At 35.0% G+C, this 57,261-nt stretch carries 65 protein-coding genes (1 of these 65 cut by a window edge); 6 read left to right on the top strand and 59 right to left on the bottom strand.

Features of this window, described 5'->3' with window-relative positions; translation table 11 throughout:
• The 16 genes from OZP12_RS05460 to OZP12_RS05385 form a co-directional block, all read right to left on the bottom strand.
• Positions 1–327: the 5' portion of a sugar 3,4-ketoisomerase gene (locus tag OZP12_RS05460; RefSeq protein WP_281228032.1), read on the bottom strand. It extends 78 nt beyond the left edge of the window; only the first 327 of its 405 coding nucleotides appear in the window; it begins with the start codon at positions 325–327; its stop codon lies beyond the left edge, outside the window.
• A gap of 28 nt (positions 328–355) precedes the next feature.
• Entirely contained in the window at positions 356–778 is a 423-nt protein-coding gene (locus OZP12_RS05455) for an adenylyltransferase/cytidyltransferase family protein (protein ID WP_281228031.1), read from the bottom strand.
• Positions 779–912: 134 nt separating this feature from the next.
• On the bottom strand, positions 913–1,995 hold the full coding sequence (locus OZP12_RS05450) for a Wzz/FepE/Etk N-terminal domain-containing protein (RefSeq protein ID WP_281228029.1): 1,083 nt from the start codon (positions 1,993–1,995) through the stop codon (positions 913–915).
• A 55-nt stretch (positions 1,996–2,050) separates the two neighbouring features.
• Positions 2,051–2,476 carry an adenylyltransferase/cytidyltransferase family protein gene (locus tag OZP12_RS05445; RefSeq protein WP_281228028.1) on the bottom strand — a complete coding sequence of 142 codons (426 nt, stop codon included), beginning with the start codon at positions 2,474–2,476 and terminating at the stop codon, positions 2,051–2,053.
• A gap of 501 nt (positions 2,477–2,977) precedes the next feature.
• Positions 2,978–5,434: an SLBB domain-containing protein gene (locus OZP12_RS05440; protein ID WP_281228027.1), complete on the bottom strand. Its 2,457-nt coding sequence runs from the start codon at positions 5,432–5,434 to the stop codon at positions 2,978–2,980.
• 443 nt (positions 5,435–5,877) lie between these two features.
• Entirely contained in the window at positions 5,878–6,348 is a 471-nt protein-coding gene (locus OZP12_RS05435) for a UpxY family transcription antiterminator (RefSeq protein ID WP_281228026.1), read from the bottom strand.
• Positions 6,349–6,422: 74 nt separating this feature from the next.
• A complete protein-coding gene (locus OZP12_RS05430; RefSeq protein ID WP_281228025.1) occupies positions 6,423–6,797 on the bottom strand; it encodes a four helix bundle protein in 375 nt (124 codons plus the stop codon).
• Positions 6,798–6,947: 150 nt separating this feature from the next.
• A complete protein-coding gene (rfbB, locus tag OZP12_RS05425; RefSeq protein WP_281228024.1) occupies positions 6,948–7,994 on the bottom strand; it encodes a dTDP-glucose 4,6-dehydratase in 1,047 nt (348 codons plus the stop codon).
• 168 nt (positions 7,995–8,162) lie between these two features.
• Positions 8,163–9,446, bottom strand: a complete 1,284-nt coding sequence (locus OZP12_RS05420; RefSeq protein WP_281228023.1) for a nucleotide sugar dehydrogenase — start codon at positions 9,444–9,446, stop codon at positions 8,163–8,165.
• A gap of 810 nt (positions 9,447–10,256) precedes the next feature.
• Complete coding sequence (locus OZP12_RS05415) at positions 10,257–11,843, bottom strand: capsule assembly Wzi family protein (protein ID WP_281228022.1); 1,587 nt, start codon at positions 11,841–11,843, stop codon at positions 10,257–10,259.
• Between the two features lie 585 nt (positions 11,844–12,428).
• Positions 12,429–13,820, bottom strand: coding sequence for a UDP-glucose 6-dehydrogenase (locus OZP12_RS05410; protein WP_281228021.1), 1,392 nt, complete (start codon positions 13,818–13,820; stop codon positions 12,429–12,431).
• A 24-nt stretch (positions 13,821–13,844) separates the two neighbouring features.
• The gene (locus tag OZP12_RS05405; protein WP_281228020.1) at positions 13,845–14,828 is read right to left on the bottom strand and encodes an SDR family oxidoreductase; all 984 of its coding nucleotides are present in this window, start codon (positions 14,826–14,828) and stop codon (positions 13,845–13,847) included.
• A 26-nt stretch (positions 14,829–14,854) separates the two neighbouring features.
• The gene (locus OZP12_RS05400) at positions 14,855–17,305 is read right to left on the bottom strand and encodes a polysaccharide biosynthesis tyrosine autokinase (protein WP_281228019.1); all 2,451 of its coding nucleotides are present in this window, start codon (positions 17,303–17,305) and stop codon (positions 14,855–14,857) included.
• Positions 17,306–17,320: 15 nt separating this feature from the next.
• The gene (locus OZP12_RS05395) at positions 17,321–18,109 is read right to left on the bottom strand and encodes a polysaccharide biosynthesis/export family protein (RefSeq protein ID WP_281228018.1); all 789 of its coding nucleotides are present in this window, start codon (positions 18,107–18,109) and stop codon (positions 17,321–17,323) included.
• Positions 18,110–18,295: 186 nt separating this feature from the next.
• Entirely contained in the window at positions 18,296–18,916 is a 621-nt protein-coding gene (recR, locus tag OZP12_RS05390) for a recombination mediator RecR (protein WP_281228017.1), read from the bottom strand.
• A 58-nt stretch (positions 18,917–18,974) separates the two neighbouring features.
• Complete coding sequence (locus OZP12_RS05385) at positions 18,975–19,343, bottom strand: CoA-binding protein (protein WP_281228016.1); 369 nt, start codon at positions 19,341–19,343, stop codon at positions 18,975–18,977.
• Between the two features lie 201 nt (positions 19,344–19,544).
• On the opposite strand from OZP12_RS05385, the gene OZP12_RS05380 reads away from it, so the two are divergent.
• Entirely contained in the window at positions 19,545–20,171 is a 627-nt protein-coding gene (locus OZP12_RS05380; protein WP_281228015.1) for a MarC family NAAT transporter, read from the top strand.
• A 183-nt stretch (positions 20,172–20,354) separates the two neighbouring features.
• On the opposite strand, the gene ctlX is transcribed toward OZP12_RS05380, so the two are convergent.
• From ctlX to rpsL, 37 genes are all read right to left on the bottom strand, one after another.
• A complete protein-coding gene (gene ctlX, locus OZP12_RS05375) occupies positions 20,355–21,290 on the bottom strand; it encodes a citrulline utilization hydrolase CtlX (protein ID WP_281228014.1) in 936 nt (311 codons plus the stop codon).
• 67 nt (positions 21,291–21,357) lie between these two features.
• A complete protein-coding gene (locus OZP12_RS05370) occupies positions 21,358–22,272 on the bottom strand; it encodes a dimethylarginine dimethylaminohydrolase family protein (protein WP_281228013.1) in 915 nt (304 codons plus the stop codon).
• 75 nt (positions 22,273–22,347) lie between these two features.
• Positions 22,348–23,622, bottom strand: a complete 1,275-nt coding sequence (locus OZP12_RS05365; RefSeq protein WP_281228012.1) for a citrate synthase — start codon at positions 23,620–23,622, stop codon at positions 22,348–22,350.
• Between the two features lie 153 nt (positions 23,623–23,775).
• Positions 23,776–25,068, bottom strand: coding sequence for a phosphopyruvate hydratase (gene eno, locus OZP12_RS05360; protein ID WP_281228011.1), 1,293 nt, complete (start codon positions 25,066–25,068; stop codon positions 23,776–23,778).
• A gap of 118 nt (positions 25,069–25,186) precedes the next feature.
• Positions 25,187–26,290 (bottom strand): glutamine-hydrolyzing carbamoyl-phosphate synthase small subunit, encoded by a 1,104-nt coding sequence (gene carA, locus OZP12_RS05355; RefSeq protein WP_281228010.1) that lies wholly within the window; start codon positions 26,288–26,290, stop codon positions 25,187–25,189.
• A 297-nt stretch (positions 26,291–26,587) separates the two neighbouring features.
• Positions 26,588–27,076: a 50S ribosomal protein L17 gene (gene rplQ, locus OZP12_RS05350; RefSeq protein ID WP_281228009.1), complete on the bottom strand. Its 489-nt coding sequence runs from the start codon at positions 27,074–27,076 to the stop codon at positions 26,588–26,590.
• 38 nt (positions 27,077–27,114) lie between these two features.
• Complete coding sequence (locus OZP12_RS05345) at positions 27,115–28,107, bottom strand: DNA-directed RNA polymerase subunit alpha (protein WP_281228008.1); 993 nt, start codon at positions 28,105–28,107, stop codon at positions 27,115–27,117.
• A gap of 21 nt (positions 28,108–28,128) precedes the next feature.
• The gene (rpsD, locus tag OZP12_RS05340) at positions 28,129–28,734 is read right to left on the bottom strand and encodes a 30S ribosomal protein S4 (protein WP_035637335.1); all 606 of its coding nucleotides are present in this window, start codon (positions 28,732–28,734) and stop codon (positions 28,129–28,131) included.
• A gap of 95 nt (positions 28,735–28,829) precedes the next feature.
• Entirely contained in the window at positions 28,830–29,213 is a 384-nt protein-coding gene (gene rpsK, locus OZP12_RS05335; RefSeq protein ID WP_026714629.1) for a 30S ribosomal protein S11, read from the bottom strand.
• An 8-nt stretch (positions 29,214–29,221) separates the two neighbouring features.
• On the bottom strand, positions 29,222–29,596 hold the full coding sequence (gene rpsM, locus OZP12_RS05330) for a 30S ribosomal protein S13 (RefSeq protein ID WP_278036357.1): 375 nt from the start codon (positions 29,594–29,596) through the stop codon (positions 29,222–29,224).
• Between the two features lie 2 nt (positions 29,597–29,598).
• A complete protein-coding gene (ykgO, locus tag OZP12_RS05325) occupies positions 29,599–29,715 on the bottom strand; it encodes a type B 50S ribosomal protein L36 (RefSeq protein ID WP_002987490.1) in 117 nt (38 codons plus the stop codon).
• 10 nt (positions 29,716–29,725) lie between these two features.
• Complete coding sequence (gene infA / locus OZP12_RS05320) at positions 29,726–29,941, bottom strand: translation initiation factor IF-1 (protein WP_007136545.1); 216 nt, start codon at positions 29,939–29,941, stop codon at positions 29,726–29,728.
• A 3-nt stretch (positions 29,942–29,944) separates the two neighbouring features.
• Positions 29,945–31,291: a preprotein translocase subunit SecY gene (secY, locus tag OZP12_RS05315; RefSeq protein WP_281228007.1), complete on the bottom strand. Its 1,347-nt coding sequence runs from the start codon at positions 31,289–31,291 to the stop codon at positions 29,945–29,947.
• Positions 31,292–31,304: 13 nt separating this feature from the next.
• Positions 31,305–31,757 (bottom strand): 50S ribosomal protein L15, encoded by a 453-nt coding sequence (rplO, locus tag OZP12_RS05310; RefSeq protein ID WP_281228006.1) that lies wholly within the window; start codon positions 31,755–31,757, stop codon positions 31,305–31,307.
• An 11-nt stretch (positions 31,758–31,768) separates the two neighbouring features.
• A complete protein-coding gene (gene rpmD / locus OZP12_RS05305) occupies positions 31,769–31,951 on the bottom strand; it encodes a 50S ribosomal protein L30 (protein WP_035637325.1) in 183 nt (60 codons plus the stop codon).
• A gap of 12 nt (positions 31,952–31,963) precedes the next feature.
• Positions 31,964–32,488, bottom strand: coding sequence for a 30S ribosomal protein S5 (rpsE, locus tag OZP12_RS05300; RefSeq protein WP_156101349.1), 525 nt, complete (start codon positions 32,486–32,488; stop codon positions 31,964–31,966).
• Between the two features lie 3 nt (positions 32,489–32,491).
• Complete coding sequence (gene rplR, locus OZP12_RS05295; protein WP_281228005.1) at positions 32,492–32,842, bottom strand: 50S ribosomal protein L18; 351 nt, start codon at positions 32,840–32,842, stop codon at positions 32,492–32,494.
• Between the two features lie 11 nt (positions 32,843–32,853).
• On the bottom strand, positions 32,854–33,396 hold the full coding sequence (gene rplF / locus OZP12_RS05290) for a 50S ribosomal protein L6 (RefSeq protein WP_281228004.1): 543 nt from the start codon (positions 33,394–33,396) through the stop codon (positions 32,854–32,856).
• A gap of 19 nt (positions 33,397–33,415) precedes the next feature.
• Positions 33,416–33,814: a 30S ribosomal protein S8 gene (rpsH, locus tag OZP12_RS05285; protein ID WP_035637318.1), complete on the bottom strand. Its 399-nt coding sequence runs from the start codon at positions 33,812–33,814 to the stop codon at positions 33,416–33,418.
• 159 nt (positions 33,815–33,973) lie between these two features.
• Positions 33,974–34,243 (bottom strand): 30S ribosomal protein S14, encoded by a 270-nt coding sequence (gene rpsN / locus OZP12_RS05280; RefSeq protein ID WP_281228003.1) that lies wholly within the window; start codon positions 34,241–34,243, stop codon positions 33,974–33,976.
• A gap of 3 nt (positions 34,244–34,246) precedes the next feature.
• Complete coding sequence (rplE, locus tag OZP12_RS05275; RefSeq protein ID WP_281228002.1) at positions 34,247–34,798, bottom strand: 50S ribosomal protein L5; 552 nt, start codon at positions 34,796–34,798, stop codon at positions 34,247–34,249.
• 2 nt (positions 34,799–34,800) lie between these two features.
• Positions 34,801–35,115: a 50S ribosomal protein L24 gene (gene rplX / locus OZP12_RS05270; RefSeq protein ID WP_007803650.1), complete on the bottom strand. Its 315-nt coding sequence runs from the start codon at positions 35,113–35,115 to the stop codon at positions 34,801–34,803.
• 11 nt (positions 35,116–35,126) lie between these two features.
• A complete protein-coding gene (rplN, locus tag OZP12_RS05265; RefSeq protein ID WP_007803649.1) occupies positions 35,127–35,495 on the bottom strand; it encodes a 50S ribosomal protein L14 in 369 nt (122 codons plus the stop codon).
• Between the two features lie 2 nt (positions 35,496–35,497).
• Positions 35,498–35,758: a 30S ribosomal protein S17 gene (rpsQ, locus tag OZP12_RS05260; RefSeq protein WP_281228001.1), complete on the bottom strand. Its 261-nt coding sequence runs from the start codon at positions 35,756–35,758 to the stop codon at positions 35,498–35,500.
• A 12-nt stretch (positions 35,759–35,770) separates the two neighbouring features.
• A complete protein-coding gene (gene rpmC / locus OZP12_RS05255) occupies positions 35,771–35,962 on the bottom strand; it encodes a 50S ribosomal protein L29 (protein WP_163393986.1) in 192 nt (63 codons plus the stop codon).
• A 13-nt stretch (positions 35,963–35,975) separates the two neighbouring features.
• Complete coding sequence (rplP, locus tag OZP12_RS05250; RefSeq protein ID WP_077377761.1) at positions 35,976–36,401, bottom strand: 50S ribosomal protein L16; 426 nt, start codon at positions 36,399–36,401, stop codon at positions 35,976–35,978.
• A gap of 19 nt (positions 36,402–36,420) precedes the next feature.
• The gene (rpsC, locus tag OZP12_RS05245) at positions 36,421–37,173 is read right to left on the bottom strand and encodes a 30S ribosomal protein S3 (RefSeq protein WP_281228000.1); all 753 of its coding nucleotides are present in this window, start codon (positions 37,171–37,173) and stop codon (positions 36,421–36,423) included.
• A 5-nt stretch (positions 37,174–37,178) separates the two neighbouring features.
• The gene (gene rplV, locus OZP12_RS05240; RefSeq protein ID WP_007803631.1) at positions 37,179–37,592 is read right to left on the bottom strand and encodes a 50S ribosomal protein L22; all 414 of its coding nucleotides are present in this window, start codon (positions 37,590–37,592) and stop codon (positions 37,179–37,181) included.
• A gap of 6 nt (positions 37,593–37,598) precedes the next feature.
• Positions 37,599–37,877 carry a 30S ribosomal protein S19 gene (gene rpsS, locus OZP12_RS05235; RefSeq protein ID WP_024981511.1) on the bottom strand — a complete coding sequence of 93 codons (279 nt, stop codon included), beginning with the start codon at positions 37,875–37,877 and terminating at the stop codon, positions 37,599–37,601.
• Positions 37,878–37,884: 7 nt separating this feature from the next.
• Positions 37,885–38,709 (bottom strand): 50S ribosomal protein L2, encoded by an 825-nt coding sequence (gene rplB / locus OZP12_RS05230; RefSeq protein WP_194639899.1) that lies wholly within the window; start codon positions 38,707–38,709, stop codon positions 37,885–37,887.
• Between the two features lie 9 nt (positions 38,710–38,718).
• The gene (gene rplW, locus OZP12_RS05225) at positions 38,719–39,009 is read right to left on the bottom strand and encodes a 50S ribosomal protein L23 (protein WP_281227999.1); all 291 of its coding nucleotides are present in this window, start codon (positions 39,007–39,009) and stop codon (positions 38,719–38,721) included.
• Between the two features lie 6 nt (positions 39,010–39,015).
• Entirely contained in the window at positions 39,016–39,645 is a 630-nt protein-coding gene (rplD, locus tag OZP12_RS05220; RefSeq protein WP_281227998.1) for a 50S ribosomal protein L4, read from the bottom strand.
• Positions 39,645–40,262 (bottom strand): 50S ribosomal protein L3, encoded by a 618-nt coding sequence (gene rplC / locus OZP12_RS05215; protein ID WP_281227997.1) that lies wholly within the window; start codon positions 40,260–40,262, stop codon positions 39,645–39,647. The genes rplD and rplC overlap by 1 nt, the downstream gene beginning before the upstream one ends.
• A gap of 156 nt (positions 40,263–40,418) precedes the next feature.
• Positions 40,419–40,724 carry a 30S ribosomal protein S10 gene (rpsJ, locus tag OZP12_RS05210; protein WP_007803605.1) on the bottom strand — a complete coding sequence of 102 codons (306 nt, stop codon included), beginning with the start codon at positions 40,722–40,724 and terminating at the stop codon, positions 40,419–40,421.
• A gap of 11 nt (positions 40,725–40,735) precedes the next feature.
• Complete coding sequence (fusA, locus tag OZP12_RS05205) at positions 40,736–42,892, bottom strand: elongation factor G (RefSeq protein WP_281227995.1); 2,157 nt, start codon at positions 42,890–42,892, stop codon at positions 40,736–40,738.
• Between the two features lie 10 nt (positions 42,893–42,902).
• Positions 42,903–43,379 carry a 30S ribosomal protein S7 gene (gene rpsG, locus OZP12_RS05200; RefSeq protein WP_012022493.1) on the bottom strand — a complete coding sequence of 159 codons (477 nt, stop codon included), beginning with the start codon at positions 43,377–43,379 and terminating at the stop codon, positions 42,903–42,905.
• A 74-nt stretch (positions 43,380–43,453) separates the two neighbouring features.
• Complete coding sequence (gene rpsL, locus OZP12_RS05195; protein ID WP_007136570.1) at positions 43,454–43,837, bottom strand: 30S ribosomal protein S12; 384 nt, start codon at positions 43,835–43,837, stop codon at positions 43,454–43,456.
• 268 nt (positions 43,838–44,105) lie between these two features.
• On the opposite strand from rpsL, the gene OZP12_RS05190 reads away from it, so the two are divergent.
• The 4 genes from OZP12_RS05190 to rlmB all read left to right on the top strand — a co-directional run bounded on the left by OZP12_RS05190 (position 44,106) and on the right by rlmB (position 51,447).
• Positions 44,106–45,800, top strand: coding sequence for a BamA/TamA family outer membrane protein (locus tag OZP12_RS05190; RefSeq protein ID WP_281227994.1), 1,695 nt, complete (start codon positions 44,106–44,108; stop codon positions 45,798–45,800).
• Between the two features lie 84 nt (positions 45,801–45,884).
• Positions 45,885–49,148: a SusC/RagA family TonB-linked outer membrane protein gene (locus OZP12_RS05185; RefSeq protein WP_281227993.1), complete on the top strand. Its 3,264-nt coding sequence runs from the start codon at positions 45,885–45,887 to the stop codon at positions 49,146–49,148.
• A gap of 3 nt (positions 49,149–49,151) precedes the next feature.
• Positions 49,152–50,630 carry a SusD/RagB family nutrient-binding outer membrane lipoprotein gene (locus tag OZP12_RS05180; protein ID WP_281227992.1) on the top strand — a complete coding sequence of 493 codons (1,479 nt, stop codon included), beginning with the start codon at positions 49,152–49,154 and terminating at the stop codon, positions 50,628–50,630.
• A gap of 82 nt (positions 50,631–50,712) precedes the next feature.
• Positions 50,713–51,447, top strand: coding sequence for a 23S rRNA (guanosine(2251)-2'-O)-methyltransferase RlmB (gene rlmB, locus OZP12_RS05175; protein ID WP_281227991.1), 735 nt, complete (start codon positions 50,713–50,715; stop codon positions 51,445–51,447).
• Positions 51,448–51,500: 53 nt separating this feature from the next.
• Here the strand turns inward: rlmB and OZP12_RS05170 are convergent, their stop codons facing one another.
• Complete coding sequence (locus OZP12_RS05170) at positions 51,501–52,301, bottom strand: rhomboid family intramembrane serine protease (protein WP_281227990.1); 801 nt, start codon at positions 52,299–52,301, stop codon at positions 51,501–51,503.
• A gap of 306 nt (positions 52,302–52,607) precedes the next feature.
• On the opposite strand from OZP12_RS05170, the gene OZP12_RS05165 reads away from it, so the two are divergent.
• On the top strand, positions 52,608–53,885 hold the full coding sequence (locus OZP12_RS05165; protein WP_281227989.1) for a replication-associated recombination protein A: 1,278 nt from the start codon (positions 52,608–52,610) through the stop codon (positions 53,883–53,885).
• A gap of 16 nt (positions 53,886–53,901) precedes the next feature.
• Here OZP12_RS05165 and OZP12_RS05160 read toward each other — a convergent pair whose 3' ends face one another.
• From OZP12_RS05160 to radC, 5 genes are all read right to left on the bottom strand, one after another.
• Positions 53,902–54,657, bottom strand: coding sequence for a hypothetical protein (locus OZP12_RS05160; protein WP_281227988.1), 756 nt, complete (start codon positions 54,655–54,657; stop codon positions 53,902–53,904).
• Positions 54,658–54,660: 3 nt separating this feature from the next.
• Entirely contained in the window at positions 54,661–55,350 is a 690-nt protein-coding gene (locus OZP12_RS05155; RefSeq protein WP_281227987.1) for a YjjG family noncanonical pyrimidine nucleotidase, read from the bottom strand.
• Positions 55,351–55,358: 8 nt separating this feature from the next.
• Positions 55,359–55,817: an RES family NAD+ phosphorylase gene (locus OZP12_RS05150; protein WP_281227986.1), complete on the bottom strand. Its 459-nt coding sequence runs from the start codon at positions 55,815–55,817 to the stop codon at positions 55,359–55,361.
• The gene (locus OZP12_RS05145; RefSeq protein ID WP_281227985.1) at positions 55,817–56,320 is read right to left on the bottom strand and encodes an Xre family toxin-antitoxin system antitoxin; all 504 of its coding nucleotides are present in this window, start codon (positions 56,318–56,320) and stop codon (positions 55,817–55,819) included. The genes OZP12_RS05150 and OZP12_RS05145 overlap by 1 nt, the downstream gene beginning before the upstream one ends.
• 162 nt (positions 56,321–56,482) lie before the next feature.
• The gene (gene radC, locus OZP12_RS05140) at positions 56,483–57,175 is read right to left on the bottom strand and encodes a RadC family protein (protein WP_281227984.1); all 693 of its coding nucleotides are present in this window, start codon (positions 57,173–57,175) and stop codon (positions 56,483–56,485) included.
• Positions 57,176–57,261: the final 86 nt, after the last annotated feature.

Raw genomic sequence — 57,261 nt, 5'->3', positions numbered from 1 at the left:
ATGTAAAGCTAGAGAATTTGTTGAAAAATTTTCTATATGTCTCCATGTTTTGGCAGGTAAATATAAGCCATAATAACTTCTATTCAAAGAGTACTTTTCAACACTCCCATCCAGATTTGTTATTATAACATCAAAACTTCCACTTAGAGCTATAATAATCTCCTTTTGATTTTTATACGCATGCCCTCCCCTTATTTCACCGCCAGGCACATCGTACGTCCAAAAACATCTTTTTATTTCAAATGGAATTTGGTTTGAATGTTGTAAAAACGTAAGATTCCCTCTTGGATCTTGTATTTTAGGAAAATTAATAATATTTGGTTTCATTATCTACTTTTAATTAATTTAAAAAGTTTTAACTTTTTTCAATTTCTTTTCGATGCACTTCTCTTCTCAATCCAGAACTCGAAAACCTATGGTCACGCGTGTTAAAATACAATTCAATCCCTTTTGCTTCGCAATACATACGACCTGTAAAATCTTTCTCCCGGTATTCATCTCCAACAATTCGCACATCAATCTTAAAAGCTCTCAAAATATCTTCTAAATCCTGCTCTGTTGCATATGGCACTATTTCATCTACAAACTTACAACCTTTCAGTTGTATATAACGCTCTACCACAGTTTGTACAGGTCTATTCTTTTCTGGTCTATCTATTGTGGGATCCGTTTGTATACCAACGATCAAATATTCGCATTGTCGTTTTGCTTCTTCCAACATTTTTACATGACCTGCATGAAATAAATCAAAAGCACTAAAAGTTATTCCTATTCTCATTAATATTTCAGTTATAAATTATGGCAATAAAAGTAGCTTCAGGACTCTATTTGGAATCACAATTAGTAATAAAAACATATTATTATTAAATCCAACCGCCTAATAAACAAATAAATTTTAAACCTTAATCTTAGTTATCCATGAATCCCCTTTAAAAATCGTCTAATAATCAAATAAAATACAGTGAAAAAAAACATTAATATTGTACCAATTAACACTCCCATCACTTTCCCCCATTTCTCAACTTTCAAAGGCAATATAGGTCGATCTATAACCTGAATCAAAGGAGTTTCTTTTCGCAAAGTCACTTTTGCCAATTCAGCCTGCTTCACCAATTCAGTCAAGATAGCAGTGTTAGCCTGAACATCTACCTGTCTCCTAGCAGAAGGGGTTCGTCGAACATTGAGCGCAGGATTCAAATTAAAAGTATTATCGTTTGCAACCGCCACACCCGTAATAGCACCGTTCAATTCAGCACGGATAGAATCAACCTGGTGTTCTAAAATTTCCATGTTCATGCGGGCCTTTTTGCTTTTGGTATCTACATAAAATTTACCAACTTGCCTCGCTAGCGCTTCACAAAATCGAAGGGAAAACAATTCATCATTTGAAGAGACATCCATCGATATAATCGCTATCTTTTTATCTTTTTGCGCAACTGATAATGAAGTCTTGGACAAATCCTGATAAATCACTCCCAAAATACTGTCATGTACCCGTGTAAAATACTTACGCTTAGTACCGGGCAAAAATTGAATATTTTTGAATTTAGGATTATCGCTCCATTTTTCTCTCCACTTATTATTTTGAATATACATTTCAGCCAGCGAAATAACTTTCCCGTTTACGGTAACTGGAGTCATCAAAGTTTGCTCCACCATTGTACGGGACTTGAACAATTCGGTCAAATTGGAACCGGTAAATATACTTCCGCCACCGCCCCCAAGATCAATCCCAAACGAACTGGCTAATGACCCCAGACCTCCACCACTACCTTTCTCATCTTCCAATGCAAAGGTTAAGGTTGCCGTATAAATTGGTTTCTTTGTAAAAGAATAAGCCAACCCCAAAACAGCCCCCATCACTCCTGCCAATACAATGATTTTCCATTGACTCAGCAAATAAGCATACCATTCCTTAGTTTTTTCCAGTAATTCCTTTAAGGATATTTCGTCGTTAGGGTTTTGTTCGTTCATAATTCCTTTTTCAGTTCTCATCGCTGAAATTTTATTATTCAGCTTCTTACCTATTTTCTCTAATCTTTACTCTTAATTATTTAATCTTTTCCATTTCTTTTTGATGTACTTCTCTTCTTAATCCTGAACTGGAAAATCGATGATCCCTGGTATTAAAATACAATTCAATTCCCTTTGCTTCGCAATACATCCTTCCAGTAAAATTCTGTTCGCGATATTCATCACCTACAATCCGTACATCAATTTTAAAAGAGCGCAATATATCTTCCAAATCCTGCTCTGTTGCATACGGAACAATCTCATCTACAAACTTACAGCCTTTCAATTGTATGTATCGCTCAACGACAGTTTGTGCCGGCTGATTTTTTTCTGGACGATCGAGTGTAGGATCTGTCTGCAGACCTACAATTAAATAATCGCAATGTAACTTTGCCTCTTCAAGCATTTTAACATGCCCCGCATGAAAAAGATCAAAAGCACTAAAAGTTATTCCTACTTTCATATAATAAAAATTAAATCAAAGCTATTCTATCAATCCAAAATTTAAAACTCATAACAGAAATCAGTTAAGCAATAACAAAAAACTGATACCATCTGCCACCTCGAGCGAGTCATCCTGATCGAAATCGATAGACGATAAACCACAATCCATAACCGCCATTATATTTTTACCTCAAAAAACACGGTAAGGATTGTACATCGACCGGAAGGAGATCCAAGTGAATACCCTAACCTGCAAGAACGGCTGGGGACACAATAGACAACAGATAATGAATAATCTTCAATAACCTCCCTTATATTTTTACATCAAAAAATTACGGTAAGGATTTGCGCGCCGGCCGTAGGGAGTGCACCCCGAGTGAGTGCCCGGCACGAACGGCTGGGTGTACGATAGAGAAAATCTATCCGATAATTTTTGATGTAAAAATATTCAGGATTGATTTTTTTGTTACTTTTTTCATCAAGGAAAAAAGTAAACCCCTCTACAACCCACAATCGCCTACTACTTAAACGCCGTAACAATCAACAAAGCCAAACTCGTAATCACACTCCCAATACTAACCCACTCCCCAGTCGTCATTTTCTTTGTCTCAGGTTTTTCAGGAACAATTATTTGTGAACCGGGTTCAACTCTTGGACTGGATCTGAAAAATAAAAAATGTTTACTTACGGCCGCTTCCCCATTCGGATAAATAACATAAGCCTTATTTCTCCAGCCTTTTCCGTCAATTCCACCCACAGCATCTATATAATGATTAAATCCACTTCCTCTTCTATAAGGAATCTCCGAAGTCAAAAGAACATTTCCGGCAACTTTAACCGTTTCATTGAAAGCCGAAACCTCTATCTCATCTCCAGGCTGCAAAGTTATATTTGCATTACCATTTTGATTTCTGGCAACTTTTTCCCAATCAACAGGAATAGTGGCATACTTCAAATCTTCTTTGAATTTCTTTTTTAATTTATTTTGAATACTGTCTTTTTTACCCAAATTCAGATTTATATTTTCTAAATTCTCAATTTGTTCTTTTTTGATAGGTCTTTTAACTTTAACCCCGTTCAAACTGGCCAATGAGGTTAACCCTCCTGCTCTCTGAATAACGTCATATATCTTTTCCTTTTTACTGGCCAAAACATATTTCCCGGGATAAGCTATCGATCCGGATACAGTTACCATCTCAGGTTTCTCAATAACTGCCAATCGTCTGATATTAACAACATCAAAAGGCTTCAATTCAAAATTAGTCGCTTGTTCATTCGATTCTGGTGAAATCTCGACATTAAACAATTCAACTTTATTAGGATTCGTATCATCGATGTTTTCCGCCTTGATCATTCTTGCGATTTCAACTCGCTTAGACGCTGACCCTGTCAAACCACCGGCAGCCACAATTAAATCATTCAAAGTCAAATTCTCCTGATAATCATAAACATCCGGTTTTTTAACTTCACCGTCTATCGTCACTTTATATTCTTCTTTGAAATCCAAAATAGAATACACCGTCACTACATCTTCTTTTTTAAGTGCCAAATCAGCATTAAAATCACCCGACATAGCTTTACCTAAATCTACATTAACAATCTCAGTAGTCAAATCTTCTTTTAAACGAATAATCCTTGCTCTTTTTAAATAAGCGTCTTCTTTCAACCCTTCAGCTTGTTTAACCAATTCCGAAACGCGCATCCCTTGATGAAAAGAATAAGTATCAGGTCTGAACACGGCACCGTTAATAACAATTCGATTTTCAAATCGGTTCAAAATTTTGGTAACTCTAAAAACATCTCCATTCAAAGGAAGATAACTGCCATATTGAGCCGCATGTATATCGGCAACCTTAAGTTCTTTCCCTGTTTTTTGCAAAACATTGACCGAAGCGGTATAGGCAAATTCATTAAATCCGGAAGCGAAATTCAAAAGATCTGAAAAATGCTCTCCCTTCTTCATCTCAAAAATACCCGGACGTTTTACCTCCCCTTCTACGGTCACTCTGTTCGTATAAGCTGGAATCCGGATCACATCGTTATCTCTTAACCCCACATTATCAGATTGATCTCCTTTAACTAAAAAATGATAGATGTCGATATTTCTATATACTTTGTTATTTCTGATCAACTCAATATTTCTGTAACTTCCATTCTTACTTGGACCTCCTCCCAAGAACAAGGCATTGTAAACGGTTGCTAAAGAAGAAATCGAGTAATTCCCGGGTTGCTTACTTCCAATAATAGTGACTTTTATAGTACGGATGCGGCTTAAACTAATCCCTACCTGGGACTGGCCGGAACGAACTGTACTATATACTCTCGAAATAGCACCCTTGATTTTTTGGGTAGCTGCCTCGATAGTCATTCCTGATACCGAAATCTGACCTACATATTGAATAGTAACTTTCCCTTCAACAGAAACAGGGACATTATCGCTAAACTCCTGAACGCCGTTGACACTGATTTGCAATTCATCCCCGGGTCCCAAAACATAATTAACTGGAGTCGCCAATTTCAAATTGGGTTGAAAATTCAAAGTAGGGTTATCAAACAATTCAGATCCAAAAACAAGAGAATTAGAATCATCTTTAATTTTCTTATTTTCAATCTTTTCTTGTTTTCGCACTGCATCTTCACTATCATCCTCTTGATCTTCAGAATCGGAATCCTTAGTCGTTTTCTTAATCAGTTTTTTATCTGTAGTAGCTTTAGCAGTTTCTGGTAGAGCCAAACGCTTTTTCAATTTCGCAAATTCCGTAGCACTCATCCCTTTAGATAATACCATAGACTCCGCTTGATCAATTGTCACATTATTACTTTGCAATTGTGATTTTATTTTCGCAATATCTCCGTCAGATAAATAATCCACACGCACCGTGCTCAAATCATTCCCCTTCAAAATATCTTGCGCCATCAAAGAAGAACTTTGAAAAAGAGCCACAAAAAGGACAATTACCGTAATTAATTTTCTCATATTTATAAATACTGTATTTTATATATTTATTTTATTATATTTTTTTCATTTAAAGAACTTGTCATCCCGAGCGGAGTCGAGGGACGATACGTTTTCTCAAAAAGCTATTCGTATTTCCTAAAAACCTTCTAAAACTGGTAAATGCGACAACTTTCTAATTCTAACCTCGTCAGTTCGAGTAAATTTTAAATGCGACAGCTTTTTAAATTGAATCGAGAACCGATACCTTTTCCCACGGCTTCGCCACTGTGAGTCCCATGTGAGTCACCTTTTTTTAAAGAATTTGCAAAACTAGTCAAAAAAAGAAGATTTCCTACTCTTTAATATTACAGTTTTACTATTTTATGTTAACATTTCGTTTAGAAATAAATAAAAAAATATGATACAACTCATCATCAAATATTTAACCCAAAACCGACAACTCACAACCGACAATTCACAACTCACTTAACCTTCTTCTCAACCTTAAGAATACATCCCAAAGATTCCAAAACAAGTACATAATGATTTTGTTTCACTTCCTGAACTATAGCAGACTGAGCCAAAAATGGACCTGACTCCAAAACGATTCGATCTCCCTTTTGCCACTTGTCCACCATCACATCAAAAGTATCCGGCACACTCAACCAATTCTGAATAGCCTGAATCTCCTTTTCTTTTACTATAGCAGGTTTCCCTAACCAAAACAAATACCGAATTGCCCCCGGAATTTCAAAAATGGAATTTCTCTCCTTTTCGTCCACTTGGACAAAAATATACGAATTAAACAAGGGCACCTCTATCTTCTTTTTCCGATCCGACCATTGACGCTCTTTAATTACTAAAGGGCAATAAGCCGTAATCCCAATCTCATTCAACCGCTCCGCAACCTTCTTCTCCCACTTAGGCTTAGTATATACAACGTACCAATTCATTTTTTCTGTTGTCTGTTTTCTGTTGTCTGTCCTCAAGAATTGAAAACTTATAACCGACAACGGAGAAATGTTAATTAATCAAACTCATTCCAATTTTTCTCTATATACAATAAGAACTTATAGATCTGAGCACCTAATACATCATATTCTGAAACTAATCTAGAAACTACTCCGAAATGTTCTGGATACAAAACTGTAATTTTCTCTAAATGATTAATGGTTTCCAAATTACTACTATGAGAAAAAACCAAAAAACGTATAAAGTCAGCCTTATATCTTTTTCGTCCATATCCCTCCACAATATTTGTAATTACAGAATCCGAAGCTCTTCTTAACTGACTTCCCAATTCATACATTTCATATTTTGGTAACAGCAAGGACATTTTATGGGTTTCAAAAAACAAACTCAATCCTTTTTTATAAATCTCCAAATCTTTGTAGCTCTTCATAAACTTTAAATTTATTCGCAAACCAAATTTTCACTCCAATTAATCTGCTCTAACAGAAAAACAAATACTCATTTACCTTTAACCCAAAACACATCACTGGCACCCCTTACAAATATCTGAAAACCGATAACAGATAACAGATAACGGATTTTAAGAATACTGCTTCTCATAATAACTAGCATACTCCCCCGAAGTCACATTATTCAACCAATCCTGATTATTCAAATACCAGTCGATAGTTATCTCCAGTCCTTCTTCAAAAGTTACAGAAGGCTTCCACCCCAATTGCGTGTTAATTTTTGAAGCATCAATCGCATAACGCAAATCATGACCAGGTCTGTCTTTTACATAAGTAATCAATTGAGCAGATTCACCGGCAGCTCTACCTAACTTCTGGTCCATAATTTGGCACAATACCTTTACCAAATCAATATTTTTCCATTCATTAAATCCACCAATATTATAGGTCTCATGATTTTTTCCCTCATGAAAAACCAAATCAATAGCCAAAGCATGATCTTTCACAAACAGCCAATCTCTCGTATAATTTCCATCTCCGTAAACCGGTAATGGTTTGTTATTGATAATATTATTGATAAACAACGGAATCAATTTCTCCGGAAAATGATTGGGTCCGTAATTATTGGAACAATTGGTAATTACATAAGGCAATCCATAGGTCTCCCCATATGCTCTTACAAAGTGATCCGAACTCGCTTTCGAAGCTGAATAAGGAGAATTTGGATCATAAGGAGTGGTCTCTGTAAACAATCCTTCAGCTCCCAGCGAACCATAAACTTCGTCAGTACTCACATGGTAAAAACGTTTTCCTTCAAAATTTCCTGACCATTGTTTTTTGGCAGCATTCAACAAGTTCATAGTCCCAATCACATTGGTTTTTACAAATGCCAACGGATCTTCTATAGATCGATCCACATGTGACTCAGCAGCCAAATGGATCACTCCGTCAAACTGTTGCCCCTCAAACAAACCATTTATAAAACTTTCATCAGTAATATCTCCTTTTACAAAAATATAATTCGGTTCATTTTCAATATCCCTTATATTTTCCAAATTCCCGGCATAAGTCAAAGCATCCAAATTAAAAATTTTGTAATTAGGATATTTAGTAACAAATCGCCTAACAACATGCGACCCGATAAATCCCGCCCCTCCTGTAATTAGTATCTTTTTCATTTTTAGCTTTTTTGTCTATTTTCTATATTCAATTTTCTCTTATCTGCTTTCTATTTTCTTAACTTAATAAGATTGCCTCCTCGAGCATGTCACCTCGAGCACGTCATCCCGAGCGTAGTCGAGGGACGAGAGGTTACGATTCCCCATTCACTTTTCACTACTCACTTTTCACAATCTCCCATCAACACCATTACCCAAAACCCCTTTCACATCATACAACACGCTAGGTGCTTTTCTCAACGAATGAATATCTAAATCTTTAAATTCAGTATGGGCAACACCAAGGACAACCGCATCAAAAGTTGCATTTGGTACCTCATTAATCATTGTCAAACCATATTCATGTTTCACTTCGGCTGGATTAGCCCAAGGATCGAAAATCGTAACCTGAATCCCGTAGTCTTCCAACGCCTTTACTACATCCACGATTTTCGTATTCCGGACATCAGGGCAATTTTCCTTAAAAGTAATCCCTAATAGTAACAAATTGGCTCCATTAATAGTTACTCCTTTTTTAATCATTAATTTCACTACCTGCGAAGCCACATATTCTCCCATACTGTCATTCAACCGACGACCAGCCAATATTATTTCGGGGTGATACCCTTTTTCCTGAGCTTTTTGTGCCAGATAATAAGGATCAACACCTATACAATGCCCCCCAACCAAACCTGGTTTAAAAGGCAGAAAATTCCATTTAGTTCCGGCTGCCTTTAAAACAGCAGTAGTATCAATATCCAGAATATTAAAGATTTTGGCCAATTCGTTGACAAAAGCGATATTGATATCCCGTTGAGAATTTTCGATTACTTTAGCGGCTTCAGCCACTTTTATAGAAGAGGCAAGATGAGTTCCCGCTGTGATGACCGATTGATAAAGCGCATTCACTTTTTGTCCAATTTCAGGCGTAGATCCCGAAGTGATTTTTAAGATTTTTTCAACAGTATGCTCTTTATCACCTGGATTGATTCGTTCCGGCGAGTATCCGGCAAAAAAATCAACATTAAATTGCAAACCAGAAACTTTTTCCAAAACAGGCACACATTCTTCTTCTGTTACTCCCGGATATACGGTCGATTCATAGATAACGATGTCCCCTTTTTTCAAAACCGAACCAACAGTTTCACTGGATTTATAAAGTGGTACTAAATTAGGACGATTATTTTTGTCCACTGGAGTCGGGACGGTAACAATATAGTAATTGCAATTGGCAATATCGGCTACATGTGAAGTACAATATAACCCTTTTTGACCAGTTGGACTTGAAACCAATACTTTTTGCAAAGTTTCATCGTCCACCTCGAGGGTACTGTCTATACCGGACTGTAACTCCTGAACCCTTGCTTCATTGATATCAAATCCTACCACAGGAAATTGGGTAGCAAACAATCGGGCCAAAGGCAAACCAACATATCCCAAACCAATCACCGCAATTCTTATGTCTGTATTCAATTTCTTAAACTATTGTTGGTTACAAAAACCTATCTATAAAAGATAATTAAATTCTTAATGCATTTCAACATCAGATTCAAATTAAATTTGACGGCAAAAATACTAAAAATAAGCATCCAATTTTAATCAAAAGACACCTTTGATACTCATAAGTTAAAATTTTACAAATAAAAACAACAAACAACTGAAAATCAACAATAAAATCTTTTTAAGAAAAATAAAAATCACCATTTTTAGTGATGCCCGATACAACTATAATTTTAGTAAAAACAATTTCATAAGGCATTATCGTCCCTCCCAAAACACAAAAAAAGTAACTTTACAACACCTGTCATCCCGAAGAATTATCTTTATTCTAAAAAAGCAATATAAAATAACGTCGCTATTCCCCTCCTTTGGAGGGGTACCCGAAGGGTGGGGTGGTCTATTGTAATGAGGCCCTCCCTACAAATTCAAAAAACTATTATACATAAGCCAAAAAATCACATAAAACAATATGCTTAGCCTCTATCTAACTAATAAACATTCTATAGAACACATTTTGAAGTGATTGACACAGATATTTCAATGATTCCATTTTAAATTTGTGCTAATTTGTGCAATTTGTGATAAAAAGTTTTTTTAGGTTTAATAACGGACAAGTATATAAAACAATAAACGATAATTTTTAGAGTAATCAAGAAGTCTATCTCACAAAACTTAAACCTAAAATTCTCCGCTTTTGGGCTCCCTTTAGGGTCGGAGTAAAATGAAAATCTTCCATTCTAAACTTTTAAACTTCTAAACAATTAAACTTTTAAACAATAAAACCTAAAGCTGATACTGCAACGAAACCTGAAACTGCATATTGAATTTATTATCCTCGTATTGATACTGAAAGTTTCTTAATTGCGCAAAATTAAGTTTTGCCTGAACACCCAAATTCCTATACTTTTTATAAGCATATGTATTTACACCCAGATCAACCCATTTATGATTATAGTCTGTATAAGCGTCGTAATAAAAATCCATATTGTGGGCATATCGCTCAACTTGTACTCCCCAAACCAAATCTTTTTCCCAAACACTAAAATCCAAGCTTTGTAAATTACTTCCCGGACCGATTCCCGCTCCAAGCACCTGCCCTTTATTGGTGTACCCATGAAGAACAAGTCCGTGTTGATACCATGCTCCGGCTGGTCTTACTAGACGATCAGCGCTTTGTTCCAAATGTGTGGTTTCAAAACTTACTTTTAAATATTGATTTTTGGTTTTGTTAAGCATAAATAACTTATTGAACCCAAAAAGATAAGCTCTGGAATGTTCAGGAGAATCAAAAAAGTCCCAAATAGTTGCAGAATGGTCGTTCCAACCGCTTTCTCCATAAAATTCAAATTTAGATTCCTTCATAACCCATCTAAAAAACAGCGAAGCCAATTGATCCCTGTTCTTAGCATCTTCTTCAGGCACATTTTTTTTCTGAAATGGGGCAAAAATTGGCATATAGTCTGAAAAACTATGCCCCATATCTTCACGATAAACTTGTATGGAACGATTCAATCCAACAAACAAACCGGGAACCCATTTAGGGTGATAATTTATAGAAAGACCGTTGATATAACGCCAATCTCCACTTTTAGGAATTTCGTAATCAACACCATCAATGATGAATTGCGATTTTGGACTATGTAATCCCGAACCTTCTAGTTTTCCGGAGATGATTTGCCCTTCAAAACTCCCGATAAAAGTCTCCACAGGCTTTCTGGTGTTCAAAGTAAAATGTAAAAACCCCGGAGCGTTATTGCTCATAACCAATGAATTTCTGGTTCCCGGACCCCACCACAAATTTTCGGTAGATAGGCCAACAGAAAATTGTTTAATATTTAATTTTATATTACTTTGACCCCAACTCAATTTATGGTAAGCCTTGTCCCCAAACGGAGCTGGCAGGTCAGTAGTATTCAAATAGGAAATATTTGCAAATCTAGCTACATTTGACTCCGTCAAAGGAAAAATATCATAATTTGGATTTGCAGCATATACATTTTCGGGTTTTATTTGCACACTCAAAATGCCATACTCGGCAAACAACCCTGCCGTTAAAAAGGATTGAAAACCTTTGGCAGGAATCATCAAACCATCATTCCAACCATAAGGCACAAAAGCGTTGTACTGTTGGGTTAAGGTTATAGGAAGTACTTTGATATTCACTTTTCCACTTGATCTTGTTTGTGTTGAATCAACTAGATCTACAGCTAACGGACGCAAGGTATAAGAAACAAGTGGATTGGCATTACCAAGCAACTGTTCGTTTCTGCTTCTTTGCTCTATCATATCGACAGATCCAACAGTAATATTTTGTGCTTTTAAAGAGAAGAACGTCAGTATCGTAAATACGATTGCAAAATGTAGTTTCATGAATTTATTTTTATAAGGGCAAATTTTATTAAATGAACATTAAAAAAAAATGCAAATATACTTTATCACAGGCTTTATTTACAGAATTTCATTATAATTTAAAAAAATTAACAAAAGCTCTCTAACCCCACCACACTGTTACTACATAGAATATTATCATAGCAACAAAAAAGCATCTAATAATAAAAGTAACGCAAACAACATCTTTCACCTTGATCGCAGTCGAGAAGTAACTCAAAACTAAAACCACCCTAATATTTTTTGTCAAAAATCAAGATAAGGATTTACGCGTTGGCTGTTGGGAGCGCCCCCAAAGTCGAGTGTGAGACACGAGCGGCTGGGGTCGCAATAAGAGAATCCGTTCTATGATTTTTAGCAAAAAAATCAGGCTTGATCTTTTGTTTCTTTTGTATCAAGACAAAAGAAAAATACGCTTCACGAAAAAACAAAAATGAGGCTACCTAATAGACAGTCTCTTTTATTTTAAAAATCGAAACAATATGTACTATTACGATATAATCATTTAAAAATAGAAAACAATCCAATCCCTCCCTCTCCTTTAGAGAGGGCTGGGATGAGAAAAAATCAAGCCCCAATACCTTGATAAACAAACCCTATTTTTTCTAATTCCGCTTTATTCAGGATATTTCTTCCGTCAAAAATAAAAGCCGGTTTTTGCATATTATCATATATTTTTTGCCAATCATATTGAACGAACTCATCCCACTCAGTAAGTATAGCGACAGCATGCGCTTTTTCACAGGAGGAATATGGATCATCAAAAGTGATGACACTATTTGCATTTTTCTCTGAAGTTCTTGTTTCAAGATAATCCAAATCGGCAAGGATTTTATTTCTGGATACTTTTGGATCATAAACCACAATTTTTGCTTGCTCATTAATCAAATCATCAGCTACGTAAATAGCTGCAGATTCACGGGTATCATTAGTATCCTTTTTGAAAGCCCAACCCAAAAACGCAATTTTTTTATCGGCAACAGTGTTATAAAGTGTTTGCACGATTTTATTTGAAAAACGACGCTTTTGATGGTCATTCATTATAATTACCTGCTCCCAATAATCGGCCACTTCATTCAATCCGTATGATTTAGCAATATAAACCAAATTCAATATGTCTTTTTGAAAACAAGAACCTCCAAATCCTACAGATGCTTTTAGGAATTTAGGACCAATACGACTATCCATCCCTATCGCTTTGGCAACCTCATTCACATCGGCTCCCGTTTTTTCACAAAGCTCCGACATTGCATTGATTGATGATATCCTTTGTGCCAAAAAAGCATTCGCAGTAAGCTTAGACAACTCAGAAGACCAAACATTGGTAGTTAAAATCTTTTCCGGACTCACCCAATTCGAATACACATCAACCAAGGCTTGAATCGCTTCTTGTCCTTGAACCGAAGTATCACCGCCAATTAAAATACGATCTGGATCCAATAAATCCTGAACCGCGGTACCTTCGGCCAAAAATTCCGGATTGGAAAGAATTTGGAATTGTACTCCATTCCCTGTAGAATCAAGGATACTTTTAATTGCCTCGGCGGTACGCACCGGCAAAGTAGATTTTTCAACAACAATCTTATCATTTTTTGCCACTCTTGCAATCTGCCTGGCACACAATTCAATATATTTTAAATCGGCAGCCATCCCTTTTCCTTTTCCATAGGTTTTAGTTGGCGTATTTACCGATATAAAAATGATTTGGGCTTCATCAATTGCCTTATCTACTTCAGTTGAAAAAAACAGGTTTCTTCCTCTGGCTTCGGCAACAATTTCAGATAATCCCGGCTCATAAATTGGAATATTATCGGTATTTTCATCATTCCAAGCCAAGATTCTTTCCACATTCAAATCGACTACCGTAACTTGAATTTGAGGACATTTTTGTGCTATTACGGCCATGGTTGGTCCCCCCACATATCCCGCTCCGATGCAACAAATTTTTGTAATTTCCATTAACTACTTTATTATTTTTTTATTTTATCTTAAATTATTCCAATACCAATTTACTGCTTCTTTCAGTCCTTCCTGCAAAGAAAACTGAGGGTTATACCCTAGAATAGCTGTAGCTTTATCAATACTAGCCAACGAATGCGGAATATCCCCAGCTCTGTTAGGTCCATATTCGATAGGCACTCCTGCAATTTTTGAATCATATTCAGATAAAAAAGTTTTTAAATATCCGACCAAATCATTCAATGTATTTCTGTCACCATAAGCAGTATTATAAACCGTGTTAACTGCTTCCGGATTCTCCGTTGTCATTGCCAATTCATTCATCTGAATCACATTATCAATATAGGTGAAATCCCGGGAATAATTCCCATTCCCGTTTATTTTTGGACTTTCATGCTTCATCAATTGCATCACAAACTTTGGAATAACAGCAGCATATGCCCCATTGGGATCCTGCTTTCTTCCAAACACATTGAAATAGCGCAAACCAATAGTTTCCAGTCCGTAAGTTCTGCTGAAAATCTCAGCATACAATTCATTTACATATTTTGTGATTGCATACGGAGAAAGTGGTTTCCCTATCACATTTTCAACTTTAGGCAATCCCTCAGAATCCCCATAAGTCGAAGAACTGGCTGCATATACAAAACGTTTCACATTAGCATCGCGCGAAGCTACCAACATGTTCAAAAAACCGGAAACATTGACATCATTGGTTGTAATGGGATCATTAATTGATCTGGGTACTGAACCCAATGCTGCCTGATGCAACACATAATCAACACCTTCAATAGCCTTTTGACAGGTTTCCAAACTTCTGATGTCCCCTTCTATTAAAACGAAATCTTTATTATCAATAAAATCCTTTAAATTATGTCGATGACCTGTAGAAAAGTTATCCAAACAAACTACCTGATATTCTTTGGATAAAAAATACTCGCATAAATTAGAGCCAATAAATCCAGCTCCTCCCGTAATTAGTATCTTCTTTTTACTATTTTCTGCCATTTCTTATTAATTTAAAACAAGCGTTGCTACTTCTTTTTTGCTATTATTTTCTCAACAAAGCTTTTTTTCTTTTCTACATCATGATATCCATTGGAATAATTACCGTTTCCGTAACCATAGCCATAACCATATCCTCCACCATATTTTGCTTTATTTTCAAAACCATTCAAAATAATACTGGTATTCTGAAGTTCCTCACGACTTATCCTGTTGTTCAGCAATGTTATCATTCCTTTTTTAGTGAAATTTTGCCTTACGATATATAAGTTAACATCACAATATTGAGTCAACTCCAATGAATCGGCAACCAAGCCTACTGGAGGGGTATCTAAAATGATATAATCGTAATTGGCTTTCAGTTCATCCATCAAGTCCTTCATTCCATCACTTAATATCAATTCAGATGGATTTGGAGGTATTGGTCCGGAAAATATAACGTCCAAAAAAGGTACTGATGTATGATTGACAATTTCCTCCAATTTTTTGTCTTTAATCAAATAATTAACAACACCTGCAGAATTAGACAAATTAAATTCATCAAACAGCTTGGGTTTTCGCAAATCCATCCCAACGATTACAGTCTTTTTTCCGCTTAAAGCAAAAACCGTAGCGATATTTATGGAACAAAATGTTTTTCCTTCACCACTCACCGAAGAGGTTATCATTAATGTTTTGGCACCCGCTACATTATTCTTTTTATACAAAAATTGCAACGAAGAACGAATCGCTCTAAAAGATTCTGACAATGCTGATTTTGGCTTTTCAAATACTGCCAAATTATTATGATCCATATTTACACCAACAATGCCAATAACAGGAATGCTTGTCAGCTTAGTAATATCATCTGGATTTTGAATGGTATTATTAATAAAATAAAGAACGACGATAATCAACAAAGGAATCAACAATCCTAGAAAAAGAGCCAAAATATAATTCACACCTGTCTTGGGGCCAATAAGCCCTCCGCCAATATCTTTGGCCGGATCAATAAAATGAATATCCGAAAGATTGGCCGCTTTGACAATATCGGCTTCACTTCTTTTTTGAAGAAAAGTACTGTAGATATTATCGTTTAAATCATATTTTCTTTTTATTTTTATTAATTCCTGCTGGTCATCCGGAAGACTTTTTATTTTGCTTTCTGCTTGATTGACTTTACTTTGCACCATTGCCAAATCATATTCCAAAGAGGATTTGGCAGTAACAATATTTTCAAGCAAGACATTCTTGATTGCTTCCATCTGATTGTCAAAATCTCTGAATATCTTTTCACTTTTTACCGCATAAGCCATCTCCGACCGTTGAGTAGAAAGTGCAATTAATTTAGACACATTGACAACAATATTAGGATCCTCAATTCCTGCTACCGATGGTGCCGGTAGTTTTGAATAATCTACACTATTTTTTAAATACGATTTTAACGAATTATAATAGGCTAGTTTACGATTTATAGCATCCTTTTCTACATCAAAATCTAAGATTTTATCAGAATATTTGGTTGCACCACCACCTTCAACATCATAAATATTTTTACCTTTTCTAAAAGATTTCAACTCATCACCTGTTTGCTTGAGTTGAGACTCCATTGCAACAAGCGTACTGTCAATAAAATTAATCGTATTGGTTGCAAATTGGTTTTTACTATCCAACTGCCTTTTTATCAACATATTTACAGTCGCATTCAGATATTCAACCATGCGGGCTTTATTAGTACCTTGCATTCCCAAAGTAATAATTGAGCTCCCTCGATCATCAAGTTTGACATTTACATTCCTATAATTCGATACTGTACCATCAAAATCATTAAATCGCACAAAGTATTCATTCCCTTTATATAAACCCGGATTGTCGTTGATTTGTAATTTCCAATTCAAAAAAGGCAAAGACACTTTTTTACCAACTTTATATCGTTGCACAAATTCCCCTTCCACAACCGAAGTGTTGCCATAACTATTATCAGAATAATGAATGACAGAAACAGAGGTTCCCTCAAATGGAATTCGTATTTCATATTCATTTTCAGTAATAAATTTAATCTTGATCAGGTTTCCAATCAATTGTCCTTGTTTCTTATCGATTTCGATATGAAACGGAACAGCTCCATAAGCATCCAAAAGATTATATTCGCCTTGAACCAAATAATCGATATAAAATTGCAATTTATCAACTACTAACTCATTGTGAGAACGGGATTGCAATGTAGTGGAGATGGTCTGCATTTGATCCGAAGCTCCCCCCCAATTAAAAACCAAATTGGTACTTGATGTGAAAAGTGGATTGGTCTCCTCCTTAACGGAAATTAAGGTTTCGATCGCATAAATTTTTTCTTTTCGGATATTAACCTGGTATGCAATTACAAATGTGATGATCACAGATAGTAAAAACCATTTCCAATAACTCAATATCTTTATTAAAAACCCTTTAAAATCAAAAGCAGAATGATTGTCAAAAACCGCAAAATCTTTAATATCTAACATTTTTGTAATTTGATTTTAATTTTTAACCAACAAAAAAACTGAAGTCAATAATGAAAACAATGTAATAAGTGTTGTCAAAGACTGAAGTCCAGTACTTCCTGTTCCCCATGTTTTTTGCTTCAGTGGTTTTACATAGATATAATCGTTTGGCTGTAAAAAATAATAGGGTGAATTCATTACTTTGATATCAGTCAGATCCAAATTTTTCATCTCGGTTCCATTAGGGGTCTGTCTTATAATGGTCACAGCTTTTCTATCTCCGGTAGTTGTTATGTCACCCGCATTGGCAATAGCTTGCATCACATTTACTTTTTCCTGAAACAAAGTTTTAGTACCGGCACTTCCTACTTCCCCATTTATTGTATATCGAAAACCGGCTAATTTTACTACCACAAAAATACTCGCATTATCTTTAAAATAGTCGGCCAATAATTGCTTTTCAATTTTAATTCGAACTTCTTCCAAAGTAAATCCCAAAACATTCATTTCTCCTAAAACAGGAATTCGAATATTCCCGTGGTCGTCAACTGTGAACCCGTCAAAATACAAACCAGACTCCGAATGCTCGTTTGAGGTGCCATTTGTTGTTGGGTTAAAAATTGCTACAAGTTTTGGATCTGAAGCTTTTATATTAATACTCAACACATCATGAGTTTGCAAACGATACGGTTTTGACTCTACCATCGAAACCGGATCAGGAGAAGAATTATCTTTTTTTTGAAGATAAACCAAATCTTTTACAGGAATACAGGATGTAAATAACAAACTGATAAATAAAAAAATAAGAAGAAAACGTTTGCTCATTCGTGTTATATTAAACCAAAGGTATTTTAAATTATTCCCGTATATTCTGATTAATGCCGTTCTATATTTCATTTAGCATAATAACCCCAAAGCTATCGAGAGGCCTATTTTGAAATAGTAAACAGTATTAGCAACAAATATAGTTTTTCAATTAGTATTAAAAAAGCATCCCGCTCAATAACCTATTTAATTTGTTTTTAATGATTTTTCAAAAGGTACTCTTTGCAAAATACTTCGACCGAGAGTTACTTCATCTGCATATTCCAATTCGTCCCCAACTGCAATTCCTCTCGCTATTGTTGAAACTACAATTGGTAAATCAGCAATTTGTTTATAGATATAAAAATTGGTCGTATCTCCTTCCATTGTTGAGCTTAAGGCAAATATTATCTCTTTGACTTTCCCCAATTTCACTTTTTCAACCAATGTGTTAATGGTAAGTTGACTGGGGCCTACTCCGTCGATGGGAGATATTTTCCCTCCCAAAACATGATAAATCCCTCTAAATTGACCCGTATTTTCGATAGCCATTACATCTCGAATATCCTCAACAACACAAATGATTTGATGATTTCTGGCAGAATTAGAACAAATTTCACAAACTTCACTATCCGAAATATTATGACAGCTATTACAATATTTGATTTCTTCCCGCATCGTCACCAATGCTTGAGCCAAAAAAGAAGCCTGCTCCTTGGGCTGCTTTAAAATATGCAAAACCAGTCGCAAAGCTGTTCTTTTACCTATTCCTGGCAATTGAGACATCTCATTAACTGCTTTTTCTATTAGTTTTGAAGAAAATTCCATGGGTACAAAAGTAAGCAATTTGACAAACTGCTATTTAAAAATTTAATCCTTCAAAAAATTAATATTCATTCAGTGTCAACAAAACCAATGTACAAGCTTCTTCATATCTTATATCGTTCAATTTCAACAATTGATAAAACTCTGGATTTTCAGTCCCCGGGCTAAACAAAACACGATTCGGCTTAAGATCGATTATGTATTTATAATATTCACTTTGATGTGTTGGATTTATATATAATGAAACAGTGTCTATATTTTCAACAGGAATCACATGGGTATTTATTTTAACATCTGCTATTTCCCCCTCATTTTTTCCAAAAACAATAACTGAATGCCCTTTGGCAACCAGCTTTTCGATTGCCTTAAAAGCTACTCTTTCAGGGTTTGGTGATCCACCTATTACCAAAGTTTTTTTATTCTTTGTCATTTTAATCGATATATGACACAAAAGTAATTAAAAAGCAGCTAACTAAATCATTGTTCAAAGAGAGAAACAAATCCAAGCACTATTCGTTTTTAAATAATTCTGATTTTTACTTGTCATTTTTTGAAATAAACAATTCCGTAATGCGTATTTAAACTTATTTATACATAAATTCGTAATTTTACAACCAAAACTGAAACCCTAATGGATTTATTTATTTACTTGTTTGTAGCTTTATTTTCTGTACTAAATCCAATTGGAACAGTACCAATTTTTGTTGGACTTACTCAAGGTGACTCCAAACAAGAATGCTCTAGAATTTCATTATGGACTTCAATCAATGTTTTTTTAATCCTAATCATTTCATTCTTTATTGGAAAATATGTTTTAAGCTTTTTTGGCATTAGTATTGATTCGCTAAGGATTGCGGGAGGGTTAATTATTGTTAGTTCCGGTTTTTCTTTGCTTTCGGGAAAATTCAATAAAAAGCGAGGAATCAATAAAAAGATAGAAAGCGATGCTCAAAAAAGAAACGATATTGCCCTAACACCTTTGGCAATGCCAATGCTTGCAGGCCCAGGTTCCATTTCCCTATTAATTGCGTTTTATCAGGAACACAACGCCACCAATGAACTGATTACTGCTACAATAGCCATATTAGCAATTGCATTTACCATTTTTATAATTCTTAGAAGTGCACATTATCTAGCTCAAATGCTTGGAGCTTCAGGTATTGTTGCTATTTCAAGAATTGTAGGTTTTATTGTTGTTGCGATTGGTATTCAATACATCGTAAGCGCTATAATCAACATCATTAAAGGAAATTTTTAAGTTTTAAAATCAAAAAATCCAAATTTCGATTACGTAAGCATTCGGAATTTGGATTTTTTATAAGTGACGGCAAAAATGCCTAGTGTTTCGTTTTTAGCCCTGATGGAGCCGGTATCCTCGTAGAGATAAAGGCGACAGCAGGAACCCATGCCTTTTGATAAGACCGATTGTTTCTCTCCTTATTTATTCCGTCGGCAGGAAAATCTCTGCCATCATGCAACGTGCACTTCCACCACCGCAAGCCTCTATGGTATCCAGACTGGAACTCAATATGGTAACGTGTTCCTCTAACTGTGTAATTTGCTTTTTGGTCAAACTTTGATAAGCCGAAGCACTCATTACCAAATACCTTCTATCATCGGTACCACTTACTTCTAGCATATTTCCGGCAAAATTATTCAGCTGGTCTTCGGTAATCAAAATAATATCTTTCTCATCACCTTTAAGGCTTTCAAGAACCATTTTACGTTCTTTTTTATCATCGATACAATCCGCACAAATAACAGCAAAAGTATCTCCAATACACATCATCACATTGGTATGATAAATTAATTTTCGCTCGCCGTTAACCGTATGAAAGGCTTCAAAAATCACAGGAGTAAATTCAAAATCTTCGCAGAATTCGATAAACAATTCTTCATCAGCCCGCGGGGAAAGCGCACAATAAGCCTTTGCATTCTCCCTGTCCAAAACCAAACTTCCCGTTCCTTCTAAGAAAAAACCGTCTTCTTCTGCAGAAGTATAATCCATAATATTATCGATTATAAATCCTTTTTCTTCCAAGGTATCCAAAATGTCTTCACGACGTTCTAAACGGCGATTCTCGGCAAACATAGGATAAAGCGCTACGTCTCCATTTTCATGAAAAGAAATCCAATTGTTTGGAAAAATACTGTCCGGCGTATCCGAACCTTCTCTATCATCGATCACGGTTACATCTACCCCCACTGAGCGAAGCTTTTCAACAAAAACATCAAATTCCTGTTGTGCTTTTGCATTTACAGTTGCCGGCAAAAGACCTTCAATAACTTTTTGATAATAATTATTCACCGCTGTTTGCTCATTCATGCGGAATGCGACAGGGCGAATCATCAAAATGGAGTTTGTTGTTTGTTTCATGTTTTTATGGTATTATATTTAAAAAATCATTTTGGTTAAAGTTAAACAATAAAACCCAAAAGATCTATTAATCCCTAATTAATGGCAATGTCGAACATCGTAACAAACCTTCTTGTTTTGAAATTTCGGCATAAGGAATTTCTTCTACCAAAAATCCATTGCCTCGTAGCCAGTTATTTAATCTTGTAAAATTCTTTTCGGAAACAACAACATTTGTATCAATCGAAAACACATTGGAATTCATATTATACATTTCTTCTCTCGTGATATGAAATAAATTGGCTGCACCAAAAAGATTTACCAAAAACATATAATCAGCTTCTTCTCTAAACCCTCTTTTATAAATTATCCCTTTGTCTTTTCCCACAGGCTGGAAACAACAATCAAGATGCAAAGCGTTATCGCGAGCCTCAATTTTAGATTTAACCAAATCAAACTCTTTTACAATTTTATTTGGAAATAACTCTTTTATAAATTTGACTCCTTGCATATTAGTTCTTGCCGTAATATAGCTCGCATAATCGCTTCCTTTGTATGTTCCAACAAAAATATAATCATTCCAAAGCATCACATCTCCTCCTTCAATATGTACTTCTTCTGGAGGGCGAACGACTTTCGCAGGATTTATTTGGTCGATTACATATTGAATCGCGTCCAATTCCCTTTCACGGTCCGGTAAAATATTAGATTTAACAAAAGTATCATCAATTACAAAACCAATATCCCTAACAAAAATTTGATTATAGTTTTCAATTATTTCAGGACGGAAAACAGTCACTCCATATTTTCGAAACACTGAATTTAAGGCTTCCATTTCAGCAATCATATCGGCCTCAACTGGATAAGTATTGGCCAAAATATGCTCCAAAGATTTAGGATCATAAGCTTCATCTATCTTTGGTGTTGGCCCATTACTATTAGCAGATCCCAATACTACAGCCCTTAATCTTGAAGTTTCATTATTAACATTTAATCTAAGCATTGTTATATTTTTTTATTCAAAGATAAAAAAAAAGCTTCACCGCAAAAGTGAAGCTTTATTTAATCTATTTAAAATTTATTCCTTAACATATTCTCTCAAAGGATAACCTGTGTAAACTTGTCTTGGTCTTCCAATTGGCTCTTTGTTTTCTCTCATTTCCTTCCATTGAGCAATCCAACCTGGTAATCTTCCAATTGCAAATAATACAGTAAACATATCCGTTGGAATCCCTAAAGCTCTATAAATAATACCAGAATAGAAATCTACGTTAGGGTATAAGTTTCTTGATTTGAAATACTCATCTTCCAACGCAGCAGCTTCCAATTTTTTAGCAATATCAAGAATCGGGTCATTAACTCCCAAAGTAGAAAGCACATCATCTGCAGCTTTTTTGATAATTTTTGCTCTTGGATCAAAGTTTTTGTAAACTCTATGTCCGAATCCCATCAATCTAAAAGGATCATTTTTATCTTTAGCTTTCGCCAAATATTTATCAGCATCACCACCTGCAGCATGAATTTCTTCCAACATCTCAAGTACAGCTTGATTAGCACCTCCATGTAAAGGTCCCCATAACGCAGAAACTCCAGCAGATATAGATGCAAAAAGTCCAGCATGTGAAGAACCTACCATTCTAACAGTAGATGTCGAACAATTTTGCTCGTGATCAGCATGAAGAATAAATAATTTATCTAATGCATCAATAATCACCGGATTTAATTTGTAAGGTCCTGTAGGCAACTTAAACATCAAATTCATGAAATTCTCCACATAACCCAAAGTATTATCATAATAATTCAAAGGGAACCCCATTCTTTTTCTATAAGTCCAGGTAGCAATAACTAAAAATTTAGCAAGAGTTTTACAAACCGCATCATACATGTCTTTTTCGTTATTGACATCAACAGATTTAGGGTTAAAAGCTGTCAAAGCACTAGTCAAAGCAGACAAAACTCCCATTGGGTGGGCAGTACTTGGGAAACCATCCAAAATGATTTTCATATCTTCACTCACTAAAGTGAATCTTCTGATATCATTTTCAAATTGTTCTAATTTCTCATTAGAAGGCAATTCTCCAAAAATTATTAAATAAGCCACCTCTAAAAAATGAGATTTATCAGCTAAATCCTCAATTGAATATCCTCTATAACGCAAAATTCCAAGTTCACCATCCAAAAAGGTGATTTCGCTTTTACAAGCTCCAGAGTTTTTATAACCAGGATCAAGGGTAATTACACCCGACATATCTCTTAGTTTACTAATATCTACAGCGGCTTCATTTTCGCTCCCAACAATTATTGGTAGCTCAAACTTATTACCGTCAATTTCTAATATTGCTATTTTTGACATATTTATTTATGAAATAGGATTAAGTTTATAATTTACCAAAACTAAGGAATTCCAAAGAAATTAAAAACTAAATGCTCACCGAATTTGTTAAATATTCAATAAAAAAGCCATTCATCGTCGATGAATGGCTCAATTACTATAAATTCATTACAATTACTTCACTTTGAAGGCCTTTTTTCCAGGAAAATATGCAGAATTCCCTAATTCCTCTTCAATTCTCAATAATTGATTATATTTAGCCATACGGTCAGAACGAGAAGCTGATCCAGTTTTGATTTGACCACAATTTAAAGCTACTGCTAAGTCAGCGATTGTATAATCTTCAGTTTCTCCAGAACGGTGAGACATTACAGATGTATAACCAGCATTTTTAGCCATATTTACAGCAGCAATAGTTTCAGTTAAAGTACCGATTTGGTTAACTTTAATCAAAATAGAATTAGCGATTCCTTTATCGATACCAGTTGACAAACGCTCAACATTTGTTACAAATAAATCATCTCCAACTAATTGAACTCTATCACCTATTTTTTCAGTCAATAATTTCCATCCATCCCAGTCATTTTCATCCATTCCATCCTCGATAGAAATAATTGGGTATTTAGTAGCCAATTCAGCTAGATAATCAACTTGTTCAGCAGAAGTTCTGATTTTTCCAGCTGGACCTTCAAATTTAGAATAGTCATATTTACCGTCTTTGTAGAACTCAGAAGAAGCGCAGTCAAGAGCCACAACAATATCATCCCCGAAAGAATAACCAGCAGCTTCAACAGCTTTTTTGATTGTATCTAAAGCATCTTCTGTACCACCAGCCAATGTTGGAGCAAAACCTCCTTCATCACCAACAGCAGTAGAAAGATTTCTATCGTGTAGAACTTTTTTAAGGTTATGGAAAACCTCTGTACCCATTTGTAAAGCATGAGCAAAAGAAGTAGCCTTAACCGGCATAATCATAAACTCTTGGAAAGCGATAGGTGCATCAGAGTGTGATCCCCCATTGATGATATTCATCATTGGCAAAGGCAAAGTATTTGCAGAAACACCACCAACATATCTGTATAAAGGCAATCCTAATTCTTCAGCTGCTGCTTTAGCTACCGCCAAAGAAACTCCTAAAATTGCATTAGCCCCTAAGTTAGATTTAGTTGCAGTACCATCTAAATCAATCATCATTTGATCGATAAGATTTTGTTCAAAAACAGAAGTACCAACTAATTCTTCAGCAATTTTTGTATTTACATTTTCAACCGCTTTCAAAACACCTTTACCCATGAAAGCTTTTCCTCCATCGCGTAACTCGTGCGCTTCGTGCGCTCCTGTAGAAGCTCCAGAAGGAACAGCTGCTCTTCCTAATATTCCATTCTCAGTAATTACATCAACTTCTACTGTAGGATTACCTCTTGAGTCGAAAATTTGTCTAGCGTGGATTTTAACGATAATACTCATTATTCTTATTTTTTATGTTATTAATTTATATTTTCACCAAAATTAAGCAAAAAAAATTACAAGTCTTTATTACAAAACCGTTAATATACTTATATTTATTAACGATAACGTTTTAGTCTTATGCAGATTTAATATTTTCGATAAACTGATCAAAAAGATAAGAAGAATCATGTGGTCCTGGACTTGCTTCAGGGTGATATTGCACTGAAAAACAATTTTTATTTTTCATTCTCATACCTGCCACAGTACCGTCATTTAAATGCAAATGTGTAATTTCTAATTCTGGATGATTATCCAATTGCTCTTTGTTTACAGCAAATCCGTGGTTTTGAGAAGTAATCTCGCCTTTACCTGTGATTATATTTTTTACCGGATGATTAATTCCACGGTGACCATTAAACATTTTATATGTAGAAACTCCGTTTGCCAAAGCAATAACTTGGTGCCCTAAACAAATACCGAATAATGGCTTATTATTTTGAATAATTTCTTTAGCAACATTTATTGCGCTTTCCAAAGGATCCGGATCTCCAGGACCATTCGAAAGGAAGAAACCATCAGGATTAAACGAAGCTAAATCTGCGTAAGTTGCATTATAAGGAAAAACCTTAATGTAACAATCTCTTTTCGCTAAGTTGCGTAGAATATTCTCTTTAATTCCTAAATCTAAAGCTGAAATCTTGTAAGTAGCATTTTCATCTCCATAAAAATAAGGCTCAGTTGTCGAAACTTTCGAAGCCAACTCTAAGCCTTCCATATCCGGAACTTCAGCCAATAGTTTTTTCAACTCTTCAACAGGCGTATCATCTGTACAAATAACAGCATTCATCGCACCATTATCACGAATATAACTCACCAATGCACGTGTATCTACATCAGATATGCAAATTAAATTTTGCTTTGCAAAATAATCTTCCAAACTTCCTGATGAATCAGTTCTTGAATAATTAAAACTAAAGTTTTTACAAATTAATCCGGCAATTTTGATACTCCCTGATTCAACTTCCTTATCATTTACCCCATAGTTACCAATGTGGGCATTCGTAGCAACCATTAATTGTCCAAAATATGAAGGATCTGTAAAAATCTCTTGATAACCAGTCATACCGGTGTTAAAACAAACTTCACCAAAAGTTTTCCCACTTATACCGATTGATTTACCGTGGAATATGGTTCCGTCACTTAATAGAAGAATAGCGCTTTTTCGTGTTGTATATTTCATGTGTAATTTAATATTGTGCAAATTTAGATTTTTAAAACAGTGGACGCAATGTTTTTCTACGAATAATTCAGTCTATTTGAAACCCAACAATAGTCAGTAACAAAATGACACTAAAATGTTTGAAAAAGATAAAATAAGATATTCTTAAAAAAACAGTTTAAAAAATCACCATTTCAATTACTAATCAACAATTAAAACAAACAATGATTGTTGATAGTTACTTTTAAAAAAATCAAAAAAAAAGGATAAACTATAAATAGCTTATCCTTTATTATTATCGAATGATTATCTTCATAATTATTCAGCGGCGTCTGTTGTAGGTTCAGCCTCAGCAGCTGGAGCTTCAACAACTCCTTCAGCTTTTTTAGCTTTTCCACCACGACGGCTTTTTGCTTTTTTAACTTCTTTTTTACCTCCGTTGTAAAGCTCATTAAAATCAACTAATTCGATCATTGCCATATCAGCATTATCTCCTAAACGATTTCCAACTTTAATGATACGAGTGTATCCACCTGGACGGTCACCTACTTTCGCTGCAACATCTCTAAACAAGTCAGTTACTGCATATTTACTACGTAAGTAAGCAAAAACGATACGACGATTGTGAGTAGTATCCGATTTTGATTTTGTTATAAGCGGCTCAACGAATTGTTTAAGCGCTTTAGCTTTAGCAACAGTAGTGTTAATACGTTTGTGCTCAATAAGAGAACAAGCCATATTAGCTAACATAGAACTTCTATGTGCAGTCTGTCTGCTTAAGTGATTGAATTTTTTTCCGTGTCTCATTGCTTTATGAAATTTAACCCCGATTAAACGGGATTAGATTATTCTTTATCTAGTTTGTATTTTGCTAAATCCATACCGAAGGTCAAATTCTTAACAGCAACTAGTTCATCTAGCTCAGTTAAAGATTTTTTACCAAAATTACGGAACTTCATTAGGTCATTTTTATTGAACGATACTAAATCACCAAGTGTATCAACTTCAGCCGCTTTCAAACAATTTAAGGCTCTAACAGAAAGATCCATATCAACAAGCTTAGTTTTAAGCAATTGTCTCATATGTAATGACTCTTCGTCATAAGACTCTGTTTGTGCAATTTCGTCAGCCTCAAGTGTAATTCTTTCATCAGAAAACAACATGAAATGGTGAATTAGAACTTTTGCCGCTTCAGTAAGAGCATCTTTAGGATTAATTGATCCATCAGTTTTGATTTCAAAAACTAATTTTTCATAATCTGTTTTTTGCTCAACACGGAAGTTTTCAATAGCATATTTTACGTTTTTTACCGGAGTAAAAATCGAATCCGTAAAAATAGTTCCAATTGCAGCATTCTGTTTTTTGTTCTCTTCAGCAGGAACATAACCTCTACCTTTCTCGATAGTTAAATCGAAATTCAGTTTGATTTTACTGTCTAAATTACAGATAACAAGTTCTGGATTCAAAACTTGGAAACCTGAGATAAATTTTTGAAAATCTCCAGCTGTCAATTGATCTTTACCAGAAACAGAAATAGTAACTGATTCATTATCAATATCCTCAATTTGACGTTTGAAACGTACTTGTTTTAGATTAAGGATAATTTCTGTAACATCCTCAACAACTCCTGAAATAGTAGAAAACTCATGATCTACACCTTCTATACGAACAGATGTAATTGCATAACCTTCTAATGCTGAAAGCAAAACTCTTCTAAGTGCATTACCAACAGTCAATCCGTATCCAGGTTCTAAAGGTCTAAATTCAAATTTACCTTCAAAATCGGTTGAATCGATCATGATAACTTTATCGGGCTTCTGAAAATTAAATATTGCCATAAATTTCGACTAAGTCAATTATTATTTGTTGTACAACTCTACGATTAATTGTTCTTTAATGTTTTCTGGAATTTGAAGTCTTGCAGGAACAGAAACGAAAGTTCCTTCTTTAAGATCATTATTCCAAGTAATCCATTCATAAACATGACTTGAATTAGATAAAGAACGTTCGATAGCCTCTAAAGATTTAGATTTTTCACGAACTGCAACTTTATCACCAGGCTTAAGGTGGTAAGAAGGAATATTTACAACCTCACCATTTACGGTAATGTGTCTGTGAGATACGATTTGACGTGCACCTCTTCTAGATGGAGCAATCCCCATTCTAAAAACAACATTATCCAATCTTGCTTCGCATAATTGTAATAACACTTCACCAGTAACTCCTTTAGTAGCTGATGCTTTTTCGAATAAATTTCTGAATTGTTTTTCTAAAATACCATAAGAATATTTAGCTTTTTGCTTTTCCATCAACTGAACAGCATACTCAGATTTTTTTCCTCTTTTTTTAGCCATCCCGTGTTGTCCAGGAGGGTAATTTCTTTTTTCGAAAGCTTTATCGTCTCCGAAAATTGCCTCGCCAAATTTACGAGCGATTTTGGTTTTTGGACCAGTATATCTTGCCATTTTAAAAAAATTTAAGGTAGAGATTATGAATTCAGGTCTTATCCTCCGATAATCTATGTTCTACCTTTGTTATACTATAATTGTTTTTTTGAGTATTAAACTCTACGTCTTTTAGGAGGACGACATCCATTGTGAGGCATTGGAGTAACATCGATAATCTCAGTAACTTCAATTCCACCGTTATGTATAGAACGGATAGCAGATTCACGTCCGTTTCCTGGTCCTTTTACATAAACTTTTACTTTTTTAAGTCCAGCCTCAAGAGCTACTTTACTACAATCTTCTGCTGCCATTTGAGCTGCATATGGAGTGTTCTTTTTAGAACCTCTAAAACCCATTTTACCAGCTGATGACCAAGAAATAACTTCACCTTTTTTGTTAGTCAAAGAAATGATGATGTTATTGAAGGTAGCAGAAATATGAGCCTCACCCGTTGATTCAACGATAACTTTACGTTTTTTTGTTGTTGCTTTAGCCATATTACTTATTATTTAGTTGCTTTTTTCTTGTTAGCAACAGTTTTTCTTTTACCTTTTCTTGTTCTAGAGTTGTTTTTAGTTCTTTGTCCTCTTAAAGGAAGACCAGATCTGTGACGAATACCTCTATAACATCCAATGTCCATTAAACGTTTGATGTTCAAAGAAATTTCTGAACGCAATTCACCTTCAATTTTAAAAGCTGAAACAGCTTCACGAATTGCCCCGATTTCGTCATCATTCCAATCTTGAACTTTTTTATCTTGGCTAACTTGAGCTTTTTCTAAAATCTCAATAGCTCTACTTTTTCCTAATCCGAAAATGTAGGTAAGTGCAATAACACCTCTTTTGTTTTTTGGGATATCTACCCCTGCTATTCTTGCCATAATTATCCTTGTCTTTGTTTAAATCTAGGATTCTTTTTGTTGATTACGTATAATCTTCCTTTTCTACGTACGATAATGCACTCGGCACTTCTCTTTTTTACTGATGCTCTAACTTTCATATTGAATGCTTTAATATCTATAAGTAATTCTTGCTTTTGACAAATCGTAAGGGCTCATTTCTAGTTTCACTTTATCACCAGGTAATAATTTGATGTAATGCATACGCATTTTTCCAGAAATATGAGCAATCACAATATGTCCATTTTCTAACTCTACACGGAACATCGCATTAGACAATGCTTCAATGATTGATCCGTCTTGTTCTATTGCTGATTGTTTTGCCATAAGTTAAGCTACTGCTTTTCTATTTTTACCACTTTTCATCAAACCATCATAATGTTTGTTCAACAAGTATGAATTAATCTGTTGAATAGTATCAATTGCTACTCCAACCATAATTATCAATGAAGTCCCTCCAAAAAACATTGCCCAAGATTGTTGAACATCCATCACACTTACAACAATGGCTGGGAACACAGCTATCAAAGCAAGAAATAAAGATCCTGGAAAAGTTATTAAAGACATCACTTTGTCAAGATATTCAGAAGTTTCAACACCTGGTCTGATACCTGGTATAAATCCTCCACTTCTCTTTAAATCATCAGACATCTTATTAGTAGGAACTGTAATTGCAGTATAGAAGAAAGTGAACACAACAATTAATGTTGCGAAAACAAAATTATACCAGAATCCAAACATATTACTAAAAGCACCGACAATAGATTGCGAAGCATCTGATTTTGACAATCCAGCAACAGCCGCAGGAATAAACATAATAGCTTGTGCAAATATAATTGGCATTACACCAGCTGCATTAAGCTTTAACGGTATCCATTGTCTGTTACCTCCCATCATATCTTGTTCGAAATCTCCAGATGTTGTACGACGTGCATACTGTACTGGAATTTTTCTTATTGCCATTACAAGTAACACGCAAGATATTATCACAAGCAACCAAATAATGATTTCAACAACCAATAGCATTGGCCCTCCATTATTATTGGTAACTCTTGTTGTAAATTCTTGAATAAAAGCTTGTGGCAACCTAGCCAAAATACCAACCATTATCAAAAGGGAAATACCATTTCCAATTCCTTTATCAGTAATTTTTTCTCCCAACCACATGGCAAAAATAGTACCAGTAACCAAGATTACTACTGAAGAAAATAAAAATTCAAAAGAGTTAAATCCCAAAATAAAAGCCGAACTAGGTAAAGTTCTGTAAAGATTGTAGATATAAGTTGGTCCTTGAACTAAGGTAATAACGATAGTTAACCAACGAGTAATTTGATTGATTTTCTTTCTACCACTCTCTCCGTCACTCTGAAGTTTTTGCAAATAAGGAATCGCAATTCCCATAAGTTGCACTACAATAGATGCAGAAATATAAGGCATAATCCCTAAAGCAAAAACTGACGCTTTAGAAAATGCACCTCCGGTAAACATGTCTAGAATAGATCCTAATCCATTTTTTGTTTGCCCAGCTAATCCTGTCAATTGAGTCGCGTCAATTCCAGGAAGTGTAACATGAGCTCCAAAACGATAAACAAGGAGCAAACCTAAAGTAATTAAAATTCTATTTTTTAATTCTTCTATTTTCCAAACATTACTTATTGATTCAATAAATTTCTTCATCTTAATTGTAATATTACATGATTACAGCTTCTCCACCAGCAGCTTCGATAGCGGCTTTAGCAGTTGCAGTGAATTTGTGAGCAGTTACTTTTAATTTAGCTTTCAATTCTCCTCTACCTAAAATCTTAACCAATTCATTTTTGGTAGCTAGACGATTAGCCACTAAAACTGTCATATCAACAGTATCAGTAATCACTCCATTATCAACTAATAATTGAAGAGTATCTAGATTAACACCTTCGTATTCTTTACGATTGATGTTAGTGAAACCAAACTTAGGTACACGTCTTTGAAGTGGCATTTGACCTCCTTCAAAACCAATCTTTTTAGAATAACCAGAACGAGATTTAGCCCCTTTGTGTCCTCTTGCAGAAGTACCACCTTTTCCAGAACCTTCTCCTCTACCTACTCTTTTGTTTTGATTGTGTGTAGAACCCTCAGCAGGTTGTAAGTTACTTAAATTCATAACAGTATTTGTTATTTAGCTTCTTCTACAGAAACTAAGTGTTTAACTTTATTTATCATCCCAAGGATAGCAGGATTTGACTCATGCTCTACAACTTGTCCCATTTTACGTAGACCTAAAGCTTCCAAACCTCTTTTTTGAGTAAGAGGGCAGTTGATTTTACTTCTAACTTGTTTTACTAATAATTTAGCCATAATTTCCTTGAATTAACCTTTAAAAACTTTCTCTAAAGAAATACCTCTTTGTTTTGCAACAGTATGAGCACTTCTCATTTGTAATAAAGCATCAAAAGTTGCTTTAACCACGTTATGAGGATTTGAAGATCCTTGTGATTTAGACAATACATCATGGATTCCAACTGATTCAAGAACCGAACGAACAGCTCCACCAGCAATAACTCCTGTACCATGAGAAGCAGGAATTAAGAATACACGTGCACCTCCAAATTTACCTTTTTGTTCGTGAGGAACTGATTGACCATTCAAAGGAATTTTCACTAAATTTTTCTTTGCATCTTCAACCGCTTTCGCGATTGCTTCAGAAACATCTTTAGATTTTCCTAATCCATGACCTACAACTCCGTTTTCATCACCTACAACTACAATAGCAGAAAAGCCGAAAGCTCTACCTCCTTTTGTAACCTTAGTAACACGATTTACACTCACCAAACGATCTTTTAACTCAAGACCACTTGGTTTTACTATCTCAATATTTTTGTATTTAGACATAATATATTAGAATTTAAGTCCAGCCGCTCTTGCGCCTTCCGCTAATGATTTAATACGACCATGGTATAAATAACCTCCTCTATCGAAAGTAACTTCACTTATTCCCGCTTTCAAAGCTTTCTCAGCTGCAAGTTTTCCAACTGCTGTAGCCACTTCGATGTTCGTACCTTTTCCTATTTCTTTTTCTCTTGAAGAAGCAGCTAATATAGTAACTCCGTTTACATCATCAATTAATTGAGCATAAATTTCTTTGTTACTTCTAAAAACAGATAGTCTCGGTTTAGCAGCACTACCACTAATCGTTTTTCTGATTCTGAATCTAATACGTTGTCTTCTTTCAGGTTTTGTTAATGACATAATCTTATTTTTTAAGCTGATTTACCTGCTTTTCTTCTTAATACTTCACCTACAAATTTAACACCTTTTCCTTTGTAAGGTTCTGGTCTACGGAAACCTCTAATTTTTGCCGCAACCTGACCTAAAAGTTGTTTATCATGTGATGTTAACTTTACAATTGGGTTTTTTCCTTTTTCAGATATAGTTTCAAGAGTTACCTCTGGAGCTACTTCTAAAATAATATTGTGAGAAAAACCAAGCGCTAAATCTAATTTTTGTCCTTGATTTGAAGCTCTGTATCCAACTCCAACCAATTCCAACTCCTTAGTAAATCCTTCTGTTACACCAACAACCATGTTACTGATCAAAGCTCTGTACAAACCATGTTTTGCTCTTTGGTCTTTGTAATCAGAAGATCTTTCAACTAGAACCTGATCTCCTTCAACTTTAACATCTACATCCGAAAATGTTTGTGTCAGTTGACCTTTTTTTCCTTTTACTGTAATAATACCATCTGCAACTGTAACAGTCACATCTGCTGGTATTCTTACTGGGCTTTTACCTATTCTTGACATCTTATTATAGTCTTTAAAATTAGTATACGTAACAAATTACTTCTCCACCTACATTTAATTGCTTAGCTTGTTTCCCAGTCATTAGACCTTTTGAAGTTGAAACAATAGCAATTCCTAATCCGTTAAGGATTCTTGGTAATTTAGAAGCACCTGCATACTTACGCAAACCAGGTTTACTAATTCTTTGAATATCTTTGATTACTGGCTCTTTAGTATCTTTATCATACTTCAAAGCAATTTTAATTGAACCTTGAACTGTGTTCTGTTCAAATTTGTAACTTAAGATATAACCTTGATCAAATAAGATCTTTGTTATTTCTTTTTTTAGATTAGATGCAGGAATTTCGACAACTTTGTGGTTTGCAGCCACAGCGTTTCGAACTCTCGTCAAATAATCTGCAATTGGATCTGTATACATATGTATAAAATTGCGGTTTTGGTTTTCTTGCCGGACCCTCCGGAAGAACCTGAAACCATTAAACTTACTAAATTAATCAACAGATAGTTGTCAATTTACCGACAAAAATCCGGCAAACTTACAACTATCTGTTGAAATATCAAAATCGCAAATAATATTTTACCAGCTTGCTTTTTTAACACCTGGAATTAATCCATTATTAGCCATTTCACGGAAAGTAACACGTGAAATTCCGAATTGACGCATATACCCTCTTGGTCTTCCTGTTAATTTGCAACGATTGTGCATACGAACTGGAGAAGCATTTTTAGGTAATTTTTGTAAACCGATGTAATCTCCAGCTTCTAATAAAGCTTTTCTTTTCTCAGCATACTTAGCTACCGTTTTCTCTCTTTTAACCTCACGGGCTTTCATTGATTCTTTAGCCATATCTTAATTCTTTTTAAAAGGTAAACCTAATTCAGCCAACAATGACTTTGCTTCTTTATCTGTTTTTGCAGTAGTAACAAAAGTAATGTCCATTCCAGATATTTTATTTACTTTGTCAATATCAATTTCAGGGAAAATGATTTGCTCTAAAACACCTAAATTGTAATTTCCTCTACCGTCAAAACCAGTTGCTTTAATACCACTGAAATCTCTAACACGTGGCAATGCTGAAGTGATAAGTCTGTCTAAAAACTCATACATTTTTTCACCTCGCAAAGTAACTTTTGCTCCAATAGGCATTCCTTTTCTCAATTTGAAAGAAGCAACGTCTTTCTTAGAGATAGTAGATACTGCTTTTTGTCCAGTTATCTTTGTTAATTCATCAACTGCATAGTCAATCAATTTTTTATCAGATACTGCTGCACCAACTCCTTTACTCAAAACGATTTTTTCCAATTTTGGAACTTGCATTACGTTTGTGTAACCGAATTCTTCTTTAAGAGCAGTAATTACTCTGCTCTTATATTCTTCTTTTAGTCTAGGTATATATGCCATTACTATAGTACTTGATTAGATTTTTTTGAAAATCTTACTTTCTTATCTCCTTCAACTCTGATACCTACTCTTGTTGTTTCCTTAGTTTTAGGATCAATTAAAGAGATGTTTGATATTTGAATAGAAGCCTCTTTTTTTACAATACCACCTTGAGGGTTTTTTGCACTAGGTTTCGTGTGTTTAGAAACCATATTTACACCTTCAACAATTGCTTTGTTCTTCTCACGGTAAACACGCAAAACTTTACCTTCAGCACCTTTATGGTCTCCAGCAATAACTCTTACGATATCTCCTGATTTTATTTTTAGCTTTATCATCTTAAAACGAATTAAAGCACTTCTGGTGCTAATGATACAATTTTCATGAATTGTTTTTCACGAAGTTCTCTTGCTACCGGACCAAAAACACGAGTACCTCTCATTTCACCAGCAGCATTCAACAATACGCAAGCGTTATCATCGAATCTGATGTATGAACCATCGGCTCTTCTCACTTCTTTTTTGGTACGTACAACAACTGCAGTTGAAACAGCACCTTTTTTAACGTTTCCGTTAGGTGTTGCGTCTTTTATAGATACTACAATCTTGTCTCCAACAGAGGCATACCTTCTTTTGGTACCTCCTAAAACACGGATAGTTAAAACTTCTTTAGCTCCTGTGTTATCTGCTACTTTTAGTCTTGATTCTTGTTGTACCATAATTATTTAGCTCTTTCTAGGATTTCAACTAATCTCCAACATTTTGTTTTACTCAAAGGACGCGTTTCGCTAATTCTTACAGTATCTCCAATGTTACAGTCGTTTTTTTCGTCATGTGCAACAAATTTCTTTGTTTTCAACACGAACTTACCATATAATGGGTGTTTTACTTTAGTTACCTGAGCAACTACAATGGATTTATCCATTTTGTTTGAAGTAACAACCCCAATTCTTTCTTTTCTTAAATTTCTTTTTTCTTCCATCTTTCAGCAGAATTATTGTAATTCTCTTTTTGTAAGTTCTGTAGCTAATCTTGCAACTGTTCTTCTTACACTTCTAATTTGAAGTGGGTTCTCAATTGGAGAAATCGCGTGAGCCATCTTTAAGTCAGCATATAGCTTCTTAGTTTGACTAAGTTTTTCTTGCAACTCCGCTGCAGAAAGATCTTTTATTTCTGATTGTTTCATAATATAATATAGATTATGCTTCGAAATCTCTAGCTATAACAAATTTAGTTTTTACTGGAAGTTTTTGAGCTGCAAGACGTAAAGCCTCTTTTGCAACTGACAAAGGAACTCCTCCAACTTCAAACATAATTCTTCCGGGTTTAACAACGGCAGCCCAATATTCAACGGCCCCTTTACCTTTACCCATACGTACCTCAAGAGGTTTCTTAGTGATAGGCTTGTCTGGAAATATTTTAATCCATAATTGTCCCTCTCTTTTCATGTAACGAGTTGCAGCAATACGCGCAGCTTCGATTTGACGAGAAGTTAAGAACATTCCATCTTCATGTACAGATTTGATACCAAACATCCCATTAGAAAGTTCATGCCCTCTTTGGGAATTCCCTTTCATTTTACCTTTTTGTACCTTACGGTATTTTGTTCTTTTAGGCTGTAACATTTTTCTTTAATTTAAAAATTTACTTTCTTTTACGAGCGTCTGGTTTTCCACCTTTATTAAAGTTAGATTTGCCACGAGGAGCATCTCCACCTTTACCACTACCAGCTTGTTTTTTATCCATTCCAGCAAGTGGGGAAAGTTCTCTCTTTCCATAAACTTCACCTTTCATGATCCATACTTTGATTCCCATTCTACCATAAGTAGTATGAGCTTCAGCCAAAGCATAATCAATATCAGCTCTGAAAGTTGATAGAGGAATTCTTCCTTCTTTGAAACCTTCAGAACGAGCCATCTCAGCACCATTCAAACGACCAGAAATCAAAACTTTGATACCTTCAGCGTTCATACGCATTGAAGCTGCCATAGCCATTTTGATTGCACGTCTGTAAGAAATTCTGCTTTCGATTTGACGACAGATGCTTGTAGCAACTAGATACGCGTCAAGCTCAGGTCTTTTGATTTCAAAGATGTTGATTTGAACCTCTTTGTCAGTAATTTTCTTAAGCTCTTCTTTCAACTTATCTACCTCTTGCCCACCTTTCCCAATAATGATACCAGGTCTAGCAGTAGTGATAGTAACGGTTACAAGTTTCAAAGTTCTCTCTATGATTACTTTTGATACACTAGCTTTTGATAAACGAGCATGGATATACTTTCTGATTTTGTGATCTTCGGCTAATTTATCACCGTAATCATTTCCACCATACCAGTTTGAGTCCCATCCTCTGATGATACCAAGTCTATTTCCAATTGGATTTGTCTTTTGTCCCATGCTGCTTAAGAATTGCTTTGTGTGTTATTGATAGCTCCTAACACGATTGTAACGTGATTAGAACGTTTTCTTATTCTGTGTGCTCTACCTTGTGGAGCTGGACGAAGTCTTTTCAACATCATTCCACCATCTACACGGATTTCTTTAACAAATAATCCAGCTTCTTCAAGATTACCTTCACTATTTTTTTGCTCCCAGTTATTGATTGCAGACAACAATAGTTTTTCTAATTTTCTTGAAGCTTCTTTAGAACTGAATCTTAATATGTTAAGTGCTCTTTCTACCTTCTGACCTCTTACCAAGTCCGCTACTAAGCGCATTTTTCTAGGTGAAGTAGGGCAGTTATTCAATTTCGCGAAAGCAATAGACTTATTAGCCTCTTTTCTCGCATCTGCTGTTTCTCTTTTACGAACTCCCATTGCTTCTTATTTTTTACCTTTATTTTTTGCTCCAGCATGACCTCTAAAAGATCTAGTTGGTGAAAATTCTCCTAATTTGTGTCCTACCATGTTTTCAGTAACGTAAACCGGTACAAATTGACGACCGTTGTGAACTGCGATAGTTTGTCCAACAAAGTCAGGAGTAATCATAGAAGCTCTAGACCAAGTCTTAACCACTCCTTTATTTCCACCTGCGATGTTTTCTTCAACTTTCTTCTCTAATTTATAATGAACGAAAGGTCCTTTTTTTAATGAACGTGCCATATCTTAATTATTTCTTTCTACGTTCTACGATATACTTATTACTCGGGTTTTTCGGAGAACGAGTTCTATAACCTTTAGCTGGTACTCCATTTCTTGAACGTGGATGACCTCCAGAAGAACGTCCTTCACCACCTCCCATTGGGTGATCAACTGGGTTCATCGCTACTGGTCTTGTTCTTGGTCTTCTTCCTAACCATCTTGTTCTACCTGCTTTACCAGATACAACTAATTGGTGGTCTGAATTAGAAACCGCACCAATTGTAGCCGAACAAGTCAACAAGATCAATCTTGTTTCTCCTGATGGCATTTTAATTGTTGCATATTTCCCATCTCTTGCCATTAATTGAGCAAATGTTCCAGCAGAACGAGCAATTACAGCTCCTTGTCCTGGTCTCAATTCGATACAAGAAATAACAGTTCCCAAAGGAATTCTGCTTAATGGCAAAGTATTACCAATTTCAGGTTGAGATTCTGGTCCAGAAACAACTTTCTGACCAACTTTCAATCCGTTTTGTGCAATAATATATGTTTTCTCTCCATCAGCATAAGCTAATAAAGCGATAAACGCAGTACGGTTTGGATCATATTCGATTGATTTCACTGTAGCAGGAATTCCTTCTTTAGTACGTTTGAAATCAATAATACGATATCTTTGTTTGTGACCACCACCCGTATAACGCATGGTCATCTTTCCTTGACTATTTCTACCTCCAGAGTTTTTTATCGGCGCTATCAAAGAGCGTTCCGGCTTATCAGTTGTAATGGCGTCATAACCATTCACAACTCTAAATCGCTGACCTGCGGTAATAGGTTTTAATTTTCTTACTGACATTTTTCTATCTTAGATATTGTTGTAAAAATCAATTGTTTCTCCTTCTTGTACTTGAACAATTGCTTTTTTAATTGCATTTGTCTTTCCACTGATTAAACCACTTTTAGTGTATTTTGTAGTTCTGTCTGGTCTTACATTCATTGTGTTAACACTAACAACATTTACTCCATAAGCAGCCTCAACAGCTTTCTTAATTTCAATTTTGTTAGCTTTTCTGTCAACAACGAATCCGAAGCGGTTCAAAACTTCACTTTCTTTGGTTACTTTTTCCGTTACTATAGGTTTAATTATGATGCTCATATCCTATTATTTACTTAAATTTTCTTCAATTACTTCCAAAGAACTCTCCAAAAGCACTAAATTATTAGCATTTAAAATATCGTAAGTACTTAATTCTAAGCTACTTACAACATTTGAAGCCTTTAAATTTCGTGACGACAAATATACATTTTTATTCGTACCACCCAACACAAACAGTGATTTTTTATTTTCTAACTCTAAAGCTTTCAAAACATTAATGAAATTTTTAGTGTTTGGTGTCTCAAAATTAAAATCTTCAAGAACGATTATATTCGACTCTTTTGCTTTAATTGAAAATGCAGATTTTCTAGCAAGACGTTTCAAGTTTTTATTCAATTTAAATGAATAACTTCTTGGTCTAGGCCCAAAAACAGTACCTCCACCTTTAAACAAAGGGTTTTTAGCACTTCCCGCACGAGCTGTACCTGTACCTTTTTGTTTTTTAATCTTACGTGTACTTCCAGCAACTTCAGCTCTTTCTTTAGCTTTATGAGTACCTTGTCTTTGATTAGCCAAATACTGCTTTACATCAAGATATACAGCGTGATTATTTGGTTCAATTGCGAAAACTGAATCAGAAAGTTGAACTTTTCTTCCAGTATCTTTTCCGTTGAAATCTAATACTTTTACTTCCATTACTTCTGAATGATTACATAAGAGTTTTTGTGTCCAGGAATCGCTCCTTTAACTACAAGTAGGTTCTTATCAGCAACCACTTTTAAAACTCTAAGGTTTTGAACTTTTACATTATCTCCTCCCATTCTTCCAGCCATACGCATTCCTTTGAATACTCTAGATGGATAAGAAGAGGCTCCTACAGAACCTGGCGCTCTTAAACGGTTATGTTGACCGTGAGTTGCTTGTCCTACACCACCAAATCCGTGACGTTTAACAACCCCTTGAAAACCTTTACCTTTAGATACACCTTGTACATCTACAAATTCTCCTTCAGCAAAAATAGTAACATCAATAAGATCTCCTAATTTTTGTTCAGTTGCAAAATCATGGAATTCAACGACTTTTTTCTTAGCAACAGTTCCAGCTTTCTTAAAGTGACCTACAGCCGCTTTTGTGGAATGTTTCTCGTTTTTGTCATCGAAACCAAGTTGCAACGCTTCATACCCGTCAACACCTTTGGTTCTGACTTGGGTAACAACACATGGACCAGCTTCGATTACTGTACAAGGAATGTTTTTCCCGTTTTCATCAAAAATACTAGTCATGCCGATTTTTCTACCAATTAACCCAGACATAAATATTAATTATTAATTATTAAATATAAATATAGAACGCAGCTTTTAAGCAAAATTCTATTTTTTTTCGAGGTGCAAATGTATAACTTATTTACACACAAACCAAAAAAATATTTTTAACCTAAAAACAGCGTTCCTTTATTACTCTAAAAGTACTTAAACTTTGATTTCAACTTCAACTCCACTTGGTAATTCAAGTTTCATCAAAGCGTCAATAGTTTTAGAAGAAGATGAATAAATATCAATTAATCTCTTATATGACATTACTTCAAACTGCTCTCTAGCTTTTTTATTTACGTGCGGAGAACGCAATACTGTAAAAAGTTTTTTGTGAGTTGGCAATGGAATTGGTCCAGTAACAACAGCACCAGTAGTCTTTACTGTTTTTACAATCTTTTCGGCAGACTTATCTACCAACATGTGATCGTACGATTTTAATTTTATTCTGATTTTTTGACTCATTTTCTTAAAGATTAAGCGTTTCCTTTTGCTTTTTTGATAACTGCTTCTGAAATATTAGATGGCGTTTCAGCGTAGTGTGAAAACTCCATTGTAGATGTTGCACGACCTGAAGACAAAGTTCTTAAAGTTGTTACATACCCAAACATTTCAGATAATGGCACATCTGCCTTAATAGTTTTAGCACCGTTTCTATCACCCATGTCATTTACTTGACCTCTACGACGGTTAATATCTCCAACGATATCTCCCATGTTTTCTTCCGGTGTAATAACTTCCATTTTCATGATAGGCTCAAGAATAATAGCTCCAGCCGCTTTAGCAACTTCTCTATACCCCATTCTTGCAGCCAATTCAAATGAAAGAGCATCAGAATCCACTGGGTGGAAAGATCCGTCTAATAAAGTAACTTTCAAACTATCTACTTGGTAACCAGCCAAAGGTCCAGTTTTCATAGCTTCTCTGAAACCTTTTTCAACAGCAGGAATATATTCTTTTGGAACGTTTCCTCCTTTTACTTCATTCACAAACTGCAATCCTACTGGAACTTTACCATCAACTTCATCAGCAGGTTCAACTCTAAATACGATATCACCGAATTTACCACGACCTCCAGATTGTTTTTTATAAGTCTCTCTATGTTGAGCAGTTTTTGTAAATGCTTCTTTGTATTCAACTTGAGGCTCACCTTGGTTCACTTCAACTTTGAATTCACGCTTCATACGATCTACCAAGATATCCAAGTGAAGCTCACCCATACCTGAGATAATTGTTTGCCCAGAAGCCTCATCAGTTCTAACTGTAAATGTTGGATCTTCTTCGGCCAATTTAGCCAAAGCCATACCCATTTTATCAACGTCAGCCTTAGTTTTAGGTTCAATAGCGATACCAATTACCGGCGCAGGGAATTTCATTGACTCAAGAATAATTGGGTGTTTTTCATCACACAATGTGTCTCCAGTTTTGATATCTTTAAATCCAACAGCAGCTCCAATATCTCCAGCCTCAATATATTCGATTGGATTTTGTTTGTTAGCGTGCATTTGGTAGATACGAGAAATTCTTTCTTTGTTACCAGAACGAGTATTCAATACATAAGAACCAGCATCTAATCTTCCTGAATACGCACGGAAGAAAGCCAAACGACCAACGAATGGGTCAGTAGCAATCTTAAATGCCAAAGCAGCGAAAGGCTCTTTTACATCTGGTTTACGCAAAATTTGAGTTTGATCTTCCTCTAACAATTCAGCATCATCTGGATGAATACCAGCAATACCTTCTTTATCTAATGGAGACGGCAAGTATTTACATACTGCATCTAACATGAATTGAACCCCTTTATTTTTGAAAGAAGAACCCGCAATCATAGGAATGATAGCCATATCCATAGTAGCAGCTCTTAACGCATTGTTAATCTCTTCTTCCGTAATAGAATCTGGATCTTCCATGTATTTATCAAGCAAGTTCTCATCATAATCAGCAACCGCTTCGATAAGAATATCTCTATACTCTTTCACTTCACCAACCATATCCGCAGGAATATCGATGATATCAAAAGTAGCTCCTTGTGTAGCATCATGCCAAACAATAGCTTGATTTTTAACCAAATCAACAACACCTTTAAAATCATTCTCTTCACCAATTGGCAAAGTGATTGCAACAGCGTTTGATTTCAACATATCTCTAACTTGCTGACAAACTGCCAAAAAGTTAGAACCTTGTCTATCCATTTTATTAACAAATCCCATACGTGGCACACGGTACTGATCAGCTAATCTCCAGTTAGTTTCTGATTGAGGCTCAACACCATCAACAGCACTAAATAAAAACACCAATCCATCCAATACACGTAAAGAACGGTTTACCTCCACTGTAAAGTCAACGTGACCAGGAGTATCGATAATGTTAAAGTGATAAGGTTTTGATTCAGGTAAGATTTTACCTTGCTCAGTTGGAAAATTCCATTCACAAGTTGTAGCAGCCGAAGTAATAGTAATACCTCTTTCTTGCTCTTGCGCCATCCAGTCCATTGTTGCAGCACCATCATGCACCTCTCCAATTTTGTGTGATTTTCCGGTATAGAATAAAATACGCTCAGTCGTTGTTGTTTTACCAGCATCAATGTGAGCAGCAATTCCTATATTTCTTGTATATTTAAGATCTCTAGCCATTTCTTAAGAATTAAAATCTAAAGTGAGAGAAAGCTTTGTTAGCTTCTGCCATTTTGTGAGTATCCATTCTTTTCTTAACAGCCGCTCCTTCTTCTTTAGCAGCAGCTAAACATTCTGAAGCTAATCTTTGAGCCATTGATTTTTCGTTTCTTCTTCTTGCATAAAGAATCAACCATTTCATAGCCATAGATATTTTTCTGTCTGGTCTAATTTGCATTGGAATTTGAAATGTAGCTCCACCTACTCTACGACTACGCACTTCTACGTGAGGCATAACATTAGTCAAAGCATCTTTCCAAATTTCTAATGAAGTTTTTTCGTCATTTTGTTTTTTAGTTTCAATGATATCAATTGCATCATAAAAAACTTTAAAAGCTGTTGATTTCTTACCATCCCACATCAAGTTGTTCACAAAACGCGTTACCAATTGGTCATTAAACCTTGGATCTGGTAAAAGTGGTCTTTTCTTTGCCGCTCTTTTTCTCATGTCTTTTTTTTAATAAAATTTCACACCTATAACGTCACGATATAATCGCAACATCATAAGAATAACGTTTTAAATTACTTTTTTGCTTCTTTTGGTCGTTTTGCTCCGTACTTAGATCTTCTTTGCGTTCTTCCAGCTACACCTGATGTATCAAGCGCACCACGAACGATGTGGTATCTTACTCCTGGCAAATCTTTTACCCTTCCACCCCTAACTAATACTATCGAGTGCTCTTGCAAATTGTGTCCTTCTCCAGGGATGTAAGCATTTACTTCATTACCATTTGTCAAACGCACACGCGCAACTTTACGCATCGCTGAGTTTGGTTTTTTTGGTGTAGTAGTGTAAACACGCGTACAAACCCCTCTTCTTTGAGGACAAGAATCTAAAGCAACCGATTTACTCTTCTTAGTTATCTGAGTTCTTCCTGTTCTTACTAATTGTTGAATTGTTGGCATAATTAATACTAAAAATTTCTTATTATATTAAAATCCCGCTTTTTACGGGGTTGCAAATGTATAAATTAATTTTCACTCTACAAACCATAATGGATTAATTTTTACCTGAAGTAAATATTTGTTTATTAACAAAATAGCTTCAAAACAAAATAAACAACTTTTAAACCCAAATTCCTTAAAAAAACAACTCCAACTTCATCAAACCAAAACTATGATTATTCCAACAAACGACTGATATTTGTACCAACCATCCATAAAGAAATCAAAATTGAAATCTAAGATCCTAATTGTTTCATTTCTAATATTCCACCTGACTTCCTGGAGTCAAACATTTCAGTTAAAAATAAATGGAAAAAATGATACCGAAACAAAAACCATAGATTCCATCGGATACATTACAAAGCACAACACATTAAAACAATTAGTTGACGAAATTATTTTTACAAACAAAAAACTCTCTGAATCAGGGTATATCGAAAGCAAACTATTAGAAAACACAAAAAAAAATGACAGCTCCTACATCGCAACAATTTCACTTGAAAGCAGAATAAAAAATATACATATATATATAGGTATAAAAAAAGACAAATACCCCTCCTTTTTATTCAACACAAATCACGATTCAATAATTTTACCATATTCTCAAATAAAACCCTTTTTAAAACAAACTACAGAAAATTTAGAGCATAATGGTTTTGCATTCGCAAAAGTCAAATTCGCAAATATTCAAAAAAAAGGCCATGAAATTTATGCCGATTTAGATATCAAAACCGAAAACAAAAGAATACTGAATGCAATTGAAATAAAATATCAAGATCACCAAAAAAAAATATTCCCGAAGGGCTCAGAAAAACAAATAAACAAGAAATACAAAAACACAGTATTCAATCAAAAAACAATCGAACAATTATATCAGGATTTTGAAAAATTTGATTTTATCCACCAAATCAAATATCCTGAAATCTTATTCACAAAAGACACCACTAAGGTTTTTATTTATTTAGAAAAAAGAAAAGCAAATCTCTTTGATGGCTATTTAGGCTTCAATAACAATGAAAGCAAAAAAATAACATTAAATGGATATCTAAACTTAAACTTAGTCAACGCTATTCGAAACGGAGAAACAATATCAATCTACTGGAAAAACGACGGAAATAATCAAAAAATTTTCAATGCTAATTTAACTATTCCTTATTTATTCGAAAGTCCAATCGGAATTAAGGGTGAAATCAATATCTTCAAACAAGACAGTATTTTTCAAAACACAAAAACAGCACTACAACTAGGTTATTCTCTAGATTACAATAAAAGAATCTATTTTGGATACGAATCAACTGAATCGAGTGACATACAAAATTCAAACAACCAAAATTTAAGTGATTTTAAAAATGCATTTTTCAACTCAACAATAGAATACAAAAAAAACAACTCAAGAAACAATTTATTTCCATTAAAAACAAAATTAAGTGCGACCCTCGGCAACGGACACAGGAGCTCAACAGCAGATTCTTCCATAAAACAAAATTTTGCAAATTTTAACATTATGAATGATTTTTACATTAATGAGAAAAATATTATAAATGTTAAAAATCAAAATTATTACTTAAAAAGCAATACTTATTTAACAAATGAGCTATTTCGTTTTGGAGGAATCAATTCCGTAAGAGGATTTTCCGAAAATAGTTTACAAGCCAACCTTATGACTGCCCTTATGACAGAATATCGCTATTTGGTTACACCTAATTTATATTTTAATTCAATATTGGATTACTGCTATTACCAAGACCTCACAAGAATTATCGCAGAAAATAAAAGCGAAAAACTTCTCGGAATCGGATTAGGACTAGGAGCACAAACCACAAACGGTTTGCTGATTTTTTCCATCACAAATGGCAAGACGAAAAACACAAAAATAAATTTTTATAACACAAACATAACGATAAGTTATAATGTTAAATTTTAGCTTTAACAAAAAAAAGAGTTTGAGTTATTAGGATAGTTAACAAATTATTATGATTTTTGCCTCACTAATTCAAAATATTTAAAAATGAAACTAAAGTTCAATGGATTCCTGGTACTCCTTGTAGTACTAGTGGCGCAACTAACTTTTGCGCAAGAAAGATCTGTTTCAGGGATTGTTTCTGACAATGCAGGCATGCCTTTACCGGGTGTAAGTGTATTGGTTAAAGGAACAAAAAATGGAACACAATCAGATTTTGATGGTAAATATACTATCAAAGCAGCACCAAGTGACGTATTGGTATTTAGTTATGTTGGGATGAAATCTTCAGAGAAATCTGCAAGCTCAACTACAGTTAATGTTAAATTAGCAAGTGATGCTACACAGCTAGAAAGTGTAGTTGTTACTTCATTAGGTATTAAAAGAGATAAAAAATCTCTTGGTTATGCCACACAGGAAGTTAAAGGTGAAGATTTAAAAAGCGGAACACCAAGTGGAAACTTTTTAAATGAACTTTCCGGTAAAGTAGCTGGGGTAAACATTACAAGAAACAGTAACTTCGGAGGTTCTACAAGTGCTGTATCCCGTGGTATTAAAGCATTAGGACAAAGCAACGAGATGCTTATCGTTATCGATGGTATGCCAATCAACAACTCTAATACTGCAACCGATGGAACCACAAACCAACGTAGAGGTGGTTTTGGGTTTGACTATGGAAACACTGGTATGGATGTTAATCCTGAAGATATCGAAAGTATCAACGTATTGAAAGGTGCAGCAGCATCAGCATTATATGGATATTTAGCTGGTAACGGGGTTTTAATGATTACTACCAAAAAAGGAAAATCTAAAAAAGGAATGGGAATCACCGTTTCTTCTGAATTTGCAATAGGTACTCCAGATAAAGATACTTTTGTAAAATATCAAAAAGAATATGGAGCTGGTTATGGAGGGTCCTTCTTTCAACAAGATATTAACGGAGACGGTACAAAGGATAATGTAGTTTATATGGGAGATGATGCTTCTGCGGGAGATAAATTCAACCCTTCACAGAATGTTTATCAATGGGATGCTTTTTCAGCATACCCTGGGAATGCAAATTACGGAAAAGCTACTCCATGGGTAGGAGCTAAAAATGATCCATTTTCATTCTTCCAAAACTCAATGTCTTTAGTAAACAGTATCTCGTTTGAAGATGCTAACGACAAAAGCAATGTGGTGATTAACTACAGTAACTCAAAACTTACCGGTCTTTTACCAAACAGTGAATTGAATAAAAACAATGCAAGTTTAAAACTTAATCACCAATTCACCGATAAATTATCTATCAGCACATTTGCTAATTATTCAGCTCAAAAAACTCTTGGTAGAAACATGACTGGTTATAGTGATAACATGGTTACTGGTTTCCGTCAATGGTGGCAAACAAACGTTGATATCAAGCAACTTGAAGAAGCATACAATGCTTCAGGAGGGCAAAACATTACTTGGAACAGAACCTCTCCAGAAGACGGAACTCCTGCTTACTGGAACAACCCTTATTTTGAACGTTACCAAAACTATCAAAATGACAGCAGAAATCGTTTCGTAGGTTATGCTAATTTAACATACAAAATTAACGATTGGTTGTCTGCCACTGGAAAAATATCTACTGATACTTATGACGAAATTCGTGAGGAAAGAGTAGCCGTTGGTTCTGTAGCAAAAACATTCGGTATCAATTTACTTGACGAGACTTCAGGATACCAACGTTACAATGGTAACTTCTCTGAACAAAACTATGACTTCCTTTTGAACTTCAAAAAGAATTTCGGTGAAGACTTTAATTTAAGCGGAGTTGCTGGGGGTACAATTAAAAGAAACTCTTTCAATTCTATTTTTGCTTCAACTCAAGGAGGTCTTATTATTCCAGGTATCTACAGTTTATCAAACTCTAAATCAACTAGCCCATTCCCATACGAAAGAGATACCAAATCTGGGGTAAACAGTATCTATGCTTCAGCATCTTTAGGATACGTTGATACTTTCTTCTTAGATGTAACAGCACGTAGAGATGCTTTCTCAAGTTTACCAAAAGACAACAACTCTATCCCAAGTTATTCTGCATCAGCAAGCTGGGTTTTTTCTAAAAACCTACAAGATCTTAAATGGTTATCTTTTGGTAAATTAAGAGGTGGTTATTCTGAAAGCCCACTTGGTACACCTGGATTAGCCTTAGTTGACACTTATACTAAATTTGATCCATTTGATGGAAATCAAATGTATTCAGTAAACACTACAAAAAACAATCCAAACTTAGAGCCTATTAAAACTAAAACATATGAAGTTGGTCTTGAAGCTCAATTCTTGGATAGAAGAATTGGATTTGACGTATCAGTATACAAAAACATCAATGACGGTGAAGCGGTAAGTGTTCCTTACTCAACTTCAACAGGAAACGGATTCCGTTATATAAACGCGGCTACAGTTGAAAATAAAGGTATCGAGGTTCAATTTAATGCTACTCCAGTAAAAACACAAGATTTTGCTTGGGACATTAATGTAAACTGGTCTAAAAACGATAACATGGTTACTGCTTTAGCTCCTGGTATCGATAACTTACAAATTAGTTCATTCCCTGGTGGTGTTACATTAAATGCAGTAGTAGGTCAACCTTTTGGAGTATTAAAAGGAACTGATTATACTTATGCTGCAAATGGTCAAAGAATTGTTAACCAATCTACCGGTAGATATGTAATTAACACTTCTACAAACAACATCATCGGTAACGTAAATCCTGATTGGATTGGTGGTATCCGTAACAAGTTTACATATAAAAGCTTATCTTTAAGCTTTTTAGTTGATATGAAACATGGTGGTGATGTTTTCTCAACTGACCAATGGTATGGTGTAGGAACTGGTTTAGGTGTTCAAACAGCTGGTAATAACGACTTAGGAAACCCAATAAGAAATACTGTAGCTAATGGTGGTGGTGTTATTTTTGAAGGGGTAACTGATGCTACCGGAAATACTCCAAATACAATCAGAACTGCCTATTTTAGACCTGAAGCTGGAGCTATTACAAATTCATACTCTGGAGGAGCAAGAAAAGAATATGTTTATGATGCTGGCTTTATCAAATTGAGAGAGGTAAACATCACTTATACGTTACCAACTTCAATTGTATCAAAAATGAAATTGACTCAAATGCAGGTAGCATTAGTTGGATCTAACTTATGGATAATTGACAAATCTCTTCCAGACGCTGATCCAGAAAGTGGATTAGGATCTAACGCTGGATCATTAGGGCTATCTATCGGATCTTTACCAACTGCTAGAACAATTGGTTGTAATCTAACTATTAAATTTTAAGCTATGAAAAATAGACTTCTCATATTAATTCCTATCATTTCTATGTTTATATCATGCAGCGATGATATTACGGATTTGAATAAGAACACAAAGGACGCAACTGTCGTTCCTGCTGAATTTTTATTCACCAATGCTGAAAAAGCAATGATGGATCAAGTAACAAGTACATCTGTCAACTTTAATATATTCAGATTATTCTCGCAACAATGGACTGAGGTGCAATATCCACAAGAAAGTCAATACGATCTTACTGGACGTAAAATTCCTGATGCTCATTGGAATGTATATTACCGTGATGTATTGAGAGATTTTAAAGAATCTAAAAATCTATTATTGGACAAAAAAGCTCATTTTGTTGGATCTCCCGCAGAAGCAAAAGCATTAGACAATAAATTAGCTATAATCGATATATTATCATCTTATACATATGGGTTATTAGTAGATACTTTTGGCGATATTCCTTACACAGAATCTTTAGATATCATAAAATATCCGCAGCCAAAATATGATGATGCTAAGACTATCTATATGGATCTTATTGCAAAATTAACAGCTGCTTCCCATGCTTTGGACAAAAACAATGGGAGCTTTGATAGTGCAGATTTAGTTTATCACGGAAACACCGCAAAATGGGCTAAATTTGCTAACAGTTTACGTCTTAGAATGGCTATTAATATGGCTGACGTTGATGCATCTTATGCTTCTGCACAGGCTCTTGCAGCTATAGCTGACGGTATAATTGCTTCATCTGCAGATAGTGCTTATCTTGTTTACACTCCACTTCAACCAAACACAAACCCATTGTATGTTGATTTAGTAGCTAGTGGTCGTAACGATTTCTTACCAGCAGACACATTTGTAAATAAAATGAATGATCTTTCTGACCCAAGAAGAGCTGAATACTTTACTGAATATCCAGAAGGATCAGGAACCTATAAAGGAGGAGTATATGGTGTACTTAACACTTATGCTAATTTCTCTCATCTTACTCCAACAATTAAAGAACCTGAATACCCAGGTGTTTTATTCACCTATTCTGAAGTTGAATTCTTATTAGCAGAAGCTTCAGCAAGAGGTATGGCTGTTGCAGGAACACCTGCTTCACACTATACAGCTGCAATTACTGCTTCTATGACAGATTGGGGTGTAGCTCCTGCTGATATCGCTACTTACTTAGCAAGACCTGACGTCGCCTATGCAACAGCTACAGGAACTTGGCAACAAAAAATTGGTACTCAATCTTGGATTGCTTTATATAACAGAGGTTTTGAAGCTTGGACATCTTACAGAAGATTAGATTTCCCTGTATTGAACGTACCTCCTGTTACTTACGAAGATGCTGATGGCCCAATTAAAGTTGTTCCTAGACGTTACTCATACCCAGGTGCTGAGGAAACTCTAAATTCAACTAATTTGAAAGCTGCTGTTAGCAAAATTGGAAGCAACGGTACTTCTAAACGTATTTTCTGGGATAAATTCTAATTTACTCATATAAATAATACATCTAAACCACCAGCCAAGCTGGTGGTTTTTTTTATACAAACCTTTTACTTACCTTTGCCGCATGGAAAAAGAACATCAAATTTTTGGGATTAGGGCTATAATTGAAGCTATCCAGGCAGGCGCAACGGTAGATAAAGTTTATATTCAGAAGGAAGCCAGCGGCGAATTAATGAAAGATTTAATGAAAGTGATGAAACGCGGTAACATCAATTTTTCATATGTTCCTGTTGAAAAACTAAATAGACTTACTCCTAATAATCACCAAGGTGCTGTAGCTACCATCTCTCCTATTTCATTTTTTGATTTGGAAACTTTGATAGAAACTGTTATTGACAATGGTAAAAAACCTTTGTTTTTAATTTTAGATCAAGTTTCGGATGCACGTAATTTTGGTGCCATAATCAGAACTGCGGAATGTACCGGTGTAAACGGAATCATTATTCAAAAAGCAGGTTCTGCCCCAGTGAACGGGGACACTGTAAAAACATCAGCTGGTGCGGTATTTAATATTCCTATTTGTAAAGTTGAACATATTAAAGACGCTATTTTTCTTTTGCAAGCGAGTGGAATAAAAACAGTTGCTGCAACCGAAAAAACGGATCAAACTATTTATAGCATTTCATTGAACGAACCTGTTGCCATCATCATGGGATCGGAAGATAGAGGAGTAAATCCATCTGTTCTTAAAATTGTTGATGAAAAAGCAAAATTACCTATGTTCGGCTCGATTGGCTCATTGAACGTTTCTGTAGCCTGTGGTGCATTTTTATACGAAGCTGTAAGACAGAGAGAGTAAGATAGCAGATTTCTGATTTTTTTGAATTCAGAATTTAGATTAAAAAAAATGAATCAAAGCTCCGGTTTTGATTCATTTTTTTCGTTTATATCCTCTTCTTTATTTTCAATATAATGATAAATTACATCTGAGTTTGATTGAAAAAAAGGTACAATTTCATCTCCATTCTCCTCAGTTATTTCGGGCTTAGGTGGATTGACAAAATTACCGTTTTCGTCAAAACGTTGCATAAATTTATCTTGTGACGGATCGTAATCAGGGCGTTCCCAATCATATTTTGTCACTTTCTTGAATTCTGGTTTTTTATAAAAAAAAGTAAGCACAAAACCCGCAATTAACCCTGACAAATGACCTTCCCAAGAAATGGTTTCATCAATTTTTGGAAAAACATACCAAACCATACCACCATAAAGAACCACAACAGTGAGCGACAATGCTACTAATCGATAGTAATGTGTTTGAAGTCCTTTAAAAAATATAAACGAAACCAACACATAGATTAAACCGCTGGCTCCAATATGATAATTTTCTCTTCCGATGAGCCACGTTAAGCCTCCGGAAAGCAGAATTCCATACGCTAATATTCCTTTTGCTTCTTTTCTATAGAAAAAAAATAAAGCAGCCAAAAGCACTAATAATGGTATTGAATTATTATAAAGATGATCAATATTAGAATGAATGAACGGACTAAACACTATGCCTTGCAGACCAGAAAAAGTTCTCGGTAAAATCCCGTGCTCATCAAAATCAAATCCAAAGCGAATTTCCAACCAATATACAAACCAAAGGAATAACACAAAAAAAAGCGGTACCCCTATAACTGCATTGGTAAATTTAAAATCATTTTCTTCCATTATTTTTAGACCACTTTAGATTGTCAGACTTCTTAGATTATTAGATTTCTTAAATTTTTAGCCTCAGCAAATTTTGACTTTAAACAATTGACACTTAAAACCTATACTATCTCTTCAAAAATGTATCCAAAAGCAATTTAGTGCTATTTTGTCATATAAAATAATTCTCTTATGAAACGGAATTCCCTAGCCCTGATGGAAACGACATCCTTTTGTGCCGGGGTTCGGCACAAAAGATATAGTGGACAGCGGGAATAGCTCCTGAAAATATACTTGTAAAAACTCAAAATTGCTTAATTTTACCGCATGGAAGCACCACTGGCAGAACGCATACGCCCGCAAAAACTTGAAGATTATATCAGTCAGTCCCATTTGGTTGGACCAAATGGTTCGTTGACACAACAAATATCGAAAGGAATTATACCTTCCTTAATTTTTTGGGGACCTCCGGGAACTGGAAAAACGACTTTGGCGCAAATTATTGCCCAAGAATCCAAACGCCCTTTTTATATCCTGAGTGCGATTAATTCTGGGGTAAAGGATATTCGGGATGTTATTGAGAAAGCCAAACAAAGTGGAGGACTATTTACCGCTAAAAACCCCATTTTATTCATTGATGAGATTCATCGCTTCAGTAAATCGCAACAAGATTCATTATTGGCTGCTGTTGAAAAAGGGTGGATTACGCTTATCGGTGCAACAACCGAAAATCCAAGTTTTGAAGTCATACCCGCTTTATTGTCTCGTTGTCAGGTATATATTTTGAATGCGTTTACAAAAGCTGATTTGGAGCATTTGTTGCAAAGAGCCATAAAAACAGATAAATATTTAGCTACAAAAAAAATAGAACTCACTGAAACAGAGGCGCTGTTACGTCTTTCAGGTGGCGATGGACGCAAACTATTAAATATTTTTGAACTGGTCGTAAATGCCTCCGCTGAAAGCGAAATTTTCATTACCAATGATCGCGTTTTTGAATTGGTGCAGCAAAATACAGTTTTGTATGACAAAAGTGGTGAACAACATTATGACATTGTTTCGGCTTTTATAAAATCAATTAGAGGCAGTGATCCAAATGGAGCGGTTTATTGGCTCGCTCGAATGATTGAAGGCGGTGAAGACGTAAAATTCATTGCCAGAAGAATGTTGATTTTGTCAAGTGAAGATATTGGAAATGCCAATCCAACTGCTTTCATTATGGCAAATAATACTTTTCAGGCTGTATCAACAATTGGTTATCCTGAAAGTCGCATTATTTTGAGCCAATGCGCCATTTATCTTGCGACTTCGCCTAAAAGCAATTCTTCCTATATGGCAATTGGAACTGCTCAACAATTAGTCAAACAAACCGGAGATTTACCGGTTCCTCTTCATTTGCGCAACGCTCCTACCAAATTAATGAAAGAACTTGGATATGGAGAAGATTATAAATATTCGCATGATTATACCAATAATTTTGCAGAACAGGAATTTTTGCCCGACGCTATAAAAGAAACGGTTCTTTACAATCCAGGGAGCAATTCTAGAGAGAACAGCAACCGTGAATTTTTAAAGAACCGTTGGAAAGATAAATATGGATATTAAAACCTACTTTATATATTTAGAATTTCACTGTAACCTTTTCAGAAACTAATTTGTCATTTTGATAATACTCGAAAAACCATTGATTATCTTTTGCATTTAGTGTACCCTGAATTCCATCTTTTATAGCAATAAACGAATCGGGGCGTGATGTCTTTAATAATTTCATCACTACTTTTGGTGTTTTATCAATCAACTGATAACCGTTTTCTGTCGGCTGGGCGTACAATAAATTTGGATCCGCAAGATCAACCGCAGGTGTTACAACCGCAGCGGCTGTGCTCACTGCAACTACAGCTACAGGTGCTATCGCAGGAGAAGTCACTGCTGTATTTTGATTTGCAGCTGCCACTTTGCCATTGTATTTATAATGTAATGCATAAACAGATGTAAATGCCATATTTAAAGCTTCACTATAAGCAACATCAAATTCTTTCTCTTTACTTTTACCAACTTCTGATTTATAAACCTCTTTACCATAACAATCTTTGAATACAACATATAGTTTGGTTGTCAAAAATGCATTGTCTCTCACAACATCAACGGTTAAAAAACTACATCTGTTGATATCAGTTGGAATATTTTCATTAACATAATAAGCTGTAAAACCTGCTTTTTGCAAATTGAATTTGGTCAAAGTATTTAACCTATACTGATTATCACTTTTTTGAAATTCATACTTTAAAGGAATCATTACTGCTGCGTAATCATTCACCGATTGGGAAAAACCATAGCTTGAAATAAGCAATAAAAGGAATAGAGATTTTAACTTCATGATTTATAAATATTTTTTTAGTTCTAATAAATATGTTACTTGTTTAATATCCTGACCAACTTTGACTTTTTTGTCATTAAAAAAAATAGCATCCAATCCAGCATTTAGAGCCCCTTGAACATCTGCATCGAGACAATCTCCAATCATTAGACTGTTTTCTTTTTTGGTCTTCGCCAAATTAAGTGCATGCTCAAAAATCGTTGGATTGGGTTTCTTAACACCTGCCATCTCAGAATTGGTAATCGTTTTGAAAAATCCAGCAATATTCGAATTTTTTATTTTCTTGTATTGTACTTCAGCAAAGCCGTTGGTAATAATGTGCAATTTATACTTTTTTTCGAGATATTCCAGCACTTCAACTGCTCCATCAAATAAATGATTGTTTTCGGGAAGGAGTTCAATATAATCATGAGCAATACCCTCTATTTGTGCATCAGAAACAAAATATTCCAATGCATCAAAGGTATATTTGAGACGGTTATAACGTAATTCAGCATGCGTAATTTTATCATGTTGGTATAATTTCCAGCAAGCCTGATTGATAGGAGCATACTTTTCAATGAAATCTTCAATTTCAATTGTAGGATGATCTTTCTTCAAGATGGCCCCAAAAGCCAAGCCCGAATTGAGATCAAAATCCCATAATGTATGGTCCAAGTCGAAAAATATATCTGTTATTTTATTAGAAAACATGAATTGCATTATTTAAAAATTCTTTTGTCGAAAGGAAAATCTACCTGCTCCGTAATTTTAATTTTATAAAAATCAGCATGATGCGGATTTATCAAAAAATTAAAATCGCCTTTCACTACAGCTGAAGGCACTTTCAAAACACAGGCTTCGTTTCGCCGTATAAAATCGTCTCCCAAAAGAGGAGTCTCAAAGGTACAAGGAAAAGTATTCCAATCGATATTTACTTTGCTTAGATTTAACACTTCAATAAAAATATCATCGGGAATATCAATTGTCAGCATTACAAAATCACCGGGCAATGTCGCCAAAGATAAATGAACCAAAACTTCGGCCATTGCCAAGGCCCTGCTTTGTGCACAATAAATAACCTCTGTTCCTTTTGAGTTCCAGCGAGCTCCAGAAATGGCTGCTCCTTTTCCTGACAATTCAACAGGATACTTTTTGCGTGCTAATCGAAAGACTTCCATTAAATAAAAATCCCTTGGTCTATTTTATTCAATTCATTGACCACCATTTCTTTTCCATAAGAATCCTTAAGCAATTCGATAGGCTGCAAATTTCCAAGTGCAAATGAAGGTGTTTTTAACCAAAGATAAAATTGTGCCTCCGAATCAAAAACACTGTTTCCTAAAGAAGTTACTTCGGCCAATTCCAATATTTTTTCGGATTGTAAGGGCTTGAAAATAAAATCCTCCTTGATTTTATTTCTCTGAAGTGATTTTGTTGAAATCCCCAAAAAAGAAGCCCAATCCTCCTCATTAAAAGGTGTAATTTCTTTTATCAAATTAAAAAGTTCATACGGAATTCCTTCACGAATAGCATGAACAATCAACATTCTATTTTTCAAAAACTCTTCATAAGTAATATTCTTATTCAAGAGTTTGTAACCACGCTCCTGCTCTACTCTTTTGACCAAAACCCGAACAGCTCTGTCAATGGCTCCGGTTGATTTTAACTTTATCGCTTCCATAAAAAAGACATTTGGCTGTAAATTTAAGACAAATGTCTTTATTTAGCAAATTATATCATTTGTTATTTCAAAATAGCCCAATAAAAATTGGACTAAATGAAATATACAACGGCATTATACCAAAACAATTAGACAAATTTTGATACTACAATTGTACCAAAATTAAAATATTCCTTCGTCAGCAAAACTATAGTATCCAGTTTCTGTAATAATTAAATGATCCAGAACCGGAATATCCAATTGCTGTCCGGCAGTTTTGAGTTTTTTGGTAATTTGAATATCGGCATCACTGGCCTGCAATTTTCCGGAGGGATGATTATGCGCAAGAATTATAGCGGTAGCATTTTGCTCAAAAGCAATTTTAAAAACAATACGAACATCAACCATAGTGCCTGTCATTCCGCCTTTGCTCAACTGGGTTTTGAAAAGCACTTTATTCGAATTATTTAAAAACAGAACCCAAAATTCTTCATGCGGCAACTCTCCAATTATGGGCTGCATCAGTTCGAAAACTGCTTTACTGGACGTTATTTTTGCCAATTCAACCACATCCTCACTCTTTCTTCGCCTTCCCAATTCCATTGCGGCAATTATCGATATTGCTTTGGCTTCGCCAATTCCCTTAAAATTCATTAACTGGGCAATAGTTAGCTTCCCCAAAGCATTCAAATTATGATTGACACTGGCCAAAATCCGTTTACTCAAATCCACTGCCGATTCATTTCGGTTTCCCGAACCTATGAGTATCGCAATTAATTCGGCATCGCTTAAAACATTTCTGCCCTTAAGCATTAGTTTCTCCCGAGGCTTGTCATCTTCTGCCCAATGTGTGATTGGAAAATTATTTGGCTCCATTAAAATATGATTAGATTTTGCTAATTTACAAGAAAAATCGTTCAATATCATATTGGACAAATAAAAATAAAAAAAGCCAATCTACA

Source organism: Flavobacterium aquiphilum (assembly GCF_027111335.1).
Classification (GTDB): Bacteria; Bacteroidota; Bacteroidia; order Flavobacteriales; family Flavobacteriaceae; genus Flavobacterium; species Flavobacterium aquiphilum.
This window is presented reverse-complemented; position numbering and strand designations above follow the sequence as displayed.

What these genes read in the sequence shown, in the direction of transcription:
- OZP12_RS05455 (WP_281228031.1), bottom strand. Translation starts at nt 778, where the DNA reads ATGAGAATAGGAATAACTTTTAGTGCTTTTGATTTATTTCATGCAGGT.
- OZP12_RS05450 (WP_281228029.1), bottom strand. Translation starts at nt 1,995, where the DNA reads ATGAGAACTGAAAAAGGAATTATGAACGAACAAAACCCTAACGACGAA.
- OZP12_RS05445 (WP_281228028.1), bottom strand. Translation starts at nt 2,476, where the DNA reads ATGAAAGTAGGAATAACTTTTAGTGCTTTTGATCTTTTTCATGCGGGG.
- OZP12_RS05440 (WP_281228027.1), bottom strand. Translation starts at nt 5,434, where the DNA reads ATGAGAAAATTAATTACGGTAATTGTCCTTTTTGTGGCTCTTTTTCAA.
- OZP12_RS05435 (WP_281228026.1), bottom strand. Translation starts at nt 6,348, where the DNA reads ATGAATTGGTACGTTGTATATACTAAGCCTAAGTGGGAGAAGAAGGTT.
- OZP12_RS05430 (WP_281228025.1), bottom strand. Translation starts at nt 6,797, where the DNA reads ATGAAGAGCTACAAAGATTTGGAGATTTATAAAAAAGGATTGAGTTTG.
- rfbB (WP_281228024.1), bottom strand. Translation starts at nt 7,994, where the DNA reads ATGAAAAAGATACTAATTACAGGAGGGGCGGGATTTATCGGGTCGCAT.
- OZP12_RS05415 (WP_281228022.1), bottom strand. Translation starts at nt 11,843, where the DNA reads ATGAAACTACATTTTGCAATCGTATTTACGATACTGACGTTCTTCTCT.
- OZP12_RS05410 (WP_281228021.1), bottom strand. Translation starts at nt 13,820, where the DNA reads ATGGAAATTACAAAAATTTGTTGCATCGGAGCGGGATATGTGGGGGGA.
- OZP12_RS05405 (WP_281228020.1), bottom strand. Translation starts at nt 14,828, where the DNA reads ATGGCAGAAAATAGTAAAAAGAAGATACTAATTACGGGAGGAGCTGGA.
- OZP12_RS05400 (WP_281228019.1), bottom strand. Translation starts at nt 17,305, where the DNA reads ATGTTAGATATTAAAGATTTTGCGGTTTTTGACAATCATTCTGCTTTT.
- OZP12_RS05395 (WP_281228018.1), bottom strand. Translation starts at nt 18,109, where the DNA reads ATGAGCAAACGTTTTCTTCTTATTTTTTTATTTATCAGTTTGTTATTT.
- recR (WP_281228017.1), bottom strand. Translation starts at nt 18,916, where the DNA reads ATGGAATTTTCTTCAAAACTAATAGAAAAAGCAGTTAATGAGATGTCT.
- OZP12_RS05385 (WP_281228016.1), bottom strand. Translation starts at nt 19,343, where the DNA reads ATGACAAAGAATAAAAAAACTTTGGTAATAGGTGGATCACCAAACCCT.
- OZP12_RS05380 (WP_281228015.1), top strand. Translation starts at nt 19,545, where the DNA reads ATGGATTTATTTATTTACTTGTTTGTAGCTTTATTTTCTGTACTAAAT.
- ctlX (WP_281228014.1), bottom strand. Translation starts at nt 21,290, where the DNA reads ATGAAACAAACAACAAACTCCATTTTGATGATTCGCCCTGTCGCATTC.
- OZP12_RS05370 (WP_281228013.1), bottom strand. Translation starts at nt 22,272, where the DNA reads ATGCTTAGATTAAATGTTAATAATGAAACTTCAAGATTAAGGGCTGTA.
- OZP12_RS05365 (WP_281228012.1), bottom strand. Translation starts at nt 23,622, where the DNA reads ATGTCAAAAATAGCAATATTAGAAATTGACGGTAATAAGTTTGAGCTA.
- eno (WP_281228011.1), bottom strand. Translation starts at nt 25,068, where the DNA reads ATGAGTATTATCGTTAAAATCCACGCTAGACAAATTTTCGACTCAAGA.
- carA (WP_281228010.1), bottom strand. Translation starts at nt 26,290, where the DNA reads ATGAAATATACAACACGAAAAAGCGCTATTCTTCTATTAAGTGACGGA.
- rplQ (WP_281228009.1), bottom strand. Translation starts at nt 27,076, where the DNA reads ATGAGACACGGAAAAAAATTCAATCACTTAAGCAGACAGACTGCACAT.
- OZP12_RS05345 (WP_281228008.1), bottom strand. Translation starts at nt 28,107, where the DNA reads ATGGCAATATTTAATTTTCAGAAGCCCGATAAAGTTATCATGATCGAT.
- rpsD (WP_035637335.1), bottom strand. Translation starts at nt 28,734, where the DNA reads ATGGCAAGATATACTGGTCCAAAAACCAAAATCGCTCGTAAATTTGGC.
- rpsK (WP_026714629.1), bottom strand. Translation starts at nt 29,213, where the DNA reads ATGGCTAAAGCAACAACAAAAAAACGTAAAGTTATCGTTGAATCAACG.
- rpsM (WP_278036357.1), bottom strand. Translation starts at nt 29,596, where the DNA reads ATGGCAAGAATAGCAGGGGTAGATATCCCAAAAAACAAAAGAGGTGTT.
- ykgO (WP_002987490.1), bottom strand. Translation starts at nt 29,715, where the DNA reads ATGAAAGTTAGAGCATCAGTAAAAAAGAGAAGTGCCGAGTGCATTATC.
- infA (WP_007136545.1), bottom strand. Translation starts at nt 29,941, where the DNA reads ATGGCAAAACAATCAGCAATAGAACAAGACGGATCAATCATTGAAGCA.
- secY (WP_281228007.1), bottom strand. Translation starts at nt 31,291, where the DNA reads ATGAAGAAATTTATTGAATCAATAAGTAATGTTTGGAAAATAGAAGAA.
- rplO (WP_281228006.1), bottom strand. Translation starts at nt 31,757, where the DNA reads ATGAATTTAAGTAACTTACAACCTGCTGAGGGTTCTACACACAATCAA.
- rpmD (WP_035637325.1), bottom strand. Translation starts at nt 31,951, where the DNA reads ATGGCTAAATTATTAGTAAAACAAGTTAGAAGTAAAATCAACTGCCCT.
- rplR (WP_281228005.1), bottom strand. Translation starts at nt 32,842, where the DNA reads ATGTCATTAACAAAACCTGAAAGAAGACAACGTATTAGATTCAGAATC.
- rplF (WP_281228004.1), bottom strand. Translation starts at nt 33,396, where the DNA reads ATGTCAAGAATAGGTAAAAGCCCAGTAAGAATACCAGCAGATGTGACT.
- rpsH (WP_035637318.1), bottom strand. Translation starts at nt 33,814, where the DNA reads ATGTATACAGATCCAATTGCAGATTATTTGACGAGAGTTCGAAACGCT.
- rpsN (WP_281228003.1), bottom strand. Translation starts at nt 34,243, where the DNA reads ATGGCTAAAGAATCAATGAAAGCCCGTGAGGTTAAAAGAGAGAAAACG.
- rplE (WP_281228002.1), bottom strand. Translation starts at nt 34,798, where the DNA reads ATGGCATATATACCTAGACTAAAAGAAGAATATAAGAGCAGAGTAATT.
- rplX (WP_007803650.1), bottom strand. Translation starts at nt 35,115, where the DNA reads ATGATAAAGCTAAAAATAAAATCAGGAGATATCGTAAGAGTTATTGCT.
- rplN (WP_007803649.1), bottom strand. Translation starts at nt 35,495, where the DNA reads ATGGTACAACAAGAATCAAGACTAAAAGTAGCAGATAACACAGGAGCT.
- rpsQ (WP_281228001.1), bottom strand. Translation starts at nt 35,758, where the DNA reads ATGGAAGAAAAAAGAAATTTAAGAAAAGAAAGAATTGGGGTTGTTACT.
- rpmC (WP_163393986.1), bottom strand. Translation starts at nt 35,962, where the DNA reads ATGAAACAATCAGAAATAAAAGATCTTTCTGCAGCGGAGTTGCAAGAA.
- rplP (WP_077377761.1), bottom strand. Translation starts at nt 36,401, where the DNA reads ATGTTACAGCCTAAAAGAACAAAATACCGTAAGGTACAAAAAGGTAAA.
- rpsC (WP_281228000.1), bottom strand. Translation starts at nt 37,173, where the DNA reads ATGGGACAAAAGACAAATCCAATTGGAAATAGACTTGGTATCATCAGA.
- rplV (WP_007803631.1), bottom strand. Translation starts at nt 37,592, where the DNA reads ATGGGAGTTCGTAAAAGAGAAACAGCAGATGCGAGAAAAGAGGCTAAT.
- rpsS (WP_024981511.1), bottom strand. Translation starts at nt 37,877, where the DNA reads ATGGCACGTTCATTAAAAAAAGGACCTTTCGTTCATTATAAATTAGAG.
- rplB (WP_194639899.1), bottom strand. Translation starts at nt 38,709, where the DNA reads ATGTCAGTAAGAAAATTAAAACCTATTACCGCAGGTCAGCGATTTAGA.
- rplW (WP_281227999.1), bottom strand. Translation starts at nt 39,009, where the DNA reads ATGAGCATCATAATTAAACCTATAGTAACGGAAAAAGTAACCAAAGAA.
- rplD (WP_281227998.1), bottom strand. Translation starts at nt 39,645, where the DNA reads ATGGAAGTAAAAGTATTAGATTTCAACGGAAAAGATACTGGAAGAAAA.
- rplC (WP_281227997.1), bottom strand. Translation starts at nt 40,262, where the DNA reads ATGTCTGGGTTAATTGGTAGAAAAATCGGCATGACTAGTATTTTTGAT.
- rpsJ (WP_007803605.1), bottom strand. Translation starts at nt 40,724, where the DNA reads ATGAGTCAAAAAATCAGAATAAAATTAAAATCGTACGATCACATGTTG.
- fusA (WP_281227995.1), bottom strand. Translation starts at nt 42,892, where the DNA reads ATGGCTAGAGATCTTAAATATACAAGAAATATAGGAATTGCTGCTCAC.
- rpsG (WP_012022493.1), bottom strand. Translation starts at nt 43,379, where the DNA reads ATGAGAAAAAGAGCGGCAAAGAAAAGACCACTTTTACCAGATCCAAGG.
- rpsL (WP_007136570.1), bottom strand. Translation starts at nt 43,837, where the DNA reads ATGCCAACAATTCAACAATTAGTAAGAACAGGAAGAACTCAGATAACT.
- OZP12_RS05185 (WP_281227993.1), top strand. Translation starts at nt 45,885, where the DNA reads ATGAAACTAAAGTTCAATGGATTCCTGGTACTCCTTGTAGTACTAGTG.
- OZP12_RS05180 (WP_281227992.1), top strand. Translation starts at nt 49,152, where the DNA reads ATGAAAAATAGACTTCTCATATTAATTCCTATCATTTCTATGTTTATA.
- rlmB (WP_281227991.1), top strand. Translation starts at nt 50,713, where the DNA reads ATGGAAAAAGAACATCAAATTTTTGGGATTAGGGCTATAATTGAAGCT.
- OZP12_RS05170 (WP_281227990.1), bottom strand. Translation starts at nt 52,301, where the DNA reads ATGGAAGAAAATGATTTTAAATTTACCAATGCAGTTATAGGGGTACCG.
- OZP12_RS05165 (WP_281227989.1), top strand. Translation starts at nt 52,608, where the DNA reads ATGGAAGCACCACTGGCAGAACGCATACGCCCGCAAAAACTTGAAGAT.
- OZP12_RS05160 (WP_281227988.1), bottom strand. Translation starts at nt 54,657, where the DNA reads ATGAAGTTAAAATCTCTATTCCTTTTATTGCTTATTTCAAGCTATGGT.
- OZP12_RS05155 (WP_281227987.1), bottom strand. Translation starts at nt 55,350, where the DNA reads ATGTTTTCTAATAAAATAACAGATATATTTTTCGACTTGGACCATACA.
- OZP12_RS05150 (WP_281227986.1), bottom strand. Translation starts at nt 55,817, where the DNA reads ATGGAAGTCTTTCGATTAGCACGCAAAAAGTATCCTGTTGAATTGTCA.
- OZP12_RS05145 (WP_281227985.1), bottom strand. Translation starts at nt 56,320, where the DNA reads ATGGAAGCGATAAAGTTAAAATCAACCGGAGCCATTGACAGAGCTGTT.
- radC (WP_281227984.1), bottom strand. Translation starts at nt 57,175, where the DNA reads ATGGAGCCAAATAATTTTCCAATCACACATTGGGCAGAAGATGACAAG.